Below are 56,324 nucleotides of genomic sequence, written 5' to 3'. Positions count from 1 at the left end.
TCTGCTGCGACCGGTGCAAGCGCCGCATTCACGTCCGGCGCGAGGGCGGACGGATCGAGCCGCCCCTCGGCCAGTCTCAGCGCCAGGATGCGCAGCACGTCCTCGCGCACGCTGTCCGGAACGCTTGAGAGCGAAAGGCGCTCGGACACGACGATGTCGGCCAGCGCCCCACGGGCCGCGTCGAGTTCGGCCTGCCGCTGGGCCAGCGCGCCGATCCGGCTCTGGGCGATGCTGCGCGCCTCGGTGGCATTGGCGAGCGCGACCTGGCGCTGCTCGACCTGCATTTGCTGCTCCTGATCGAGAGCGGCCACGGTCCAGTCGAGGATCGCCTTGTCGTCCGAGAGCGCCCTGTTGGTCTTTTCAAACGCTGCCGCCGTCTCGGCTGCGAAATTCGCCCGGAGGGATGCCAGCCCGGCGAGAGCGACCGCCGTCACGAGTCCCAGCGTCAGGACGGCGGCGATCCGTTTGCGCCGCCGCGCCCGCCGGGCCTCGCGCCGTTCCTCGGCAAGGCTCGCGGTGATCAGGTCGGCGATTTCCGGATCGCGGCCGAAACGCTCCGCGGACCGAAGTGCCTTGCCCGAAAGGAGATATCCGCTGGAGCGGGTGTCGCGCCACTGCCGCGCCTGGGCTGCGAGGCGGATGTATTCCCTCGTGCCGCGTCCCTCGGCAAGGGCTGCGCGTTCCTCGGTCTTCTCGACGGGCTCGTAAGGGAGGAGGCTCTCCGTGGTGACCGGCCCGCCGTAGCCGCGGGACGCATCGAGCAGGTCGGCGGTCCAGTAGTCGAGCACCCTCTGCGCGATCCGACGGTCGGCATGCGTGGCAAGCACCGTGCCGGTCCGCCGCACGCGATCGAGGAACGCGGTGATATCCGCCTCGTCCACCGGCCCTCCGCCCGCCGATCGCTGGTCCTGCTGCCGCTGCATCAGGGCCAGATGCGCCGTCTGAAGTTCGAGGACGTTCTCGAAGCGCTCGGGCTCGCCGTTCCTCATGGGCCGAGCTCCGCCAGCAGTTTGTGGAGAGGCATGCTGATGCGCACCAGCGCCGTGCAGTCGCCCTTCAGCCGCGAATCCACTGTCAGGAACCGGATCTGCGCCTCGCCCCGGAAGGCGGAATAGACCGCCTCGAAGCCCGCATCGGCCTGCTCGCGCGCGAGGGCGTCATCCACGTCCTCCAGATAGCTGAGGATGCGCCGAGCCCAGGCCGCCTCGGGATCGCGGGTGGCAAGCTCCTGCACCATGGACTTGAGCTCGATCCAGACCGCGGCAAACTCCTCGACAAGATCGACGCCGTTGCCCGCCCGCTCGAAGAGCTGGTCGAGCTCGGTGATGCGGATGTCGGCCTCCTGCCATTCGCGGTGCTCGACGACCTCGGACCGGATCGTGGGGATGATCAGGCGCAGCGACCGGAGAGCGGTCCGGATCGGTTCGCCTCCGCCCGCACCGGCCACGTCCTCGAGCGCGCGGGCGAGGTCATCGAGCGGCAGGGCGCTCGCTGTGGCGAAAATCAGGCTGTTCAGTCGCGGAGGAGTGTTCTGGATGATCCAGCGGATCTGGCGCAGCGCCGACCGCGCACCCGCCGTATCGACCGCATCGATGGCATCCTGGACCTGCGCCGCCGCGGCCTCGAGCGCGTCGATCCAGAGCGTCTCGGTCGCCCGCGGGATCGGTGCCGCGGGAAGCTGCTCGACCGCGTTCCGCGCCATGACGCACGCCCCGCGCAACTGGTTGCAATAGACGCGCAGTTCGGCCGCCTGCCGGGGATCCTCGGGCAGGGCGCGGGCGGCGTCGTTCAGCGCGCGGAACTGCTTGATCTGGATCTGGTGCAGGCATTCGTGCAGTGACTTGTAGGCGTCAAGACTGTCCACCGTATCCACGATCATCGACAGCCGGTCGCGCGATTGCGTGAGCCTTTCGCGCACCGGCGCTTCGTCGAGCCGCAAGTACACCGCGCTGAGACCCGAGATCACCTGCTCGACCTGGCGGCCTGTCGCCGGCAGCGCCGCACGCGCCTCGGGACAGGCCTGTTCGACGAGGGCGGCGAAATCGGCGGCATCGGGGCGGCGGGCCAGCATCTCGGCCAGCACCAGCGGCTCGGCGTCCTGCCGGCTGACGGCCTCGAGCAGGGCGAAGGCGCGCTCGCGGCCGGTCAGGTTGTCCGGCACCCATTCCTCGTGAAGGCCGAGCCCGGTGGACTTCAGCATGATCCGCTTGAGATCGTCGGTGGTGAAGAGCCGGGCCACCTCCTCGCTCAGCGGTTCGATCAGGGCAGGGGGAAGCATGGCTCAGCCCTCCAGCAGGGGCGCGTGGCCCGCGGCGAGGATCGCGGCCCGGATCCGGTCGAGCGGCACGCCCTGATTGAAGCGCGGCGCCCCCCAGGCAGGGTCGCCGTAGTGGTGGAGGAGGACCGGGTCCCAGTCCATCGTGAAGACCGGCGATCCGGACGAGCCGTTCTCGGTGTTCGTCCGGTAGCGCACGCGTGTGCCGTTGGCATTGGCGCCGATCACCGACTGCGTGTCCATGGCGAGCTTCATCGGGGCGCCGTCCGGGTGCTGGACGATGAGGAGCGGCGATCCGGGCGGAAGGTCCGGCGGCGCGTCCGGAAGGCGCAGCCAACCGCGCTCCCCCACGGGCTCCGCGAGGCGGAGGAGCGCGAAGTCCAGCTCACCCGCAGCAGGGGGCGGATCCTCGGGGTGTTCGGTCATCTCGGCCGGGGCGGGGGGCGCGTGGCAGGCCAGCGGATCGGCGGCAAGGGCGACGGCGCTGCCGGCTTCGCGCGTGCCGTCGGCGCGCATGACGTAATCGAACCGGCACTGAGCCTCGGCAAGGGCGGCCTTCGCCACGACATGCCAGTTGGTCAGGACGGCCGCCGGCCCGATGAGGAAGCCCGTGCCGGCGGCCCGGCGGCCGATCTCGATCCGGCAGACCTGCCGCCGGATGGCGGCCAGCCGGTCGATCCAGATCGCGAGGTCGAGCTTGGCCAGATGCGGGCGCACGTTCTTCTGCAGGCCGGGTGCGAAGGCGTCATCCGGCAGGCCGCGCACCGGCACCCCCGCCACCTGGGGCGCGAGCCCGATACCGCCCTGCGGCGGCGCCTCCAGTGCCTCGGGGCAGGCCGTGGCGAGTGCCGCGCGCAGGTCCGCGCTGAGGGGGCGGCGCTCGCGCATCTCGGCGAGCACGCGCGCTGCAAGCCCCTGGCGCTCGAGTTCCTGCAGAAGCTCGAAGAGGGTTCGGCGCAGGGTCATCCCTGCCGGCACCCAGGCCTCGTAGAGCCCGTCACCGGTGGCGGTCAGCATCAGCCGCTCGAGGTCGGAATGGGTGAAGAGGCGGCTCAGCACCGCGCTCAGGCTCTCGATCTGGCGGGCGTCGAGCGGCATCAGAAGGCCTTGCGCTCGATACCCTCGGCCAGGCAGAGCGCGGCAAGGGTGGCATGGGGCAGGTCCGGCAGGCCGGGCTCTTCGAGGATCGCGCCCAGCACATGCGCCCAGTTGGTCCGGCTGCCGCCCCAGCTTCCGCCGTAGTGGAGGCCCGTGACGCAGGGCAGGCTGTCGAGGCCCATCACGAGCGAGCCGGAGTTGCCCCCCAGCGTCGAGGCGTCGTGGTTCAGGGTGCGGACACCGATGGTCGAGGTCGTGACTTCGCCCGGCGCAAGCCGCTTGAAGCCCCAGAGCTTGTCGAAGAGCAGCCGCAGCACCCGGTCGGTCTCGGATACCGATCCGAGCGCGGCGGGATCCGGACGGGCGGGGTAGCCGGCGACGAAGACCTGCGTCTGCGGAAGCGACAGGCGCGGTCCTTCCGCCAGCGCCAGGGGGCGGCGCGTGTCGGGAACCGGCGCGGCAAGGCGGAAGGCTGCGAGATCGAGACAGCCGTGGTCGATCCCCACGGGCGGGATCGGTGTCGCGCCGCAGAAGAGAAGCTCGGTGATCGGCCGCGCGTCGGCGCTCTCGCGTCCGCCGAACTCGTGCCCGAAGTCGAAGCGCGGCGCGAGGTCCTGCCGGACGCGGGGCGGCTCGCCCTCGGGGAAGGCCACGAAGACCTGTGCCACATGGCGGTTCGTCACGATCACGTCGGGCGCGACCAGCCAGCCGGTGCCGGCATAGGGCATCAGCGGATGCGTGATGTCGATGCGGCCCACCGCCGAGAGTGCCGCGTGAACCTCGGCCTCGCGCAAAGGGTCGGCAAGCAGATCCGCCCATCCGCCGGCCGGGCTGGTCGAGAAGTCGGGGCCGTCCTCGCGCACGAGAAACGAGGGGCGCGAGCCATCCGTCTGCACGATGACCTCGAGCGCCGCCACCACCTCGTCAAGCGGCGCCCGCGTCTCGTCGCGCTGGCCTGCAATGAGTTCCAGCCCCTCACGGCCGGTGTCGAGCGTGTGCAGCGCGAGTTCCGACAGGCCCGGATCGCCGATGCCCGCCTCCATCGCCTTGCGGAGCGTGGCCTCGGAACGTTCGATCCGCGCGGAAATGCCGGAGCGCGAGAGGTCGGGGCCATTGCCGCCGCCTTCGCCCGCCTCAAGAGGGCCGCCATCGCGCGACAGGCGCGGCATGACCTGCAAGGCCAATGTCTCGATCGAATGTCTCGCGTGCCATTCCATCGGCTCCTCCTGCCGGGAAGGGGCGCGGAACCGACGCACACGGCGTCTCACCCGCCAATGACTTTTTCGACTGCCTGCCGCGCGGCCGGAACGGCCGAAAAGGACAGGCTTCGGGAATCAAAATGATCTTTGTCTTGTCGGATCAGGATACAGGCGAAGGGCCCTGCTGAACAGTCGCCCGTTGGTTGAAGATGCCATCACACTGAATGTTGACGCACCAGCGTGATTCGCTCACCATGAGAGCCGGAGGCAGAGCGCTTCCCTTGGATCTTCTGCTATCTGAAGTGATTTTTCGCCGGGTGCCAGAGCGCCCTTGGACATTGTCGCCATGGATTCCGCCTGCAACGCCGCGGAGCCGACCGCGGTCGATCTTGTCGACATCTTTGCATGCCGAGAATGGAAGGCCGGACGCCGGTGCCGGCGGACGCTTCATGCCGGGCTTTCCACCGGAAGAGGCGATCCCGCCGGCGAAAGGGCCAGCCGCTCCTCGGGCGGCAGCGGTGGCAACATCTGCGCCAAGGTCAAGAAGGTTTCGCCGGGGCGGCGCGCCATCGCCGCCTGCGTGGGGACCGGGTGCGACCATGACCAGCATGGGGGCGGTCATGACGACCGGAGGGCGTGCCGGCCCGGCTGCGCGGCCGTCCCGCATGATCGGCCGGGGCGCGGGCAGGGCGGGACGCCACTCGACGGCTGTGAGCGCGCAGCCTTCGGCCCCGACGCATTTCGAGAGGGAGAAGAGTGATGAACCGTATCGACCGCACGCAGCTCGAAGCCATGCTGATGGATCCCGACGTGCCGGACGAGGCCATCCGGCCCTACCTGCAGCTCGATCCGCTGGAAAGCGCCCCGTTCGAGCCGAGCGTCGTCGCCAACCCCGCGCGTGTGGCCTATGCCGCGACCGAGGCGGCGATGGCGCTGAACTCGCTGAATGGCGTGGCGCGCTGGCGACGCCAGCAGCGCTACGCCCGCAAGATCCGCAACTGGAACGGCCTCAAGGTGGTGGCCGAGGGTGACAGCTGGTTCCAGTATCCCTTCCTGCTCGACGACGTGATCGACCACCTGTTCGACCGCTGGGCGATCTACTGCGTGAGCGCGGCCGGTGACCTCCTGCGCGACATGGCCCGGCAGGAGGAGGTGACGGTCGCGGTTCTGGCCGAGAAGCCGGACCTCGTGCTTTTCAGCGGGGGCGGCAACGACGTGCTGGGCGGCGGCTCGTTGCAGAAGTATCTGCTGCCCTTCGATCCGGCCTCCGAACCTGCACATCACGTCGGCCCGGCCTTTGACGGCATCCTGAGGGGCACGATCGACATCTATGCCGAACTGATCGAGAGCGCGCTGCGTGCCGGGGCGAAGCGTGTGGTCTGCCACAGCTACGACCATGTCATCCCGAACGGGGGCCGCTGGCTCGGCCGTCCGATGGCGGCGCTGGGGATCGTGGACAAGGGCATCCAGCGCGAGATCGTGCGCGTGCTCATCGACCGCTTCCACGAGGCCCTGATGGGCATGGCCGGCCGGTTCGGCGGACGCGTGATGATTGCGGACTGCCGCGGCCGCGTGCCGGACGCGGGCTGGTATGACGAGCTGCACCCGACGTCGCAGGGCTATGCAGGTCCGGCGCGCGCGATCCTCGCGGCGGTCGAGGGAATGCCCGAAAGCGCCCCCTTCGCGGTGCCGGAGATGCCGATGGCCGAACGCGCGCTGCCCGGGGGCGAGCCGGGGGCGGCGGCCGCGCTTCTCGATGCCGGCGAGGAAGCCCTGGTGGCCGAGATCGGGCGGCGGCAGGCTCTCCTCGAGATCGATCCTGCGGCAGGGGACACCATCGCGCTGGAACTGCCGGTCGCCGTGACCGAGACGGTGCAATTCCCCTTCCGCGAACTCGGGCTGGGCGTCGTGGCCCGGCTCGAGCGCGAGCTGCACCGCCTCATGTGCACCGAAGCGGGTGAAGGCGACCGCGAGGCATTACGGTCGGCGCTGAACCTGCCGGGGGCGGGGCTGGTGGGGGTGATGTCGGCGGCCCTCGTCGGGATCGGCTGCCCGCCGTTCCTGGCGCCGCTGGTGGCCACCGTGATCGTCAAGCGCGGTGTCGCGCCTGCCTGGGAAGAGACCTGCCGGATCTGGGGCGAGAGGCTGGATGCGGCGCCGGAGTCGGTTCCGATCGACGGCTGACACCGCCACGGCGGCCTGTCGGCACGACCTGTAGGTCTCTGCCACCTGCCCTTCCGGCGCAGGGCGGCCGCAAGGCAATGTCTGGTCGCGTGCCTCGCCCGAAGCCGCCCGTCGATGAGACCGTCGGACGGATGGTCCCGCATCTTTCCATGTGCGAGCGCGTCAGTCCACCAGCGCGCCACGGGCGCCGATGACGCGCGCGGCAAGGCGGGCGCCGGCGCGGACGGCTTCCGCCAGCGGTTCGCCGGTGAGATGCGCGGCGAGGAAGCCCGCGTTGAAGCTGTCGCCCGCGGCCGTGGTATCGACCACGCGGCTCACGGCTTCCGGCGGGTGGCTCTGCCTTCCCTCGGCCGAGAGCGTGATCATCGGCCCCGGCCCGTCCTTCACGACGACCAGCCCGGCCCCTGCCTCCGCATAGCGCGCGGCCGTCGCCTCGGCATCGGTATCCCCGAAGAAGGTCGCCTCGTCCTCGTGCGACGGCAGCACGATATCGGCGTGGCGCGCGGCCTCGCTGATGGCGGCGCACATGGCCGCCGCATCCGGCCAGAGCCTTGGGCGGAGGTTCGGGTCGAAGGCCACCGTGCTGCCCGCCGCCCGGGCCGCTGCGAGGGCCTCGATCAGGCGTGCCCGGTCGGCGGGATCGAGGATCGCGAGCGTGATGCCGGAGAAGTAGATCACCGAGGCGTCCGCAAGGCCGGCCTCCAGCGCCGCTGCATCGCGGGCCAGAAGCTTTGCCGCGCTTTGCCCGCGCCAGTAGGCGAAGCTGCGCTCGCCGTTCGCGATCTCGATCAGGTAGAGACCGACGGTCCGGTCGGGAATGCGGGCGATCCGGTCGGTGCCCAGCCCCGCCTCTTCCAGGAAGGCGAGCATCCGGCCAGAGATCGCATCGGTGCCAACCGCCGTCAGATAATCCACCTGCATCCCGGACGGGAGGGCGCGGCGCAGGTACCACGCGGTGTTCAGCGTGTCGCCGGCGAAGCCCATCGCATAGGTCCCATCGCCCGTCGGCGCCATCTCGACCATGCATTCGCCGACCGAAACAATGTGCTTTCTCAGAGATCCGGCAGGCATGTATCCTCCTGTGCGAAAAAGGACTGGTGGTCCATCCGGATGCGTTCGATCTGGATCTTGATCCGGTTCAGGTGGCGGTGCATCCGCCGCATGGCCTCGGGCGCGTCGCGCGCCTCGATCGCCTGCATCACCTCGAGATGGTCCTCATAGGCATCCTTCGAGGCGAAGGCCAGCGAGAGGTAGCGCACACGGTCCATGTGGGACTTGTTCTCGCGGATCATCTCCCAGGCGAATCCGCAGCCCGACCTCTCGCAGATCTCGCGGTGGAAACGGTCGTCGAGCGCATGGAAGCGCAGGCGGTCGCCCGTCTCCGAGGCCTCGCGCTGCAGATCCAGCAGAACCCAGAGCGCGGCATGGTCGGCCGCGGTCAGATGCTCGCAGGCGACGCGCACGGTCTCGGCCTCGATGGCGGCGCGGATGAAGCGGGCCTGCATGACACTGCGCGTCGAGATCTGCGAAACCGTCGTCGCGCGCTGGGGTCGGATGGCGAGGAAGCCGAGCTTGGACAGGCGGTAGAAGGCATCGCGCACCGGCTGGCGCGAGACGCCGAACTGCCGCGCCACCTCGACCTCGGACAGCTTGGTGCCGGGCGGCAGGTCGAGCTCGATGATCCGGTCGTAGAGCTGGTCGAACACCTGATCGGTGACCGAGGGGCGGGCGGGCGCCTCGAGGGTGGGAAGCGTGATCGCGTCGGTCATGTCCACTCCGTTGACAGGTGAAGCATACTAGCATATTAGTCAGACACGGCGGCCGAATGCCACCGTTTTCTGAGGCTTGACGCAGGGAGGAGGCGGAAGGCAATGGGGCTGCTGCAGGAAGATCGGCTATTTCCGGTCGAGGAGGGCGCCCGGGCGCTGGCCCGCTCGCTCTACGCGTCGGTAAAGGATCTTCCGATCGTCTCGCCGCACGGCCACACCGATCCGCGCTGGTTCGCCGAGAACGAGCCTTTTCCCGATCCCGCCCAGCTTTTCGTCACTCCGGACCACTACGTGTTCCGGATGCTGCATTCGCAGGGCATCCCGCTCGAGGCGATGGGGGTGCCGCGGGTGGACGGCGGCCCGACCGAAACGGACGGCCGAAAGATCTGGCGGCTCTTCGCCTCGAACTTCCACCTCTTTCGCGGCACGCCCTCGCGGCTCTGGCTCGACCACGCCTTCTCCGAGGTGTTCGGGTTGTCGCGCCGGCTTTCGGCCGAGACGGCGGACGCAGCCTACGACCACATTGCCGATTGCCTCGCCCGGCCCGAGTTCCGGCCCCGCGCGCTCTTCGAGCGGTTCGGGATCGAGGCCATTGCCACGACGGAAAGCGCTCTCGACGACCTGCGCTGGCACCGCATGATCCGCGAGAGCGGCTGGCAGGGCCGGGTCGTGACGGCCTATCGTCCCGATGCGGTGGTCGATCCCGAATTTGCGGGCTTCGCGGAGAATGTCGCGCAGCTGGGCGACCTGACCGGCGAGGATACCGCCACCTGGGAGGGGTATCTGGCCGCCCACCGCAAGCGCCGCGCGTATTTCAAGGATTTCGGCGCCACATCCTCGGACCATGGCCATGCGACGGCCCGGACCGAGGACATGCCGCAGGCCGAGGCGGCCGCGCTCTTCGCCAGGGCGCTGACGGGCACCTGCACACCCGAGGAGGCCGACGCCTTCCGCGGCCAGATGCTGACCGAGATGGCGCGCATGAGCCTCGAGGACGGTCTGGTGCTCCAGATCCATCCGGGCAGCTTCCGCAACCATTCCCGGCCCGTGCTCGACCGGTTCGGCCGCGACAAGGGCTTCGACATCCCGACGCGCACCGATTACGTCCGCGCGCTGCGCCCGCTCCTGTCGGCGGTGGGGGGCGATCCGCGGCTGACCGTCATCGTCTTCACGCTGGACGAGACCGCCTATGCGCGGGAACTTGCGCCGCTGGCCGGGGTCTATCCGGCGCTGAAGCTGGGCCCCGCCTGGTGGTTCCACGACAGCCCCGAGGGGATGCGCCGCTTCCGCGAGATGACGACCGAGACGGCGGGCTTCTACAACACCGTCGGCTTCAACGACGACACCCGCGCCTTCTGCTCGATCCCGGCCCGTCACGACGTGGCGCGCCGGGTCGATTGCGCGTTCCTGGCGACACTGGTCGCCACCGGACGCCTCGACGAGGAAGAGGCGCCCGAGGTGGCGCACGATCTGGCCTACCGCCTCGCGAAAGAGGCCTACAGGCTCTGACACGATCATCAAGGGAGGAGACACCATGACGAAGACACTGATGGCGGCCCTGCTGGCGAGCGCCGCGCTCGCGGCACCGGCCTTCGCCGAATGCGAGGTGACGCTGCGGTCCTCGGACACCCACCCGGACGGCTACCCGACCGTCGAGGGCGTCAAGTTCATGGCCGAGCGCGCGAAGGAGCTGTCGGACGGCCGGATCTGCATCGAGGTCTTCCCCTCGTCGCAGCTCGGCGAGGAGAAGGACACGATCGAGCAGACCCAGTTCGGCGTGATCGACATGGTGCGCGCCTCGTTCGGTTCGTTCAACGACATCGTGCCCGAGGCGCAGCTGCTCTCGCTGCCCTATCTCTTCCGGTCGGAAGAGCACATGCACAACGTGATGGACGGCCCGATCGGCGACGATCTCGCCAAGGCCTTCGAGGCCAAGGACCTGATCGCCGTGGCCTATTACGACGGCGGCTCGCGCAGCTTCTACAACAGCCAGAAGCCGATCACCAAGGTCGAGGACCTGAAGGGCATGAAGTTCCGCGTCATGCAGTCGGACGTCTTCGTGGACATGATGTCCGCGCTCGGCGCCAATGCGACGCCGATGCCCTATGGCGAGGTCTATTCCTCGATCCAGACCGGCGTCATCGACGGGGCCGAGAACAACTGGCCGTCCTACGACAGCTCGGGCCATTTCGAGGTGGCGAAGTACTACACGCTCGACCAGCACCTGATGGTGCCCGAGCTGGTGGCGATCTCGAAGACCAAGTGGGACCAGCTCTCGCCCGAGGACCAGCAGATCCTCCGTCAGGCGGCCGAGGACTCCGAGCCGGTGCAGCGCAAGCTCTGGGCCGAGCAGGAGAAGGCGTCGGAAGAGAAGGTGCTCGCCGCGGGATCCGAAGTCGTGCGCGAGATCGACAAGACGCCCTTCATCGAGGCGATGGCGCCGGTCTACGAGAAATACGTGACCAAGCCCGAATACCAGGATCTCGTGAAGCGGATCCAGGAAACCCAGTGACCTGACCTGCGGCCCCGTGGCGCGCCCGCGCCGCGGGGCCCTCATCCGGCGAGGTGCAACCGTGCAGGACGGATTGAAGAAGCTCGCCCTCGTCATGGGCTGGGTGGCGCGGATCGCGCTGTGGATCGCGGGAGGGGGGCTCGTGCTGATGACGGTCTTCGTCTTCGCGCAGGTCTTCGTGCGCTACGTGCTGAACGACAGCCTGCACTGGGCCGAACCCGCGGCCGTCATGATCATGGGCTGGTTCATCTTCCTCGGCGCCGCTGTCGGCGTGCGCGAGGGCTATCACCTGTCCTTCGACGTGCTGCTCTACTTCCTGCCGAAATCGGTCGCGCCCTGGCTGCACACGATCTCGGACTTCTTCGTGGCGGCCTTCGGCTTCGGCATGGCCTGGTATGGCTGGTCTCTCGCCGCGCGGGCCGCCAACGACCTCATGCCCGGCCTCGGGATCAGCCGCGGCTTCGAGTTCGCGCCGCTGATCTCGGGCGGCACGCTGCTCGTCCTCTTCTCCATCGAGCGCGTCCTGCGCCGGGCCGCGGGGCTCCACACCGCCCGCTTCGGCGAGGATGCGCCGGAAGATCCCGAAACCACGACCACGGGGGCCTGACGTTGGAGCTCTTCATCCTGTTCGGAAGCTTCGTCTTCCTGCTGCTCATCGGCACCCCCGTCGCCTTCTGCCTCGGCGTGTCGAGCTTCATGACCGTGCTCTACCTCGGCCTGCCGCCGGTCGTCGTGTTCCAGCGCCTCAACTCGGGCGTCTCGGTCTATGCGCTGATGGCTATCCCCTTCTTCATCTACTCGGGCGACCTGATGGTCCGGGGCGACATAGCCCGGAGGCTCGTGGCGCTGGCCGGTGCGCTGGTCGGCCATCTGAGGGGCGGCCTCGGGCAGGTCAACGTCGTGGCCTCGGTCATGTTCGGCGGCGTCTCGGGCTCGGCCGCGGCCGATGCCTCGGCGGTGGGCGGCCTCATGGTGCCGCAGATGAAGGCCCGCGGCTATGGCGTCGACTACGCCGTGAACCTGACCGTCGTGGGCTCGATCATCGCGCTGATGATCCCGCCCTCGCACAACATGATCATCTATTCGATCGCCGCGGGCGGCCGGATCTCGATCGCGGATCTCTTCACCGCGGGCATCATCCCCGGCCTCGTCCTCGCGATCTCGCTGATGGTGGCGGCCTACTTCGTCGCCCGCCGGCGCGGCTATCCCACCGAGCGCTTCCCGGGCCTGCGCGCCCTCGGGGCTATCTTCGTGAGCGCGGTGCCGGGCCTGATCCTCGTCGCGCTGATCTTCGGGGGCGTGCGTTCGGGCATCTTCACGGCCTCTGAAAGCGCCAATATCGCGGTGGTCTATGCGCTCGTCGTGACGATCCTCGTCTACCGCACGCTCAACTGGTCCGAGTTCGTCCACGCCACCATCGGAGCCGTCCGCACGACGGCGATGGTGCTGCTGGTGATCGGATGCGCGGCCTCGTTCGGCTGGCTTCTGGCCTATCTGAAGGTGCCGACGGCGCTCGTGGCCTTCATGCAGGGGCTGTCGGACAACCCGCTGGTGATCCTGCTGCTGATCAACGTGGCGCTCCTCGTGCTCGGCACCTTCATGGACATGTCGCCGCTGATCGTGATCACGACGCCGATCTTCCTGCCGGTGGCGCAGGCCTTCGGGGTGGACCCGGTGCATTTCGGTGTCATCCTGATCCTGAACCTCGGGATTGGTCTCAGCACGCCGCCCGTTGGTGCAGTCCTCTTCGTCGGCTGCGCCGTGGGACGGATCTCGATCTGGACGGCGATGCGGACGATCTGGCCCTTCTACGGTGCGGCGGTGGGCGTCCTGCTGCTCGTCACCTACATCCCGGCGCTGTCGCTCTGGCTGCCGGCCCAGTTCCGCTGAGGTGCCCATGTATCCTGTCGTTCCCACCGATCCCGGAGTGACCCGCCAGGTCCTCGCCGAGGATCCCGCGCTGATGCTGGTGGCCTTCCGCTTCGAGGAAGGCGCCGAGGGCAAGCTGCACAGCCATCCGCATGTGCAATCGACCTTCGTCCAGTCCGGCCGCTTCGCCTTCGTCCTCGCGGGCAAGACGCAGGAGATCGGCCCGGGCGAGAGCCTGATGATCCCGTCGGGGATCGAGCATGGCTGCCGCTGCCTCGAGGCGGGAACCCTGATCGACAGTTTCGCGCCCCGGCGCGACGACTTCCTCTGACGCGCTGCGTGGGAGCGCCCGCTCTTCCCAAGAGGTCCCGCAAGCCCCTCCGCATGGCGGCGGGGGCACTGCGGGGCCGTCCCCTTCCTGCCGCCCCGGGATCTCCTGTGGCGGCGCGATCCCCAGAAAGGAGTTTCCCATGACCCATGTCGAAATCCGTCACGCGATGGACCCGGTTTCCGCGCGCCAGCTCGACACGGCGGGCCTGCGCGAGGCCTTCCACATGGGCGAGCTCTTCCGCTCGGGCGAGATCCGCCTCGTCTACACCCATTACGACCGCATGATCGTGGGCGGCGCCGTGCCCGCGGGCGAGCCGCTCGTCCTCGACGAGGTGAAGCCCACCGGCACCGCCTCAATCCTCGACCGGCGTGAGATGGGCGTGGTGAACGTGGGCGCCACCGGCACCGTCTCGGCGGGAGGCGAAAGCTGGGAGATGGGCCGCGGCGACGTGCTCTACCTGCCGATGGGCGCGGGCCCCGTCACCTTCGCAGGCGAGGGGCGGTTCTACATCCTGTCCGCGCCTGCCCATACCGCCCATCCGGCGCGGCTCGTGAAGCTCGAGGATGCGAAGAAGGTGAAGCTCGGCTCGCCCGAGACCGCCAACGAGCGCACCATCAACCAGTTCATCCACCCCGAGGTCATGCCATCCTGCCAGCTCGTGGTGGGCTACACCCAGTTCCACGGCGGCTCGGTCTGGAACACGATGCCCGCCCATGTCCACGATCGGCGGATGGAGGCCTATCTCTACTTCGACCTCGCCGAAGAGGCCCGCGTCTTCCACTTCATGGGCGAGCCCTCCGAGACGCGGCATCTGGTGATGAAGAACGAGGAGGCCGTGGTCTCGCCGCCCTGGTCGATCCACTGCGGCTGCGGCACCGGCTCCTACACCTTCGTCTGGGCCATGGCGGGCGACAACGTCGATTACCGCGACGTCGAGATGGTGGCGATGGAGGATCTGCGGTGATCTCCTTCTCGCTTCAGGGCCAGCGCGCGCTGGTGACCGGCGCCAATACCGGGATCGGACAGGCGATCGCGGTGGGTCTGGCGGAGGCGGGGGCCGAGGTGATCGCCGCCGGCCGCTCCTCCTGCGCCGAGACGGTGGTGCGGACCGGCGGGCGCGAGCTGCGGCTCGACTTCGCCGACCCGATGGCCGCGCGCGACGTCTTCGAGGCCGAGCGCATCGACATTCTCGTGAACAACGCCGGCATCATCCGGCGGGCCGATGCGGTGGACTTCACCGAAGAGGACTGGGACGCGGTGATGGATGTGAACCTCAAGGCCCTGTTCTTCACCTGTCAGGCCTTCGGCCGCGCGGCGCTGGCGCGTGGAACGGGCGGGCGGATCGTGAACATCGCCTCGCTCCTGAGCTTTCAGGGCGGCATCCGCGTGCCCTCCTACACGGCCGCCAAACATGGCGTCGCGGGGATCACCAAGCTGCTCGCCAACGAATGGGCGGCGAAGGGCATCAATGTGAACGCCATCGCGCCGGGCTATATCGAGACTAACAACACCGAGGCGCTCCGTGCCGACGAGGCGCGCAACCGGGCGATCCTCGAGCGGATCCCGGCCGGGCGCTGGGGCCGCGCGGACGATATCGCGGGCGCCGCGGTCTTCCTTGCCTCGCCCGCCGCCGCCTATGTCCATGGCGCGATCCTCAATGTCGATGGAGGCTGGCTTGCCCGCTGATCCGATCCCCGCAGGCGTTGGCATCGTCCATCTCGGGCTCGGCGCCTTCTTTCGGGCCCATGGCGCGGTCTATGTCGCCCGCGCGATGGAGGCCTCAGGCGGCGACTGGGGCATCCTTGGCGTGAGCCTCCAGTCGCCCACGATGCACGACGCGCTGGCCCCGCAGGGCTTTGCCTATCACGCGGTCGAGCAGGGGCCGGAGGGCGAGACGGTCCGGCGGATCGACGCCGTGCGGCAGGTGCTGGTGGCCCGCGAGGATCCCGAGGCGGTGCTGGCCGCGATGGCCGATCCGGGCGTCAGGATCGTGAGCCTGACCGTCACCGAGAAGGGCTATTGCCACAACCCGGCGACGGGCGCGCTGAACCCGGATCACCCCGACATCGCCCATGACATCGCCGAAGCGCTGCCGCGCTCGGCGCCGGGCTACATCGTCCGCGCGCTGGAGCGGCGCCGGGCGGCAGGGCTCCGGCCCTTCACGGTGCTCTGCTGCGACAACCTCCCCGAGAACGGGCGCGTCGTCCGCGGCGTGGTGCTGGATCTCGCCCGCCGCCTCGATCCCGCGCTCGCCGACTGGATCGCGGCGGAGGGGCGCTTCCCCTCGACCATGGTCGACCGCATCGTGCCCGCGACCAAGCCCGAGGATATCGCGCGGCTCCGGGCGCGAGGCATCGAGGACAACCTGCCCGTGATGCACGAGCCCTTCAGCCAGTGGGTCGTCGAGGACGATTTCGTGGACGGCGCTCGCCCCGATCTCGGCGCCGTGGGCGTGCAGCTCGTGGGGGACGTTACACCCTTCGAGCACATGAAGCTCCGGATGCTGAACGGCACCCATTCCTCGCTCGCCTATCTGGGCTATCTCGCCGGGCACGAGACGATCTCGGAGACGGTGGCCGATCCGGTCTTCGCGGCTTTCGTGCAGCATCTCTGGCGGGACGAGATCATCCCGGCGCTCACGCCGCCGCCGGGAGTGGACCTCGCGGCCTATGCGGATGAGCTTCTGGCGCGCTACCGCAATCCGGCCATCCGGCACCGCACCTGGCAGATCGCGATGGACGGCAGCCAGAAGCTGCCGCAGCGCATCCTCGGCACTCTGGCCGAGAACCTTGCGGCAGGGCGCGCCTCGCCGGGGCTGCTGCTCGCGGTGGCGGGCTGGATGCGCTACGTCTCGGGCACGGACGAGAAGGGCCAGCCCATCGAGGTCAAGGATCCGCTGGCGGACGATCTCCGCGCGCGGGCGGCCGAGGGGGTGGAGGCGCTTCTCGCGCTTCGCGCCGTCTTCCCCGAGGCGCTGGCTGCGCAGATCGCTCCCGGGGTGGCTGCGGCCCATGCCCGGCTGAAAGAGGTCGGCGCCCGCCGCGCGGCCGAGGAGATTTCCGGGACGTAATTCAGCCTTCTCCCGGAATGAGGAAGGGGCGCCTCGCGGGGCGCCCCTTCTGCATATGCGGCGACAGTGCTCCGGCAGAGCAGGCGCGAGGATCAGTCCTTCGCGCGCTCGACGTAGCTCAGGTCTTCGGTGTTGATGACGATGCGCGTGCCGGCCGAGATATGCGGCGGCACCATCACGCGCAGCCCGTTGGTGCACATGGCGGGCTTGTAGGAGGAAGACGCCGTCTGGCCCTTCACCACAGGCTCGGTCTCGGTGATCTCGACCGTGACCTTCTGCGGGAACTCGATCGAGATCGCCACGTCGTTGTGGGTCTGGAGATAGACGCGCATCCCCTCGGTCAGGAACACCTTGCCGTCGCCGACGACATCGGGAGAGACCACGACCTGGTCGTAGCTCTCGGGCTCCATGAAGTGGAAGCCCTCGCCGTCCTCATAGAGATAGTCATACTCGCGCTCGTCCACATGTGCGCGCTCGACCTGTTCGGTCGTCTTCCAGCGCTCCGAGACCTTGGTGCCGTCCGAGATCCGGCGCATGTCGACCTGCGTCACCGGCGTGCCCTTGCCGGGGTGGAAGTTCTGGGCGGTGAGAACGACATAGAGCCGGCCGTCGATGTCGACGACATTGCCCTTGCGGAGGCTCGAGGCGATGACTTTCACGGGTGCAATCCTTGTGATAGGCGGAGGGCGCGCGGGCATGCGCGCGGGATTGGCCGTGCGCCTATCCCATCCGCGCCGGAATTTCCAGCCGAAAGCCTCCGCATGTCCGACTCATCCTGGTGGCAGCCCCACCGTCACGCCGACCGACGCCCCCTCCTGCTGGCGAGGAACCGCATCCAGTCCGCCATTCGCGGCTGGCTGGCCGGGAACGGCTTCACCGAGGTCGATCCGGCCGCCCTCCAGGTCTCGCCCGGCAACGAGGCGCATCTGCACGGTTTTGCCACCGAAGCCATCGGCAACGACGGGCAGGGGCGGCGGATGTACCTGCATACCTCGCCCGAATTTGCGATGAAGAAGCTGCTGGCCGCGGGCGAGACGCGGATCGCGGCCTTCTCCCATGTCTGGCGCAACCGCGAGCGGGGCGTGCTCCATTCGCCGGAATTCACCATGCTGGAGTGGTATCGGGCGGGCGAGGGCTACGAGGTGCTGATGGCGGATTGCGCGGCCTTCCTGCGGCTGGCGGCCGAGGCGGCAGGCGCGAGGGAGCTGCGCTTCCGCGACCGGACCTGCGATCCGTTTGCCGCGCCCGAGCGGCTGTCGGTGGCCGAGGCCTTCGCGCGCCATGCGGGCATCGACCTTCTGGCCACGGTGGACGAACATGGTCTGCCCGACGCGGGCGCGCTGCGCCGCGCGATGGCGGAGGCGGGGCTCTCCGCGGGGCCGGACGACGGTTGGTCGGACATGCTGAGCCGCGTGCTCGTCCAGAAGGTCGAGCCGCATCTCGGTCACGGCCGGCCCACGATCCTCGACCGCTACCCGGCGGCCGAGGCGGCGCTCGCCCGCCGTGCGCCCGACGATGCGCGGGTGGCAGAGCGGTTCGAGCTCTATGCCTGCGGGGTGGAGCTTGCCAACGGCTTCGGCGAACTCACCGACCCGGCCGAGCAGCGCCGCCGTTTCGAGGCGGAGATGGCCGAGAAGCAGCGGATCTACGGCGAGACCTATCCGCTTGACGAGGACTTCCTCGCCGCGCTGGCCCTCATGCCGGCCGCCAGCGGCATCGCGCTCGGTTTCGACCGGCTGGTGATGCTGGCCACCGGCGCGCCCCGGATCGACGAGGTGATCTGGGCACCTGTCGGCTGAGACCCGCCATGGCCGACGGCGACGGCGCGGGCGGCACACGCCCCGAGGATGCCGACGGCGAAAGGTCACGTCGCGTCGCCGACGGATGCGGCCCGCGCGCCGTCAGTAGATGAGCCGCGACGAGGCGCCGAAGAGTGGCGTCGACGCGGCGATCGACCAGGCAAGCATCAGCCCGAGACCGATTCCGACGGTCGCCGGCCCGGTGAAGCGGCTGACCCACCGGCCCATCGTTCCGAAGACCAGCAGGAACAGCAGGAAGACCGGCACCACGGTGAAGGAGAGGCCAAGCCGCTCCGGCTCGGCCGCAATGGCGCCGCCGAGCGCCAGAACGGGCGCCAGCGCAAGGAGAAGGCGCCGCCAGAATCCCGCCCTGTGCGCAAGATGGGCATGGGCGAGCATGAAGGGCAGCGTGCCGATCGCCAGAAGGGCCATCAGCGGCAGCCGCGGACCGGTGGGCAGGAAGGCTGCGGCATAGCGATCCATGGCGAAGGCGAAGATCAGGCTCCCGCCCATGAGCAGCGCAAGCGCGGGCCCGTCGATCCGCCGGTCGAGCCCCCGGTAATGCGCCAGGACGGCAAGTTGCAGCAGCCCCCAGATGCCGAAGAACAGCGCGATCCGACCGACGCCGGCAAGTCCCAGCACCGAGGCGCCGAAGTTCAGCGACAGGAACGCCGCGGGCAGGGCGGGCAGGGCGAGAAGGACGAGGAAGAACGGCCAGCCGATCGCGAGGGCCTTGCGGCGGCGGTTCGGCAGCAGGGCGGCTGCAGGCCAGACGAGGGCGACGAGACCGGCGAGGAGAAGCAGGATCCACGGCCCCGTGGCGGCCACCGGGGCGGTGCTGCCGGGCGCGAGCCAGTCGCGCAGTTCACGCAGCGTCGCGGGGCTCCAGAGCACGCCCGCATGGCCGACATAGGGCGCGACCGCGGCCCGTCGCTCGATCTCGCCCGCCCGCACCGTCTCTCCCTCGGCCGCTTCGGGCGCCACCTGCCGGACCATGCCGAGGGCCACCTCCCGCAGGCCGCCCTCGCGCTGTCCCGAGAGGATCAGGAGTTTTGCGGGCGTCTCGGGCGTGACCTCGCGCGAATAGGCCGAAATGAGCGCCACCGGTCCCGTCGCCGGGCGCCGCGCCGCCGCGCGCACGAGGATGTCGGTGGCCATGGAATGCCCCACGAGTGCGGCCGGCCCCTGCACGCCCGGCAACGCCTCGGCAGCCTCGATCACCTCGAGTGTCTGCCGCACCAGCTGGACGGTCGTGCCGCTCGATCCCTGCTCGTCCGGAAAGGCGTCGGGCGACATGGGCACGACGCTGCGGCCCTGCCCGTGGAAGTCGAAGGACACGACCGCCATTCCCGCCCGCGCCAGCGTGAGCGAGATCGCCTCCATCATCTGGCGGGAGCCGCCGAAACCGTGCACCACCACCGCGAGCGGAGCCGGCGCGGCATCCGCGGGCCGGTAGAGCGTGGCGGGCGTGACGCCCACGGTCATGGGAATGCGCTCGATCCCGGTGCGGGCCCGTTCCAGCATGACGAGCGAGAGCAGGATCGCCACGACGGCAAGGGCGGCCGTGACGAGCCTCGGGCGGGACAGGGGCGCTGGCAAGGGAACCTCCGGCAATGGCATTGCCGATGGTTCTCCCCGTCCCCCGACCGAAGGTCAAGTCGTCCCCTTGCCCGAAGGTCAAGCCGGTCCCCGACTTGAGGGAAACCGCTCTGCTGTCCAGGGCTCATCCCGTCGCCCGGCCGAAGGTCGGCAGGTCAATCGGCCGGAGGTCGTCCGGCTGCCTGATTACCGGTCAACCGTCCCCTGCCCAAGGGGTCCTGTCGTCGCCCGGACGAAGGTCGATCCATCCCCTGTCCCGGGTTATCCCACCGGCCGAAGGTCAGGCGGCGGGCTGCTCGAAGCGCGGGAAGAGCACCTCGTTCTCCAGATGCATGTGGGCCACCAGATCCTCGGCGAACTTGCGCACCCCGGCGTAGAGGGCATGCCACGACCGGCAGGCGCCTTCGGGCGGGGTGAAGCCGCGGGTGATGTGCTCGAGCCTGCGGAGCTGCTCGGCATGGCTGTCGTGCTCGGCTCGCATGACGGCGATCGGCTGGGCGACCATGGGTGCGCCCATGCGCATCATCGGGAAGAGGATCTGTTCTTCCTTCTGCATGTGATCCTCCATCCCGTCGCGGATGTCGTCGAGCAGCAGCATCAGCCCGTGCGGCGCCTCGTCGTGATCGCCGTGCACCGCCTCGACCTTTTCGGCCAGCGGGATGAGGTCGGACAGCTCGCGCCGGTGGGTCTCGTGGTAGCGATCAAGGATGTGGGCGATGAGGGCCCCGGTCTCGGTCGGGGCCTCGGTGGCCGCGGCCGTGGCGAGGGCCCGAAGCTCGGCCAGCAGGTCCTCGGGCGCGAGGTTCCGGTGTCCGGCGGCCTCGGCGAGGCTCAGCCCGCCGCCGCAGCAGAAGCTGATGCCATGGCGGCGGAAGAGGCCGGCCGCGCCGGGCAGGCGGGCGGCGATCTCGCCCACTTCGCTGTCGAGGGTGAGGGAAATGTCGGACATGGCGTCTCCTTCCGGTGTTCCTGCCCGGTGACTAGGGCAGGCCGCGCGGCCGAACGTTGCGCCAGCGCACGGAAGATGCGGGTGGAGGTGGTTCCTCGCAGCGGCAGGCCTTCGTCCCGCCTGCGTCGACGGATGGCCGTCCCGCCGAGATCATCGCGGCGCCGAAGCGGCAGAGATTGGCGCGCCTCCCATGCCCGTGCGACGCCGGCACCTTTGACCCGGGCGGACGGCTCGCCTATGCCGGGGGCCGACACAGGAGGATGGGATGGACGCGGAAGAACGGATGAAGCGCGAGGCGATCATCGCGGCCTGCCTCGAGATGAACCGCTCGGGGCTGAACCAGGGCACGTCCGGCAACATCTCGGTTCGGCATGGCGACGGGCTGCTCATCACGCCGACCGCCATCGCCTATGAGAAGCTTGCCCCCGAGGACATCGTCTTCCTGGCCATGGACGGCACCGCCACCGGTCGCCACCGGCCCTCGAGCGAATGGCGCTTCCACCGCGACATCCTGGCCTCGCGGCCCGATGCCCATGCCGTGGTCCATGCCCATCCGCTGGCCTGCACGACGCTGGCGATCATGAACCGCGAGATCCCGGCGGTGCACTACATGATCGCCGCGGCCGGCGGGCCGACGATCCGCGTCGCACCCTATGCGATCTACGGGTCGGAAGACCTGTCCCGCAACGCGGTGGCGGCTCTCGAGGGTCGGCTTGCCTGCCTTCTCGAGCATCACGGCATGATCGCCATCGGTCCTTCGCTTCCGCGGACCATGTGGACCGCGGTCGAGGTGGAGACCCTGGCGAAGCAGTATCTCGGATGCCTGCAGCTGGGAGAGGTGCGCCTGCTGTCCGATGCCCAGATCGCGGCCGTCGTCGAGAGGTTCGCAGGCTACGGACTTCAGGTCTGACGCGACGGCAGTCACCCGGAGGGGCGCGGGGCGCCGCACGGGCACGGACCGCCAGGCGGGAACAGGGCGCCGATGAGAGGCGCCCTGTCGCCGGTTCCAGCGCGCTCAGCCGCGCCGGACGGTCTTGAGGCCGGTCAGCATCGGCCGGATCAGGTCCTCGTGCTTCCAGATCCTGTAGAAGGCGATGGCCGAGAGATGCAGGGCCACGAGGCCGAGCGTCAGGTCCCCGAGGAACTCGTGCCAGCCAGGTGCCTTGCCGGCAACCCAGGAAGGCACTGATGAGGCCAGCGGACCCACGTTCACGAAGTCATCCGGATCGGCCACCAGACCGGTCAGCACCTGAAGCACGAGCACCACGAGAAAGGCCACGATGAAGAGCCCGCCGAGCGGGTTGTGGCCCCGCCAGTAGGACGGCTTCGGCCGCCACGCCTCGGCGACATAGGCGGCAATTTCGGTCGGGCGGTAGACGAAGCTCGTGAAGCGGGCGGGGCGGGGGCCCACCAGCGCCCAGAGCAGGCGGAAGGCAAGCAGCCCGAGCACCGCATATCCGGCGAAGAAGTGCAGCGTCATGATGTCCGGGCCGAACTTGCCAAGCCCCCAGGCGAGCACGACGGCCGCGGCCAGCGCCCAGTGGAAGATCCGCAGCAGCGGATCCCAGATGCGGACCGTCTCTAGGGCGGGTGCGGGGATGTCCGGGCTGCTCATGGCTTACTTCTTCATGCGGTAGTCGTCGTGGCAGGACTTGCAGGTGCCCCCGACCTTGCCGACGGCAGCGGCAAGTTCCTTCTGGCCGGCTCCGGCCGCCGGCTCGAGCGCGGCGACAGCCTCGAAGAAGGCCATGCCCTTCGACTGGTAGGCATCCATGTCCTTCCAGATCTCGGCCTTGGCCGCGGTGCCCTTCACGTCGTCCGCCGAGGTGCCGGGCGCATAGAGGTCGGAGGGGTTGTATTTCGTCAGCGCGACGAGGTCGGCCGCATGGGCCTTGGCGGCATCGGCGTCATAGGGCATCTCGCCCTTCGCCATCGCGGCCAGCGGGCCGAACTCGATCGCCAGGAGCGAGAAGAACCCCTTGCGGGCCTCGACAACATGCTCGGCGTCGGCGGCCATCGCAACGGCGGGGAGGGCGGCCACGAGGGCGGACAGAAGAACTCGTCTCATAGGTTTTTCCTTGCTAAAGGCCCGCAACGGGCAGGCGATCGTCACACGTCGACACGTTGGAAATCCGTCGCTGCCGGACCGCATTTCAACTGCGGCAGCTTGACGCAGAAGCCAAAGGATGCGGAAAAAATACTTCTTAAACAGTATTTTGCGTTAAATGCTGGCGCATGAATATGTGGCGGATGAAACCGCTCGGGGCGTGACGGCCCGTCCGCAGCGGCGGGCGCGCAACCGGGCTTGCACGCGTCAAAGGTAACTCTGGATCGGCAGGTGCCCCACGATCCACGAGACCGCCCGCAGCACCGCCGGAGAGTCCGGCTCGAAGCGCGCAAGGGCGGGCTGTCCGGCCTGGATCACCGACCACCGCAGCCGTCCTCCCTCGAGCGAGAGGCGGTGCGCCTGGTCGGGCGCGCTCTGCCGGTCGAACATCTCGGCCAGTTCGGCGAAGAGGTCTGGCTCCTCGAAGAGCACGCCCAGCTCGGTGTTCATGAAGGCGGACCGCAGGTCGAAGTTGAGCGATCCCACCACCGCCTGACGGCCGTCGATCAGGAAGACCTTGGTGTGGAGCAGATCGCGCCGGCCGCTGAGGCGGGGCAGGGGGCCGAACTCGTAGAGGTCCGCGCCGGCCTTCAGCAGCGGCAGGCGGTAGTGGCGGTAGGCGCCGTGCACCAGCACCATGTCGGTCACCGACAGGGCATTCGTCATGATCGACAGCCGCACCCCGCGCCGGGCGATGCCCTCCAGCAGGTCGCAGCCGCCGTTGCCCGGAACGAAGTAGGGGGTGACGATCCGCACCTCGCGCTCAGCCGCGCGCAGCAGCGCGGTGATCGCCTCGCCCATCCAGGGGCCGGTGCGCTGGCCGAGCGCCTTGTCGGGCGGATCGGCGAGAAGCGTCACCTTCTCTGTCCAGCGCAGCCGCCGGGTCAGGAGGTCCGGCCCGTTGCGGCCCGCCATGGTGCGGCGCAGGAACGAAACCGCCGCCGGCGCACGGTTGTGGCGCATCATCCGGCGCTGGAAGCTGCGGATGTTCACCTTGAACTCCGGCCAGAGCGTCAGGATCGGCAGGGCGAGGCCGAGGTTCCAGTAGCTGTCGAAGAGGCCCTCGACCTCGGCCACCAAGGGACCCGCCAGCATCACGTCCGCGTCGCGCGACATGGCGAGTCCGCTCTCCTCGGCATCGTAGTAGGTGTCGCCGATGTTGCGCCCGCCCACGATCGCAAGGCGGCCGTCCGCGATCCAGGCCTTGTTGTGCATCCGCCTGTTGAAGCGCGAGAGGCCGAGCAGCATCTCGAGCGTCCGGCGGGCGACGTGGCCGCGGTTGCGGGTGGGATTGAAGAGCCGGACCTCGACGTTCGGATGCTGGTTGAGGGCGAGGAAGGCCCGGTCGAAGCCCTGCACGTTCACGTCGTCGAGCAGAAGCCGCACCCGCACGCCGCGGTCGGCCGCCGCCAGAAGGTCCTCGATCAGCAGCCAGCCCGTGAGATCCGTGCGCCAGATGTAATACATGAGGTCGAGCGACCGTCCCGCCATGCGCGCCGACAGCGCGCGGGCGGCATAGGCGTCCGGGTTCTCGAGAAGGGCGAGCAGGCCCGTGCGGCCCGGCTCGGCTGCCTCGAGCGGTGTGAAGAGTCGGTCAAGCGGCGTCTCGGGGCCGGTCTTCGGCAGGGCCATGGTGATCGGCCCGCGCGCCTGTTGCGCGAACCTCCGCCACGAGCGCCAGGTCAGCGCCGAGAGGCCCGCGACCGCGGCTGCCGCGAGCATCACCCAGACGAGTGCGCCCAGCCAGCCGTCGATCATGATGCGGCCGCGATCCGCGGGGGCAGGTGCAGGCGCGCCTTGATCGGCAGGTGGTCCGACGCGCGCCGGGCGAGAGGCGTGTCATGGGTCGCCAGGTCATGCAGCTGGCCCTGCCGGCAGGTCATCATCCTGTCGAGGGCGAGGATCGGGAAGCGCGAGGGGAAGCTGCGCACCATCGCGCCGCCCGTGAAGTGGCGCGCGAGGTGGCCCATCGCGGCGCCCGCCCCGCCCCGCCACTCGTTCAGATCGCCCATCAGCAGGGTCGGCCGCGGCCTCCCCGCCTCGATCCGCTCGAGCAGGTGCCGCGTCTGGGCGGCGCGCGAGCCGGGCAGCAGACCCAGATGCGCCGCGACCACCCGCAGCGGGCGCTCCCGGATGATCAGGTCGATCATCAGGGCGCCGCGCGGCTCGAAGCTGGGCAGCACGACCTTCTGCACCTCCTCGACCTTCGCATCCCTGACCAGAAGCAGATTGCCATGCCAGCCATGAGCCCGGCCGCGCCCCTCGACCTTCACGGGCACCAGGCCCGTCTCCTCGCGCAGGTGATCGAGGTCCAGCAGTCCCGCGCGGTCTCCGAAGCGCCGGTCGGCCTCCTGCAGCGCCACGATGTCGGCATCGAGTTCGGCGATCACGGCCGCGGTCCGCTTCAGGTCGCGCCGTCGATCGGTCCCGATCCCCTTGTGGATGTTGTAGGAGGCGACGGTAATCTCGGCTGCGGGCATGGGACTCTCGGAGGGTTCGTGCTCCCGCAGAAGATGGGGTCCGATCGCCCGATGACAAACCCTTCGGCGCAAATGCGCGCTTACGGCGAGGCCATTGGCTGCCGCTTCGCAGTAACCGTGCCGGACCCGTCGCGGCCCGTGGTTCAGGTCGCGCGAACCCGGACCGCCCGGTCGATGGCGTCGCGGCAGATCTCGCTGATCCGGCCGGCTTCTTCCGCATACTGGTCCATCGCGCGCTGCATCCACTGCGCACGAAGGTGAGCCAGTTCGGCGATGCTGTGGCAGTGCATCATCTGCTGCTGCGTCTTGACCGTGTCGCAGATCCTGTCCGCTGCGAAATGGTTCAGCTCGTTCGTGAGGCGGAGCCAGAACTCGTAGGTGTTGGCCGTGCCACCCTCGAAGGCGATGCTCGCCGTGCGGCGGCCTTCAGTGGCGGGAGTGGCGTCTATGGCGGGTGGTGTCTTCGAGAAAGTCATCGCAAGACTCCTTTCCTGAGCAGGACCGGCCCGCATGGGGACCAGTCGCATCCGGCATTCTCCCACGGGGCGCGCCGCGCATCATTGACGGCAGTCAAGGCGGCGGTGCGACGCCTTGACTTCGTGGTCCGGCGGGTCACGCTGGCGCCGAGGGAGATGCCCATGCAGGATCAGACCGAGGCCGTGCGCTTCCTGTCCGACCCGGCGACCCACCAGGGCCAGCCGGTCGAGGTGGTCGAGACGCACGGCGCCCTCGTGTTTCTCGCCGGTCGCGAAGCCTTCAAGATCAAGCGCGCCGTGCGCTACGACTACATGGACCTCTCCACGCTGGAGCGTCGCCACCGGATGCTCCTGCGCGAGCTGGAGCTCAACCGGCCGCCGGCGCCTGGCATCTATCGCGACGTCGTGGCGGTCGCGCGCGAGGCGGAGGGGCTCGCGCTCGGAGGCAAGGGTGAACCTGTCGAATGGGTGCTGCGCATGTGGCGCTTTCCGGCCGAGGACGAGCTGTCGGCCGTGGCCGAGCGGGGAGCGCTCGACGATCGCCTCGCGGCGCGTCTCGGCCGCGCCGTCGCGAACTATCACCGCGCAGCACCGCGACGCGAGGCCGACGGCGACCGGCTGATCGCCGAGATCCTGGACGAGCTCGCGCGCGTCTTCGCGGGCATGGAGGTGGCGCTCGGGCGCGAGCGCATCGCCCGCTTCGACGCGGATGCCCGCGCGGCGCTCGCACGGCTTGCGCCGCTTCTGGGTCGGCGCTCTGTCGAGGGCCGGGTGCGCCGGTGCCATGGCGACCTGCACCTGCGCAACCTCGTGCTGATCGAGGGAGAACCGGTGCCCTTCGATGCGCTGGAGTTCGACGAGAGGCTCGGGACCTGCGACATCCTCTACGATCTTGCCTTCCTGCTGATGGACCTGGACCACCGCGGGCTGACGCGGGCCGCCGGGATTGCGCTCGGTGCCTGGTTGCTCGCCGCTGCAGGCACCGAAGACAGCGGGCTCGCGGCGCTGCCGCTCTTCCTCGCGGTCCGCGCGGCGATCCGTGCCATGGTGCTGGTCCAGACGGACACGGCGCGTGGAGCGCCTGGCCACTCCGACACCGAGGCGCGGCATCTCCTCGACGAGGCCTGCCGTGCGCTGTCGCCTCCACCGCCGCGGCTGATCGCCGTCGGGGGCGTCTCGGGAAGCGGCAAGACGTTGCTCGCGGCCTCTCTTGCGCCGGGTGTTGGCCTTCCCCCCGGTGCCGTGCACCTGCGCTCGGATCTCGAGCGGAAGGCGCTGGCGGGCGTGGCGGCTGACCGGCATCTGCCGGGCGCCGCCTATGCGGATGAGGCCCGGAGGCGCGTCTACCGCAGGATGCTCGACCGCGCAGGGGCGCTGCTGAGGGCTGGCTGGCCGGTGATCCTCGACGCGACCTTCCTCGACCCCGCCGACCGCGAGGCGGCGCAGGATCTCGCCCGTGCCTGCGGCCTTCGCCTCGAGGGGATCTGGCTCGAGACCTCGCCCGAAGTGCTCGTGGAGCGGGTCACGTCCCGGCAGGGGGACGCATCGGACGCGGACGAGGCGGTGGTGCGTGCCCAGCTCGGCCGGCATCCCGGGGCAGGCGACTGGATCCTGCTCGATGCGACCGGGCCTGCGGATGAGGTAGTCGAGGCCGTCCGCCGCGCTCTCGGTCCAGCCTGAAGACAAAGCGCGGCCCCCGCGGCCCGACGGGCTTGCACATGGGCTGCCGAAGCCCTATCGCATTCACGAAGTCGCATACGTTAGGGGGCGCTCCATGAACTCGGTCGAAGCACATCCCGCGGGAGCGAGGCTCGCGCATTTCCCGGTGACGTTCTTTGCTGTCGGCATGGGCATGCTCGGCCTCACCATCGCGGTCCATGCAGCCGAAGCGGCCTACGGGCGCGGGTCGGAGGCATCGACAGCCCTCTTGGGTCTGTCCTTCGGCGTGATCGCGCTCGTGGCGTTCTTTTACACCCTGAAGCTTCTTCTTCATCCGGGGGCGGTCTCGGCCGAGTGGCACCATCCGGTCCGCATCGCCTTCTTTCCCGCGATCTCGATCTCGCTGCTTCTTGCCTCGATCGCGCTTCTCGGCCGATGGCCCGAGGTGGCGCACGGAGTCTGGATCGGCGGGACCACGCTGCAGGGGGTGCTCGCGCTGTCGGTCATCAGCGCCTGGATCGGGCATCGGCCGTTCCAGCCGGGCCAGCTGACCCCAGCCTGGTTCATTCCGGCGGTGGGAAATGTCATCGTGCCCATCGCCGGCGTGCCGCTCGGCCACGTCGAGATCGCCTGGCTCTTCTTTTCCGGAGGTCTTCTCTTCTGGATCGTCCTGCTGACGCTGGTGATGAACCGGCTGATGTTTCACGATCCGCTGCCGGGCAAGATGGTGCCGACCCTGATGATCCTCATTGCGCCCCCGGCGGTGTCCTACGTCGCCTGGCTTCGGCTCGCGGGCGAGGGCGGGGCCTTCGGCCATGTGCTCCTCTCGGTCGCCTATGTCTTCGCGGCCATCGTGGTGACGCAGGGCGGCAGGTTCCTCCGCATGCCTTTCGCGATGAGTTGGTGGGCACTGTCCTTCCCTCTGGCGGCGCTCGCCATCGCGAGCTTCGCCCATGCGGCGGCCGCAGGATCCGAGGCGCATCGCTGGATCGGCACGGGTCTGCTCGGCCTTCTCGTGCTCGTCGTTTTGGCGCTCGTGCTGCGCACCGCGCTTGGGATCTGGAGAAACGAGATCTGCATCGCCGAATGACGCAGGACGGGCTTGTGCAGAAGGGGTGACCTGCGCTGAAATGGGGGCGGTCCATTTCGGAGACAGTCATTTTGACCAGCAGCGATTTTGTCATCACGGGCGGCGGCATCGTCGGCCTCGCCACCGCCCTCAGGCTTCAGACCCTGCATCCCGGCGCACGGATCGCCGTGCTCGAGAAGGAGCCCGCGGTCGCCCGCCACCAGTCTGGCCGCAACTCGGGCGTGATCCATGCCGGGGTCTATTACGCGCCGGGCAGCCACAAGGCCCGCTTCTGCGCCCGCGGTGTCTCCTCCACCAGGGAGTTCTGCGACGAGCACGGCATCCCCTACCGGATCTGTGGCAAGCTGATCGTGGCCACGGACGCGGCCGAGCTCGAGCGGATGGGAACGCTCGAGACGCGGGCGCGGGCCAACGGTATCGTCATCGAGCGGCTCGCGGGCGAGGAGGCGCGGCGGCTGGAGCCCAACATCAAGGCGGTGGGGGCGCTCCTGTCGCCCACGACGGGCATCGTCGATTACGGCCGGGTGGCCGAGCGCATGGCCGAGCTCTTCCGCGACCGGGGCGGCGAGATCCGGCTCGACACCGAGGTTCTCGGCGGCGCCGAGAGCGAGGCGGGCGTGCGGCTCGAGACGACCGCGGGCGAGATATCGGCCGGCAAGGCCGTCTTCTGCGGCGGTCTTCATGCCGACCGTCTGGCGCGGGCCTTCGGAGCGAGCCTCGATTTCCGCATCGTGCCCTTCCGTGGCGAGTATTTCGCGATCAGGAACCAGCCCGATGATCTGGTGCAGCACCTGATCTATCCGGTGCCCGATCCCTCGCGGCCGTTCCTCGGCGTCCACCTCACGCGCAAGATGAATGGCGGCTTCACCGTCGGGCCGAATGCCGTGCTCGCCATGGCGCGCGAGGGCTACACGAACGGCATCATCTCGGTGAAGGATCTTGCCGACAGCCTGAGCTACCTCGGCTTCTGGAAGCTCATGCGCCGCAATGCGGGGGCTGCGGTCGAGGAGCTGTCGGCCTCGCTCGTGCGCCAGCTCTACCTGCGCAAGGTCCACAAGTATTGCGACCGGATCCGGCTGCAGGATCTCGCGCCCTATCGGGCGGGGGTGCGGGCGCAGGCGGTGGGGGCGGACGGGCGCATGATCGACGACTTCGTCTTCGTGCGCACGCGCCACGCGCTCCATGTCTGCAACGCGCCGTCGCCGGCCGCGACCTCGGCCCTGCCCATCGCCGAGCATATCGTGGACGAGCTGCTCGCCTGAGCGTCGGGAGGCGCGGACCTATTCCCAGGCCCGCGCCTGCGGCCGCCCGAGGCCCAGCAGATCCACCGCCCGCGCGGCGATCTGGTCGACGGCTGCGTCGATGCTGTCCGGCCGCAGGTAGAAGGCCGGCACCGGCGGGGCCACGATGCCGCCCATCTCGGTGACGGCGGTCATGTTGCGCAGGTGGGCCAGCGTCAGCGGGCTTTCGCGGGCGATGAGAACCAGCCGCCGCCGCTCTTTCAGCTGCACCGAGGCCGCGCGGGTCAGCAGGTTGTCGTCGAGCCCGTGGGCGATGGCCGCGAGCGAGCGCATCGAGCAGGGGGCCACGATCATCCCCGCCACCGGGGCAGAGCCCGAGGCGATGGCCGCGCCCACATTCATGATCCCGTGGACCCGCGTCGCCTGCGCGCGGAGTGCGTCGGCCGCCTCGGGGCCGACCTCTTCGACCAGCGTGCGCTCGCCCGCCTTCGAGATCACGAGGTCGATCTCGGCACCCAGGGCTTCCAGGTGCCGCGCGCAGGCGGCGGCCAGTGCCGCGCCCGATGCGCCCGAAACGCCGAGGACGACCCTCATGCCCCGATCCTGAGTTTCGCGATCAGCCGGTCGGCGAATGCCTCGGCCTCGGGCGACTGGGCCATGACCTCGCCCCATTCCCGGTGGGTCTCGGGGCCGATCTTGTTGGTGGCGTCGATGCCGATCTTGCCGGCAAGGCCCGGCTCGGGCGAGGCGAAGTCGAGGTAATCCATCGGTGTCTTCTCGAGCAGCACCACGTCGCGCGACGGGTCCATCCGTGTGGCCATCGCCCAGGCCACATCATCCCAGTCGCGCGGGTTGATGTCCTCATCCACCACGATCACCATCTTGGTGTAGGAGAACTGCGCGAGCATTCCCCAGAGCGCCATCATCACCCGCCGCGCCTGACCCGGATAGCGCTTGTCGATCGAGACGATGGCGATGCGGTAGGAGCAGGCGGCCGGGGGCAGATAGAGGTCGCGCACCTCGGGGATCTGCTGGCGGAAGACAGGCATGGCGAGATCATTGAAGACCTCGCCGATGACCGAGGGCTCATCCGGCGGGCGGCCCGTGTGGGTGGTGAGGTAAAGCGGATCCTTGCGGTGGGTGATGGCCGAGACCCGCAGCACCGGGAAATCCTCGACCGAGTTGTAATAGCCGGTGTGGTCGCCGAAAGGCCCCTCGGGCGCCACGTCGCCGGGATGGATCCAGCCCTCGACCACGATCTCCGCCGTGGCGGGCACCATCAGCGGCACCGTGCGCCCGGGCACGAGCGGCGTCCGCGCGCCCCTGAGCACGCCCGAGAAGGTCAGCTCGGACACCTGCTCCGGCAAGGGCAGCGCGGCCGAGAGCAGAAGCGCCGGATCGCAGCCGAGCGCGAGGGCCACGGGCATCGGCTCGCCGGCCCGCATCCAGCTGCGCCAGTGACCCGCGCCGCCGCGATGGGCGAGCCAGCGCATGATCAGCCGGTCGCGTCCGATGACCTGCGCACGGTAGACGCCGGCGTTGTAATGCAGCGTCTCGTCGATGGATGTCCCGTGCGGCCGCGTCAGCACGACCGGCCACGTGACCAGAGGGCCCGCGTCTCCCGGCCAGCAGGTCGGCACCGGGATCATGCCGAGATCGGCGGCGGGCCCTTCGTGCACCACCTCCTGCACCTCGGCCGAGCGCACGAGCTTGGCGCGAGTGTTGAGGGCGGCCTGAAGCTGCGGCCACCGCGAGAGCGCGTCGCGCATTCCTGCCACCGGGGCCGGGGCCCGCAGCGCGGCGAGGAAGGATCCCAGTTCGGGAATCTGCGCAAGCGACAGGCCGAGCCCCGCGGCCACCCGTTCGCGCGTGCCGAAGAGGTTCGCGACCAGAGGCATGGTCGCGGCCGTGTCGCGCAACTTCTCGAAACGGAGCACCGGCCCCCCGCTGCGCAGCACCTTCGAGGCGACGGCTGTGGTTTCATGCCGCAGCGAGACCGGCTCGGCGACCCGGGCGAGATCGCCCTCCTTGTTGCACCAGTCGAGAAAGGCCCGGAGATCCGGGAAGATGGGCAGGCTGCGCATGAAACCTCACGTGTCTGGCCTCGGGGCCTAGCAGCCGAGCCGGGCCAATGGCTTGACCTACATCAATATGGTCCTGCGGCATGGATGTTAGAGCGGGCCCGATCCGATCGGAACAGGTGTGCCATGACCAGTCTGCCCACGCTCGCCCCGCCGCTTTCGCGGCTTGCGGGGCTTTTGCCAAAGCCGCCGGCCTCCGTCGCGCTGACGCTGCTCGCCCGCCGCATCGCCGCGCGCCACCCCGAGATCGTCAGCCGCCTCGGGACGCATGTGAACGCGAGCTTCGCGCTCGATCCGACCGACCTGCCGATGGTCATGATCCTCACCCTGCCCGCCGGGCAGCCCCGGATCCGCCTCGCGAAGGATGCCTCTGGCGCCGACTGCCGGATCGCGGGCAGGCTCTCGGCACTGCTCGCGCTGGTGCACGGCGCGGTGGATGGCGATGCGCTGTTCTTCTCGCGCGATCTCGTGATCGCCGGCGACACGGCTGCGGCGCTGGCGCTCAGAAATGCGATCGACAATGCCGAGCTCGACCTGCTGGAAGAGATCCAGCATGTGGCGCCGCCGCTCGGGCGCGCCCTGGCCCCGATCGCGGCCGCCCTCGAACGTCAAACCGGCGTGGCCCTCCGCCGCGCCTCGGGAGTCTACTGATGGAACTCGTCTGCCCTGCCGGCACCCCTGCCGCGCTGCGTGCCGCCGTCGAAGCCGGCGCCCATTCGGTCTACTGCGGCTTTGCCGATGAAACCAATGCGCGGAACTTCCCCGGCCTGAACTTCTCGCCGAAGGAACTGGCCGAGGGCGTGGCCTTCGCCCACAAGCACGGCGCCAAGGTTCTCGTCGCGATCAACACCTTCCCGCGGGCGGGGGACGAGACGCTCTGGCATCGCAACATCGCCGCGACCGAGGCCGCGGGCGCGGATGCCGTCATCCTGGCCGACATGGGTCTGCTGGGCTGGGCCGCGAAGAACCATCCGAACCTCCGCCGGCACCTCTCGGTGCAGGCCGCGGCTGCCAACCCGGACATCATCAACTTCTACGGCCGCGAGTTCGGCGTGAAGCGCGTGGTGCTGCCGCGCGTGCTGACCGTGGCCGAGATCGCCGCGATCAACAAGGAGACCCCGGACGTCGAGACCGAGGTCTTCGTCTTCGGCGGGCTCTGCGTCATGGCCGAGGGGCGTTGCTCGCTCTCGTCCTATGCCACCGGCAAGTCGCCCAACATGAACGGCGTCTGCTCGCCCGCGACCGAGGTGCAATATGTCGAGGAGGGCGACAGCCTCGCCGCGCGCCTCGGCGACTTCACCATCCACCGGGTGGGCAAGGACGAGCCCGCGCCCTATCCGACGCTCTGCAAGGGCTGCTTCACCTCGGGCGATCAGGTGGGCCACATCTTCGAGGATGCGGTCAGCCTCAACGCGCAGGACATCCTGCCCCAGCTCGCCAAGGCCGGCGTCACCGCGCTGAAGATCGAGGGGCGGCAGCGCTCGCGCTCCTATGTGGCGCAGGTCGTGCGCAGCTTCCGCGCCGCTGTCGATGCGCTGGCCGCTGGCCAGCCGATGCCGCAGGGGGCGCTGGCCGCCCTCTCCGAAGGGCAGGCGACCACCACGGGCGCCTATGCCAAGACCTGGAGGTAAGCCGATGGATCTCACGATCGGACCGAACCTGTTCTTCTGGGAAGCCGAGCGCGTTCGCGATTTTTATGCCCGCATGGCCGACGAGGCGCCTGTCGCGCGCGTCGTGGTGGGCGAGGTCGTCTGCTCGAAGCGGCTGCCCTTCTGGCAGGGCGAGATCCCCGTCGCGGTCGAGCGGCTGCGTGCGGCCGGCAAGGAGGTCTGGATCTCGTCCCTGGCTCTCGTCACGCTGAAGCGCGAGCGGACGCTGACGGAGGAGCTGGTGGATGCCGGCGCAGGCATCGAGATCGCCGACCTCACGGCGCTGGCCTACATTCCGGAAGGCACGCCCTTCTCGGTGAGCCCGCTGATCAACTGCTACAACGTGGGCACGCTTGACTGGCTCGCCGCGCGCGGGGCGAAGCGGATCTGCCTGCCGAACGAGTTGCCGATGGAATCGGTGGCGGTGCTGGCCCGTGCGGGCGCCGAGCGCGGCGTCGCGGTCGAGGTCTGGGGATTCGGCCGCCAGCCGCTGGCCATCTCGGGGCGCTGCTACCATGCCCGCCTGCATGACCGGATCAAGGACAGCTGCCAGTTCATCTGCAACGCCGACCCCGACGGGCGCGAGGTGGACACGCTCGACGGTGAGCGGTTCCTCGCGGTGAACGGGGTGCAGACGCTCTCCTGCGCGACCTCCTTCGCCGGACGCGAGATCCCCGACCTGCTGGCGGCTGGCGTGTCGGCGCTGCGACTCTCGCCCCATACCGGCGACATGGTGGGACTGGCGAAGGCCTTCGACGCGGCGGTGAAGGCCAGAGCGAACACGGCCGAACTCGAAGCCGCGGCGCGGGCCGTGGCGCCGGGTGGGCAGCTCGCCAACGGCTACCTTCGCGCGCGTGCGGGCGCGGAATGGGTCGACGCCTGAGACTGCGACACATTCTCAAGCCGGATCAGTCACTTGCCTGATCCGGCCGAATCCTGATAGAGCGGCCTTCCTGAAGGGCGGCCGCGATGCATTCGAGGTCGCAAAGCGTCTCGCGCCCCCGGAGCCGGCCCATGTCCCAGACCGTCAGACTTGCAGTCGGCAGCCTGTTCGTCGGGCTCGTTGTCCTCGCCCTCAAGACACTTGCCTGGTGGATGACCGGCTCGATCGCGCTCCTGTCGGATGCGATGGAGAGCATCGTCAACGTGGCCGCCGCCGCGGTCGCGCTGGTGGCGATCCGGGTGGCCGCCATTCCCGCCGATGCCAACCATCCCTACGGACATCACAAGGCCGAGTTCCTCAGTGCGGTGCTCGAGGGGGCGATGATCATCGTGGCCGCCCTGCTGATCCTGCGCGAGGCGACGCTGGGTTTCCTCGATCCCAGGCCGCTGGTCGCGCCGATCGAGGGGCTTCTGGTGAACGGCTCGGCCACACTCCTCAACGCGCTCTGGAGCTGGATCCTGATTTCGCGCGGTCGGAGGCTGCGATCCCCGGCACTGGTGGCGGACGGGCGGCACCTCCTGGCCGATGTGGTTTCCTCGGCCGGGGTGACGGTGGGCGTGCTGGCGGCGATCTTCACCGGCTGGTCCTGGCTCGACCCGGCGCTGGCGGCGCTGGTCGCGGTCAACGTGCTCTGGTCCGGCTGGGTGGTCGTCTCGGCCTCGGTCAGCGGGCTGATGGACGAGTCGGTCTCGGACGAAGTGCTGGCACGGGTGCGCGAGGTGATCTCGCACGAGGCCGTGGGCGCCGTCGAGGCGCATGACCTGCGGACGCGGCACGCCGGGCAGGCGACCTTCATCGATTTCCACCTCGTCGTGACGGGCGATACGACGGTGGCCGCGGCGCATGACATCTGCGACCGGATTGAGGCGGCCCTGCACCGGCTGATCCCCCACAGCCGGGTCAGCATCCATGTGGAACCCGAGCACAAGGCCAAGCACAACGGCATCGTCGTGCTCTGAGCGGCCGGATCGTTTCGCGGGATCTGCCCCACAGTCCCCGCACGAAGCGCTGCAGGCCGGGGTCGAGACCCAACCGCGACGGCGGCATTCAGGGCCATCCGGACCCCGCAAGGGACTCCCCGCATCAGAATCCGCAGGAGCCGCCGCGCAATCGGGCAGCGTCGGCCTCTTTCTCTCCTTGCCCGGGTTGAACGGATGCCGTGAATATTATATTCGGTAAATCGAATATAAATGCCGCCCGCGGCCTCGCACCGGACATCCGCCATGACACGCCTGATCCTCGCGGCCCTGCTGTCGCTCCTGCCCCTGCAGCTTGTGGCCGAACCGCTGCGGCCCGTGACTGTCACCGAATGGAAGGCCGTCTATGGCCGGATCGAGGCGCGCGACCGGATCCCGGCGCGGGCGCGACTCGGCGGCACGCTCGTCTCGCTCTCGGTGACCGAGGGCGACCGGGTCGAGGCGGGGCAGGTGCTGGCCGAAGTGGTGGACGAGAAGATCGGCTTCCAGCTCGCGGCCATCGATGCACAGCGTGCGGCTCTCGAGGCGGAACTTGCCAATGCCCGGACCGAGCTTCGGCGGGTCGAGGATCTGCTGGCCCGCGGGGTCTCGACCTCGCAGCAGTCCGACGCGCTGCGCACGCAGGTGCAGGTCCTCTCGGGGCAGATCGCCGCCAACGAGGCCGAGCGGAACGTGCTGGAGCAGCAGGCGGCCGAGGGCCGGGTGCTGGCGCCGGTCGCGGGTCTCGTGATCGACGTGCCGGTCGTGGCGGGCGCGGTGGTGCTGGCGGGCGAGGAAGTGGCGACCGTGGGCGGTGGCGGCTTCTTCCTGCGCCTCGCCGTGCCCGAGCGCCATGCGGGCGCGCTGAAGGAGGGCGATACCATCCTGATCGAGAGCCCGGACGGGCCACAGGACGGCCGCCTCGCCCGTGTCTATCCGCTGATCGAGAACGGCCGCGTCATTGCGGACGTGGATGTGCCGGGCCTTCCGGAACGCTTCGTCGATGCGCGGGTGCTCGTGCGCCTGCCGGTGGGCGAACGGCAGGCGCTTCTGGTGCCCGAGGCGGCGGTCGAGCGCCGGGCGGGGCTCGACTTCGTCACGGTGGCGGGCGAGGGTGGGCCAGTCGCGCGCAGCGTGATCCTCGGCCAGCGGCAGGATGTGGATGGCAGCCCGATGGTCGAGATCCTCTCGGGGCTCGAGGCCGGCGATGACGTGGTGACCGGTCATGAGTGAGCGCCGGCCCGGGCTCGGCCTTGCCGGCCATCTCACCCGCTCGTTCATCGGCTCTTCGCTGACGCCGCTCTTCATCCTTGCCGCGCTCGCGGTGGGGCTGGTCGCGCTCGTCTCGCTCCCGCGAGAGGAGGAACCCCAGATCTCGGTGCCGATGGTCGATATCCACGTCCAGGCGCCGGGCCTGCGCGCCGAGGATGCGGTCAAGCTCGTGACCGAGCCGCTCGAGACCATCGTCAAGGCCATCGACGGGGTCGAGCATGTCTATTCGCAGACCTCGGACGATCAGGCGATGGTCACGGCGCGTTTTGTCGTCGGCACCTCGTCCGATGCGGCGGTGCTGCGCGTGCACGAGAAGGTCCGCGCCAATATCGACCGGATTCCGAAGGGCATTGCCGAGCCGCTGATCGTCGGCCGCGGCATCGACGATGTGGCGATCCTGTCCCTGACCGTCGTCCCCACCGGGCCGGGCGTGACCGCGAACGACCTGACGCGGGTTGCGCGCGAGCTGCGGACAGAGGTCGCCAAGGTCGAGGACGTGGGCCTCACCTATCTCGTGGGCGAGACGCCCGAGGCGATCCGCGTGGCGCCCGATCCCGAGAAGCTCGCGCTCTTCGGCGTCACGCTCCAGAGCCTCGCGGCCAAGGTGGGCGGCGCGAACGAGGCGCAGGATGCGGGCCTCCTGCGGCAGGAGGGCCGGCAGGTCGCGCTGATCGCGGGCCGGACGCTCACGACGCCCGCCGAGATCGCGAACCTCCTGCTCACCACGCGTGACGGGCGGCCGGTCTACGTGGGTGACGTGGCCGAGGTGGGGGTGGTCTCGGACATGACCGAGGCGCTGGTCGCGAACGTCACGCGCGCCGAGGACGGCACGATCGTCAGGACTCCCGCCGTCACGCTCGCCGTGGCCAAGCGCGCGGGCGCCAATGCGGTGGTGGTGGGCGAGGCGGTGCTGCACCGGATCGAGGCGCTCGAGGGCAGCCTCATCCCCGACAGCATGGCCGTCACCATCACCCGCGACTACGGCGAGACGGCGAACGAGAAGGCCAACGAGCTTCTGTTCCATCTCGGGCTCGCCACGATCTCGATCATCGTGCTGGTCTGGGTCGCCATCGGCTGGCGCGAGGCCATGGTGGTGGCCATCGTCATCCCGGTCACGATCCTGCTCACGCTCGCGGCCGCCTGGCTCATGGGCTACACGCTGAACCGGGTGTCGCTCTTCGCGCTGATCTTCTCGATCGGGATCCTTGTGGACGACGCCATCGTGGTGATCGAGAACATCGCCCGCCACTGGGGCATGGAGCGGACGAAGCCGCGGGCCGAGGCCGCCGTCGAGGCGGTGGCCGAGGTGGGCAATCCTACCATCGTGGCTACCCTGACCGTCGTGGCGGCGCTGCTGCCCATGCTCTTCGTCTCGGGGCTGATGGGCCCCTACATGAGCCCGATCCCTGCCAATGCCTCGGCCGCGATGATCTTCTCGTTCTTCGTGGCGGTCATCATCACGCCCTGGCTCATGCTGAAGATCGCAGGCCGTGCGCCGCTGCATGGCGAGGACCATGCCTCGCCGGGCGGGCGGCTGGGGAGGCTCTATGCGGCGGTAGCGCGGCCGGTGCTGAGGACGAAGGGCAGGGCGCTTTTCTTCCTCCTCGGGACGGCAGTGGTGTCCTTCGGCTCGATGGGGCTCCTTTACACGCAGCATGTCACGGTGAAACTCCTGCCCTTCGACAACAAGTCCGAGCTGGCGGTGGTGATCGACCTGCCCGAGGGCGCCTCGGTCGAGGCCACCGACCGGGTGGCGCAGGATGCGGCGCGGGCCGTGCTGGAACTGCCCGAAGTGATCTCGGTGCAGACACATGCCGGGGCGGCGGCGCCCTTCAACTTCAACGGGCTGGTGCGGCACTATTATCTGCGTGGCCGCCCGCACGAGGGCGACCTGCAGGTGAACCTCGCGCCCAAGGACGCGCGAGACCGCGAGAGCCACGAGATCGCGCTCGAGATCCGCGAGCGGCTGAAGGCCATCCCGCGCCCCGCAGGGACGGTGCTGAAGACGGTCGAGCCGCCGCCCGGCCCGCCGGTGATCGCGACGCTTCTGGCCGAGGTCTACGGCCCCACGCCCGAGGCGCGGCGCGAAGCCGCCAGCCGCATCCGCGACGCCTTCGAGAGCGTGCCCTTCGTGGTCGATGTGGACGACAGCTTCGGCACGCCGCCCGCGCGGCTGCGCGCGACCATCGAGCCCGACGATCTCGAGTTCTTCTCGGTGCAGGAGGCGGATGTGTTCGACACGATCCAGCTTCTGAACGGCGAGAGCGTGGTGGGCTATTCGCACCGCGGCGAGGGGCGGCATCCGATCCCGATCGTGCTCGCCCGGCCCAAGGGCGACCGGGTGCTCGACGAGCGGTTCCTCTCGACGCCGATCCCGGCGGATCTGCTGCCCGGTGCGCGGGGTGTGGTCGAACTCGGCGACGTGGTGCGGGTGAGTGAGGAGCGGGCCTCCTGGCCCATTTTCCGCCACAACGGCCGTGCTGCCGAAATGGTCACGGCCGAGCTCGCGGGCGACTTCGAGGCCCCGCTCTACGGGATGCTTGCCGTGGCCGACCGGCTCGACGCGATGGACTGGCCCGAGGGCACGAAGCCCGAGATCGCGCTCCACGGTCAGCCCGAGGACGAGACGCGGCCCGTCCTGCTCTGGGACGGCGAATGGGAGGTGACATGGGTCACCTTCCGGGACATGGGCGGGGCCTTCGGCGTGGCGCTTCTGGGGATCTACATCCTGGTGGTGGCGCAGTTCGGCAGCTTCCGCCTGCCGCTCGTGGTGCTGACGCCGGTGCCGCTCACGTTCCTCGGCATCATGCTCGGCCACTGGATGTTCGCGGCGCCCTTCTCGGCCACCTCGATGATCGGCTTCATCGCGCTGGCAGGGATCATCGTGCGTAACTCGATCCTGCTCGTCGATTTCATCCGCCATGCCGACCCGGACCGCGACCGGATCGAGGTGCTGATCGAGGCGGGCGCGATCCGGTTCAAGCCGATCCTGCTGACCGCGCTTGCGGCCATGATCGGGGCGGCCGTGATCCTTGCCGATCCGATCTTCCAGGGGCTGGCCATCTCGCTCCTCTTCGGGCTGATGAGTTCGACCCTGCTCACGGTGCTGGTGATCCCTGCGATCTACCGTGTCTTCCGGACCTGAGCCGGGCCTGAGGAGCCGGTGACCGCCCGAACGGGCCGCGCGGTCACCTGCCTTCCCGGATCGAGGGCGGGCCCGCCGAGGCTGAGCTGTCCTGAGACGCGGCGTCGCACCTGTCGCCGGCATTGATCCGCGTCAAGGAGCGGCGTTCACAAACCGACCAGATTTTCAGCAGATGAAACTGCTGAACGAGCAAATCATGACTGCCCTGACCACCGCCGCCGTCCAGAGCCTGATCGGACTGATGGGGGGATTGCGCGCGGCCGACCGGCATCCTGCGCCGTGGATGCGCTACCGCACCAGCGAGGAAGAACTCGAACGGCTGCGGATCGCCGAAAGCCACATCCCCTACCGGTTCTGAAGTCCGGCCAGTTCTCCCGGGTCTTCCGCCGCGCCGGACGCGAGGATTACGCAGGGGATATGGTCATGCGGGGGCGCTTCCGCCCCCGCCGCCTGCCGGGTCAGGCGCTCTGGCGCGCCGCTTCGTCCGGCAGCTCGTCCGCGTGACGCCGGTTCCAGCGAATCGAGGACCAGAGCGAGATCCCGATCAGCCCCGCGCCGCCGAGCCCGGTGATGACCTCGGGAATGTGCGTCAGCGTCTGGACGTACATGATCACCGACAGGATCAGGATTGCGTAGAAGGCGCCGTGCTCGAGGTAGCGGTACTGTGCCAGCGTTCCGCGCTCGACCAGCATGATGGTCATCGAGCGCACGTACATCGCGCCGATTCCGAGGCCGATGGCGATCACGAACAGGTTCTGGCTGAGCGCGAAGGCTCCGATCACCCCGTCGAAGGAGAAGGAGGCGTCCAGCACCTCGAGATAGAGGAAGGCGCCGAAGCCGCCCTTCACCGCCGCGTCCATCGCCTGCTGGCGATGGTCGAGGAAGCCGCCCACCACCTCGACGAGGAGGAAGGTCAGAAGCCCGTAGATCGCGCTGTTGATGAAGACCTGTTGCTCCGCACCTTCGAGAAGCCGCGAGAAGCCGAGCACCGCGCAGAGCACCACCGCCACCTCGACCCCGCGGATCGAGGAATAGCGGCTGGCCTGCTCCTCGATCCGGCGCACCCAGTGGATGTCCTTCTCCTGGTCGAAGAAATAGGTCAGGCCCACCATCATCAGGAAGGTGCCGCCGAAGGCCGCGATGGGCGTGTGCGCCTCGTTCATGATGCGCGCATATTCGGCGGGTTGCGTGGCGGCGAGTTTCAGCGCCTCCCAGGGCCCGAGGCTCGCCGCGATCACCACGATCAGCAGCGGGAAGACGATCCGCATGCCGAAGACCGCGATGATGATGCCCCAGGTCAGGAAGCGGTGCTGCCACTTCGGCGTCATCGTCTTCAGCTTGTTCGCGTTGACGATCGCGTTGTCGAAGGAAAGCGAGATCTCGAGCACCGCCAGAACACAGCAGATGAAGAAGATCGTGGCCGTGCCCTCGGCCGTGCCCGTGCTCTGCCAGCCGAGGAAGGCACCTAGCGCGAGCCCCACCGCCGTGAAGGCGAAGGCCCAGGTGAAATAGGAGATCGTGCTCTTCTGGCTCGCGGAGGTCATGCGACGGACTCCGGTTGCGCCCCACGGCACGGCGTTTCGGCCGGGCGGGGGATGGGATTGGCTTGGAACATGATGGAGTGTCGCGTCCTGGCGGCAATCGACGCTGTGGGTGCCGACATCGCGAGAGCGCCGCATTCTCTCGCCAGAGGGGCCCGGTCACCGGTGTGCGCCCGTCGCTGGGCTTGCGCGAATATGACCATTCGGCTTCGGCATGCAAGGGGCCTGCAAGGGCCACCCGGGCGGGCGATATTGCCATATGGCGAGAAGCGCCATATATTGCGCCAAAAGGAGTCAGACATGCTTGCCCTCCGTCCGCTTGGAAAGACGCCGGCCGAACCTGACAGTCCGCGCATCACCGATGCCGAGGCCGCCGCCATGGCGCGGGCGGTGGTCAACCTCTTCCGGCTGTGGGACCTTTCGGATCGCGAGGCCGGCATCCTGCTGGGCGAGCTGTCGTCGCGCACCTGGGCGCGGTGGAAGGCCGGGGCACCGGGCCGGATCTCGCGCGACCAGAAGACGCGGCTGTCGCTGCTGATGGGGATTCACAAGGCGCTCCGGCTGATCTTCCGCGAGCCCGAGAAGGCCTATGGCTGGGTGCGCCGGCCGAACGAGGTCTTCGGCGGCGCTTCCGCGCTCCAGATCATGCTGGGCGGCGAGATCACCGACCTCCTCCGGGTGCGCAGCTACCTCGATGCCGAGCGCGGGGGCTGGTGACATGCCCCGCCGCCGCGTGATCTGGGACCGGACCCACCGGATCATCCGCTCGCGCTTCCCGCCCATCGACCTCTTCGAGGACATCGCCGACCCTGCCGACTGGGAGGCCATCGCCTCGGCCGAGGCCAAGACCAATCCCCGCCTGCGCGACAATTTCGGCCGGCTCGACCTGGTGCCGCCGGCGCGGCGCGTATCGGGACCGGGTGCCTCCTGGGCCATGGCGCCCTTCATCCATGTCTCGCCCGACCGGCCGAGCCGCTTCTCGGACGGGAGCTTCGGGGTCTACTACGCCGCCGAGACGCTCGAGACCGCCTTGATCGAGGTGGCCCACCACCACGGCCGGTTCATGACTGCCACCGCCGAGCGGCCCGGCTGGACCTCGGACTTCCGCCAGCTCATAGGCCGGCTCGACGCAGATCTCGAGGTGGTCGGCCCCGAGCGGGCCGAGCTGCTCGACCGCCACGACTACCGCGCGGCGCAGGATTTCGGCGCTCGCCTGCGCGAGGAGGGAGCGGACGGCATCCTCTACCCCAGCGCCCGCGCGCCCTCGGGCCTCTGCGTGGCGCTCTTCTGGCCGGACGTGGCGGGGGCACCCGTGCAGGGCGACCACTTCGCCTTCGAATGGGACGGAACGCGGGTCGCGCGCATCCACAACCTCGCGAAGGGCACGCTCCACGCGCTCTAGCCAGCCATGCCCCCAGGCTGTCAGTTCCGAGCGCCTCAGGAGGGATCCGTTCTTCCGTCAGGCCGTGCCCACCTGCTCCGCGACCGTCACCCGCGTCTCCCAGGTCTCGCAGCGCCGCGCCAGTTCCTCGGGGAAGGGGCCGTCGGTGAAGACCGCATCCAGCTCCTCGAGCGAGGCCAGCCGAACCGGCGCCTTGCGGTCGAGCTTCGAGCCGTCGGTCACCAGAAAGCGTTGCCGGGACTGGCGCAGGATCGCCTTCGAGACCCGGACCTCCGCCAGGTCGAAGTCGAGCATGTCGCCGTCGCGGTCGAGCGCCGAGGTGCCGATGATCGCGAAATCCACCTTGAACTGCTGGATGAACTGGATGGTGAGGTCGCCCACCAGCCCTCCGTCCGAGCGGCGCAGCTGCCCGCCCGCCACCATCACCTCGCAGGAGGGATTGGCCACGAGGATGTTCGCCACGTTCATGTTGTTCGTCACCACCGTGATGTTGCGGTGGTTCAGAAGTTCGCGCGCGACGGCCTCGGTCGTGGTGCCGATGTTGATGATCATCGAGGAATTGTCCGGGATCGCCCTCGCGCAGGCCCGGCCGATCGCGGCCTTGGCCGCGTCGTTCATCCGACGCCGCTCCTCGTAGCCGATGTTCGAGACGCCGGTGCGCAGAACCGCGCCTCCATGTACCCGGTCCAGAAGCCCCGCATCGGCGAGCTCGGTCAGATCGCGCCGGATGGTCTGAAGCGTCACCGCGAAATGCTCGGCGAGCTGTTCGACCACCACGCGCCCCTCGCTGCGCGCGATCTCCAGGATCTCGGTCTGCCGGAAATTGAGCGCCATCCCACCCCTCGCTGCCGTTCCAGATGCTGTTTGCCATGCTCCGCCGCCCGTGTCATGCCTCCGCTGCCCATCCAGCCGCCCCGAGCACCGCCATGACGCCCGCCGCCCGCCTCTCCGCCGCCATCGACATCCTCGACCGCATCCTCGCGGGAACGCCGGCCGAGCAGGCCCTGACGAACTGGGGCCGGGCGAGCCGCTTCGCGGGATCCGGAGACCGGGCGGCGGTGCGGGACGTGGTGTTCGACGCCATCCGCTGTCGCCGCTCCTTCGCGCGGCTGGGCGGCGCCGAGACGGGGCGGGGGCTGGTCCTGGGCGGCCTTCGCGCTGCGGGGCAGGAGGTCGAGAGCCTCTTCACCGGCGAGGGCCATGCGCCCCGTCCGCCGGAGGGGCCGGAACGGGTGCCGCAGGCCGCGTCGGAGTTCGAGGCGCTCGATTGTCCCGACTGGCTCGCCCCGAAGCTGGCCGAAAGCCTGCAGGAGGATTTCGCTCAGGTGATGGAGGCGCTGCGCCATCGCGCGCCGGTCTTCCTCCGGGTCAACCGCGCGCGCTGCGATCGCGAGACGGTGGCGGCGGAACTGGCCGCCGAGGGCATCGTCACGCGAGCGCATCCGCTTGCCCAGACAGCGCTCGAAGTTACTGGCAATGCGCGCAGAGTTCAGTCCTCGACGGCCTATCGCGAAGGTCGGGTCGAGTTGCAGGATGCGGCCTCGCAGGCGGTCGTCGAGGCGCTGCCGCTGTCCGACGGGGACCTGGTTCTGGACCATTGCGCGGGCGGCGGCGGCAAGAGCCTGGCCATGGCGGCCCGCGCCAATGTGAGACTTGTCTGCCACGACGCCGATCCGCGCAGGATGCGCGATCTGCCGGAGCGGGCGCGCCGTGCGGGAGCCGACCTGCGCTGCCTGGTCCCGGGCGAGCCCGCCCGTCATGGACCCTTCGATCTCGTTCTCGCGGATGTGCCCTGTTCGGGCTCCGGCAGTTGGCGACGTGCTCCGGAGGGCAAGTGGAGCCTGACCCCCGCGCGGCTGGAGGGCCTGCTCGAGACCCAGAGCGCCATCCTCGACGAGACGGCGCCGCTGGTCCGTCCGGGTGGCCATCTGGCCTACGCGACCTGCTCGGTTCTCGACTGCGAGAACATGCTCCAGACCGACGGTTTCCTCGCACGGACACCGGGCTGGGAGAGGGTGCGCCGGCTGCGCCTGACGCCGCTCGATGGTGGCGACGGATTTTTTCTGGACCTGTTGCGGCGAATTCGCTGAAGTTCCCGGGCGGACCGGGACTGTTTCCCGATTGCGATTAAACTGTGGTTAACGATTTCGATGCCGAATTGCCCGAGGGCGAATCCGGCTCGGGAGGTGCCAGTGCACAGGCAAGCTGCAGACTTCGTGGGGGCGGCCGAGGGCTTCGGCTCGCGCCTCTGGCTCTTGCTGGCGGTCGCCGGCGGCGCGCTCGTGACGGCGATCTTCGCGTCCGACCTGAACATGCAGCTCGGCGCCGCCATGGTGGCGCTGACCTTCCTCGCCATTGCGCTCATCGCGCGCGGCATGACGGCCTGGGGCAGGTTGCGCGACCGTGGGCTGGACCTGCGTCTCTCCGGCTTGCTCGGAGAAGATGCGGCCCCCTGCTTCACTACCGACGCCGTGGGTCAGATCGGGTATCAGAACCGTGCCGCGTCCGCCCGCTTCGGCGACCGGAGCGGCGGAACGCTTGTCGCCTCGCTGGGCGACCACTTCGCAAGCCCGGCTTCCGTGCTCTTCCGCCTGCAGGCCCGCGCCGCCAACCTCGGCTCCTCGCGCGAGGATGTGGTGACGCGCCGGGGGCATATCAGGCTTTCCGTCCACCGCATCGCTCCCGCCCGCTTCCTGTGGCGCCTCGAGGAGTTTCAGGATCGGGCCTCGGTCGCCGGGAGAGGCGCCGAGGGGCTGAGCCTGCCGATGCTGGTGGCGAACAAATCGGGCGTCGTGCTCTTCGCGAACGAAGCCATGAGGCGTCTGGTCGGCCAGCGCCCCAAGCGGCTTGACCGGGTGTTCACCGACCTGGCGCCGCGGTCGGGAGAGGAGGTGGAGGTCGCCTCCGTCGATGGACCCATCCGCGCCATTCTTGCGGAAGTCGAGGGCTTGGGCGAGCGCCGCGAGATCTATCTCATGCCGGTGCCCGCCTCGAGCACGCATGACACGGCGCTTGCGGATTTCGAGCATCTGCCCGTTGCGCTCATGAAGTTCGGCGGCGACGGCGGAATGCGGATCGCGAACCGGGCCGCCCGCGACCTGCTGGGGATAGGCCCGGATGCCCGCCCGATCTTCTCCGACCTCTTCGAGGGGCTGGGGCGTGCAGTCAACGACTGGCTGTCCGATGTCGCCTCCGAGCGCATGCCGGGCGGGGCCGAGGTTCTGCGCCTGCGCCGGTCCGAGGAAGAGGTCTTTCTGCAGATCGCGCTGCGCCGCATCGTCGAGCACGGTCGCCCATCCGTGCTGGCGGTGCTGAACGATGCGACGGCGCTGAAGACCCTCGAGGCGCAGTTCGTCCAAAGCCAGAAGATGCAGGCAATAGGCCAGCTCGCGGGCGGGATCGCCCATGATTTCAACAATCTGCTGACCGCCATCTCCGGTCATTGCGACCTGCTGCTCCTGCGTCACGACCGGGAGGATCCGGAATTCGCGGACCTCGTGCAAATTCACCAGAACGCCAACCGGGCGGCGAGCCTCGTCGGGCAGCTCCTCGCCTTCTCGCGCAAGCAGACCCTGAAGCCGGAACGGATCGAACTGCAGGAGGTGCTGGCCGACATGACCCATCTCCTCAACCGTCTCGTGGGCGAGAGGGTGACGTTGCGCCTGTCCCATGCGCCCGACTTGGGTCCCATCCGCGCCGACAAGCGGCAGCTCGAGCAGGTGCTGATGAACCTCGTCGTCAATGCGCGGGATGCCATGCCAGAAGGGGGCGTGATCCGGATCGAGACGGAAGCTCTCACTCTGGCCGAAGAACTCCGCCGCGACCGTGCGGTGGTGCCGCCCGGAAACTACGCCACCATTCACGTTCAGGACGAAGGCGTCGGCATCCCGCCGGAGCGGCTGCAGAAGATCTTCGAGCCTTTCTTCACCACGAAGCGCACGGGCGAAGGCACCGGCCTCGGCCTGTCGACGGTCTACGGCATCGTCAAACAGTCGGGAGGCTTCATCTTCGTCGATAGCGAACCGGGCCAGGGCAGCGTGTTCCACCTCTACTTCCCGATCAACGAAGAGCCGGTTCCCGTCGAGGCCGCACCGCCCGCGCGCACCGGGTCCGAGACCCTGCGCCGCGGCGAGGGGGTGGTGCTCCTTGTCGAGGATGAGGCGCCCGTTCGCGCCTTCGCGTCGCGCGCCCTCAGGATGCGTGGCTATACGGTCATCGAGGCCGAGAATGCCGAGGACGCTCTCCGGGCGCTTGAGGATCCGGCCCTCGAGGTCGACGTCTTCGTCACCGATGTCGTCATGCCCGGAATGGATGGCCCGACCTGGGTCCGTCAGGCCCTCGAGGAGCGCCCGAACGTGCGCGTCATCTTCGTATCCGGCTATGCCGAGGAATGCCTCGCCGAATCACAGGCGCGCATCCCGAATTCCATCTTCCTGCCCAAGCCCTTCTCGTTGAACGATCTTACGGCGACGGTGCAGGGGCAGGTGCATTGAGGCTCAGCCGAGCGACTCGTAGAGCGTGAAGTCGCGTTCCATGGTCTTGCGCAGAAGATCTTCTGTATCAGGGGCAAGGTCCAGCGGCGCGGAGGGTGAGACGTTCAGCCGGGGCAGGATGATCTCGCAGCCGAGCCGCTCCTCGAGGAAGTCGATGAAGGTCTCGATTTCCTCATAGCGGAACAGCCGGTCCACGCCGCTTCCCCCCTTCGCGTCGAGAAATCGCGCCTGCGAGCCGACGGCGGCGAAGTCCGGCTGCGGGTCCGAGGCATAGCCGCGGACGAACTCGTCGAAGCTCATCGCCGCCGTGCTCTTTGCCGCGTCGAGGATGTCCTCGCGCTGCCTGTACCGGTACCAGCTGCCAAGCCAGGCCCGCGGCTCGCGCATGAGCGCGACCACGGTGAAGGGCTGCCCGGAGGCGGCCTCCAGATAAGGTCCGATGAACCGCCTGTAGCGGCGGACCGACGTGTGCTTGAGCAGCGGCGGCCGCTGGATCGAAACGGCTGCGAGCGATTCCAGCGCGGCCTCGATGGCGGTCGTCCCCGTCTTCGGCGTGGCGAGAAACGCCAGCCGCTGTTCCCAGAATACGAGCATCCTGTCCCTTCTTGCTCTCGGACCTCTGCGGGTCCCCGGCGTCGTAAACTAGCCTTTAACCGCTTTTGCCGGAAGCTGCATCTACCGGAGAATCTGGTTGAAATGTTCGCGTTCCGATCTCATAGTGACGCAGAACATACAGCGAACTCGCGAAGCGATTGCTGCCTTGGCGCGGCTGTGGAATAAGGAACGGAACATGGCGACGGCGAACCTCCTCGACTTGAACGGAAGGCGCGAGATGGACAAGGCAAAGGCGCTGGAAAGCGCGCTGGCACAGATCGAACGGCAGTTCGGCAAGGGCTCGATCATGAAGCTGGGCGCGAACAGCCCGGTGATGGAGATCGAGGCGACCTCGACGGGATCTCTCGGCCTCGACATCGCGCTGGGGATCGGCGGGCTGCCCAAGGGGCGCATCGTCGAGATCTATGGCCCGGAAAGCTCGGGCAAGACCACGCTCACCCTGCATGTGGTGGCCGAGGAGCAGAAGAAGGGCGGTGTCTGCGCCTTTGTCGATGCCGAGCATGCGCTCGATCCGACGTACGCGAAGAAACTTGGCGTGAACCTGGACGAACTCCTGATCTCGCAGCCCGATACGGGCGAACAGGCGCTGGAGATCGTGGATACGCTGGTCCGTTCCGGCGCGGTCAGCCTGATCGTCGTCGACTCGGTGGCGGCGCTCACGCCGAAGTCGGAGATCGAGGGCGACATGGGCGACATGCAGATGGGCTCGCAGGCCCGCCTGATGAGCCAGGCGATGCGGAAGCTTACGGCCTCGATCGGCCGGTCGAACTGCATGGTGATCTTCATCAACCAGATCCGGATGAAGATCGGCGTGATGTTCGGCAACCCCGAGACGACGACGGGCGGCAACGCGCTGAAGTTCTATGCCTCCGTTCGTCTCGACATCCGTCGGACCGGCGCCATCAAGGACCGCGACAACGTCATCGGCAACACCACCAAGGTGAAGGTGGTGAAGAACAAGGTGGCGCCGCCCTTCCGCGAGGTCGAGTTCGACATCATGTACGGCGAAGGGATCTCGAAAACGGGAGAACTGGTGGACCTCGGCGTGAAGGCGGGCGTCGTCGAGAAGTCGGGCTCCTGGTATTCTTACGGCGACGAGCGGATCGGTCAGGGCCGGGAGAACGCGAAGGCCTTCCTGCGCGCCAACCCCTCCGTCGCGACGGATATCGAAGACAAGATCCGCGCCTCGCACGGGCTCGAATTTTCGACCGGCGAGGATGGCAAGGATGACGACCTGGTGGACATGTAAGGCTTCCGCGCGTCGAGGTGGACAGCCCCGACGCGCAGGGCTAAACGGGACGGCGAACCGCAGATCCGCCTGACAGGGGCTTTCTCCATGCCGTCCTTGAACGATATCCGCTCGACCTTCCTCGACTATTTCCGGCGCAACGGCCACCGTGTCGTGGAGTCGAGCCCGCTCGTCCCGCGCAACGACCCGACGCTGATGTTCACCAACTCGGGGATGGTGCAGTTCAAGAACTGCTTCACGGGTCTCGAGCATCGCGACTACACCCGCGCGACGACGGCGCAGAAATGCGTCCGCGCCGGCGGCAAGCACAACGACCTCGACAACGTGGGCTATACAGCCCGGCACCATACCTTCTTCGAGATGCTGGGGAATTTTTCCTTCGGCGACTACTTCAAGTCGGATGCGATCCCCTTTGCCTGGGAACTGCTGACGAAGGACTTCGACATCCCGAAGGAGAAGCTGCTCGTCACCGTCTATCACACCGATGACGAGGCGGCGGAAATCTGGAAGAAAGTCGCGGGCCTGCCGGACGAGCGGATCATCCGCATCCCGACCAACGACAACTTCTGGATGATGGGCCCGACCGGACCCTGCGGCCCCTGTACCGAGATCTTCTTCGACCACGGCCCTTCGATCTGGGGCGGTCCTCCGGGTTCGCCCGAGGAGGACGGCGACCGCTTCATCGAGATCTGGAACCTCGTCTTCATGCAGAACGAGCAGCATCCGGACGGCTCGATGACGCCGCTGCCCAAGCAGTCGATCGACACCGGCATGGGGCTCGAACGGATCGGGGCGCTGCTTCAGGGCAAGCACGACAACTACGACACCGATCTGATGCGCAGCCTGATCGAGGCCTCCGCCCATGCAACCTCGACCGATCCGGACGGGCCGGGCAAGACACATCACCGCGTCATCGCCGACCACCTGCGCTCGACCTCGTTCCTGATCGCGGACGGCGTGATGCCCTCGAACGAGGGCCGCGGCTACGTGCTGCGCCGGATCATGCGGCGCGCCATGCGTCACGCCCATCTCCTCGGCGCGCAGGACCCGGTGATGCATCGCCTCGTCCCCGCGCTCGTGCGGCAGATGGGGGCAGCCTATCCCGAGCTGACCCGCGGGCAGGCGCTGATCGAGGAGACGCTGAAACTGGAGGAAACGCGTTTCCGCCAGACGCTCGACCGCGGCCTGCGGCTGCTCGAGGACGAACTCGGCCGGCTGCCCAAGGGCTCGCCCCTGCCGGGCGACGCGGCCTTCAAGCTCTACGACACCTACGGCTTCCCGCTCGATCTCACGCAGGACGCGCTGCGCGAGAAGGGCCGCAAGGTCGATGTGGACGGCTTCGAGAGTGCCATGGCCGAGCAGAAGGCCAAGGCGCGCGCGAGCTGGGCCGGCTCGGGCGAGACCAAGGACGCGGCGATCTGGTTCGACATGGCCGAGAAGCACGGGGCGACGGAGTTCCTCGGCTACGACACCGAACGGGCCGAGGGCCAGATCCTCGCGATCGTTGCGGGCGGTGCCGAGACCTCGACGGCCGCGCAGGGGCAGGCGGTTCAGATCGTGATGAACCAGACGCCGTTCTACGCCGAATCGGGCGGCCAGGTCGGGGACAGCGGTGAACTGAGGACGGACACGGGCCGGGCCCGGATCACCGACGTGAAGAAGAGCCAGGGACTGTTCCTGCACTTCGCCGAGGTGACCGAGGGCGAGATCCGTCAGGGTCAGGGGGCCGCGCTCGAGGTGGATCACGCACGGCGCTCGGCGATCCGCGCGAACCACTCGGCGACGCACCTTCTGCATGAGGCGCTGCGGCGTGCCCTCGGCGACCACGTCGCGCAGCGCGGCTCGCTGAATGCGCCCGACCGGCTGCGCTTCGACTTCAGCCATGCCAAGGCCCTGAGCCCCGAGGAACTGGCGAGGGTCGAGGGAGAGGTGAACGCCTTCATCCGCTCGAACGGCGCCGTCGAGACGCGGATCATGTCGCCCGACGATGCACGGGCGCTGGGAGCGCAGGCGCTCTTCGGCGAGAAATACGGAGATGAGGTGCGGGTTGTCTCGATGGGCACGCTCGCCGGTTCGGGCAAGGGCGCCGACGGGCAGACCTATTCGCTCGAGCTCTGCGGCGGAACCCATGTGGCGCGGCTGGGCGACATCGGCCTCTGCGTGATCCTCGGCGATCAGGCGTCCTCTGCCGGGATCCGGCGGATCGAGGCGCTGACCGGCGAGGGCGCGCTCGCCTATCTCAACGAGCAGATGAAACGGCTGGCCGAGGCGGCCGCGGCGCTGAAGGCCGCGCCCGCGGATCTTGTGGACCGCGTGAAGGCGCTGGTCGACGAGCGGCGGCAGCTTCAGAACGAGGTGGCGCAGCTCCGTCGCGAGGCCGCAATGGGCGGAGGTGCGGGAGCCGAAGCCAAGGACATCGGAGGGGTGAAGTTCCTCGCGCAGATCGTCCAGGGCGTGCCGGGCAAGGACATGCCGGGCCTCATCGACGAGATGAAGGCGCGGGTCGGTTCGGGTGCGGTGCTTCTGATCTCGGACACCGGGGGGAAGGCGGCCCTTGCCGCCGGCGTCACGACCGACCTGACCGATCGCCTGTCGGCAGTGGCGCTGGTCAAGGCTGCAGCCGAGGCGCTGGGTGGGCGCGGCGGCGGTGGGCGGCCGGACATGGCGCAGGCGGGGGCCGCCGATGCCTCGCAGGCCGAGGCGGCGATCCGCGCGGCCGAAGCCGTGATCGGAGGCTGACATGGCGACGGCACTCTGGATCGCGAATGTGGAAGTGACCGACGCCGAGGCCTATGGCCGCTACGCCAAGGGCGCCGGGCCGGCCATTGCGGCGCATGGCGGGGTCTTCCTCGCCCGCGGCGGCCGTCATGTCCAGCTCGAGGGTCGAGACCGCTCGCGCAACGTGGTGGCGCGATTCCCTTCGGTCGAGGCGGCGGTGGCCTGCTACCACTCTGCAGAGTATCAGGCGGCGCTCGACCACGCCCGTGGCGCTTCCGTGCGTGACCTTGTGGTGGTCGAAGAGGTCGAGTGATCGCCCACGAAGAAGGCGGAGGCGGCCACGCCTCTGCACGCGCTGTCGCGGGTGACCGGTTCGTAACGGTTTCATGATGCGACGCCGCACGGCCCGCGCTATGCTCTCTGCGAGCAGTCGATGGGGCAGGGCGAACATGCCGGAACCGTTGCGCGCAGGCGGAGCGCGCTGAATCATGTGCAGATGGGCCGCCTATGTCGGGGCACCGATCTTCCTTGAGGAGGTCGTGAGCCGCCCGGGTCACTCTCTGATCCACCAGAGCCACTGCGCCACCGAATGCGGCACGGCGATCAACGCCGACGGCTTCGGCATCGCCTGGTACGGAGAGCGACCGGAGCCCGGGCTCTACCGCGACGTCTATCCCGCGTGGAGCGATCCCAACCTGCGCAGCCTCACGGCGCAGGTGAAGTCCGGCCTGTTCCTCGCCCATGTCCGTGCCTCGACCGGCACGGCCACCAGCCGCAACAACTGTCATCCCTTCGTCGTCGGTCGTTGGAGCTTCATGCACAACGGACAGATCGGCGGCTACGACAGCTTCCGCCGCGATGCCGACATGCTGATCCCCGAGGCGCTCTATGGCCATCGCCGGGGGGCCACGGACAGCGAGGTCCTGTTCCTCGTGGCGCTGGCCGAGGGGCTGGAGCGCGATCCGAAAGGTGCGCTGGAGCGCGCGGTGCTGCGGCTCGAGCAGCTCTCGCGCGAGAAGGGCAGCGTTCCGCATGTCCGGCTGACGGCTGCGCTGTCGGACGGAGAGCGGCTCTTTGCCGTGCGCTACGCCTCGGACGAGCAGGCGCCCACGCTCTACCACCGCTGGAGCCTGCGGCGGGGCGGGCGAGCCGTCGTCTCCGAGCCGTTGGAGCAGGACGAAGGCGACTGGCTGCCGGTGGCGCAGGGCTCCTTCTGCACCTTCGAGGGCGAGGCAGTCCATGTCGAGCCTTTCCGCCCGGGCCCCTTGGCGGAGGCAGCCTGAGCCTGCCGCAGGCGGTGGCCGGAAGGGCCGACGACGCGCTCCCCCATCAAGCTGGCGGCGGCGGACCCATGGCCGGGCCGGTCGAACGAGCAGCCTGAAAACAAGAGCAGGCGACAACTCGAGGGACGGCGTCTCGGTCAAAGAAAAAAGGGCGCCGCAGGGGCGCCCTTCGTTTTATTCCGCGGCCTTGGCGGCGCGCTTTCTCTCGTGCGGGTCCAGGTAGCGCTTTCGCATCCGCACGATCTTGGGCGTCACCTCCACCAGTTCGTCATCGTCGATGTAGGCAATGGCCTGCTCGAGCGAGAGCCGGACGGGGGGAGTGAGACGCACGGCCTCGTCCGTGCCCGAGGCGCGGACGTTGGTGAGTTTCTTGCCCTTCAGCGGGTTCACCTCGAGATCGTTCTCGCGGCTGTGCTCGCCGATGATCATGCCGACATAGACGGCTTCCTGCGCACCGATGAAGAGATGGCCGCGCTCCTCGAGGTTCCAGAGCGCGTAGGGCACCGAGATTCCGTTCTCCATCGAGACGAGGACGCCCACGCGGCGGCCCTCGATCGGGCCCTTGTGCGGTGCCCATTCGTGGAAAACACGGTTCAGGACGCCGGTGCCGCGCGTGTCGGTCAGGAACTGGCCGTGGTAGCCGATCAGCCCGCGCGAGGGCACATGGGCGATGATCCGGGTCTTGCCGGCGCCGGCCGGTTTCATCTCGACGAGTTCGCCCTTGCGCGGCCCGGTCAGCTTTTCGATCACCGCGCCGGTGAATTCATCATCCACATCGATCGTGACTTCCTCGATGGGCTCCATGCGTTGCCCGTCTTCCTCGCGGAAGAGCACGCGCGGCCGCGAAATCGACAGCTCGAAGCCCTCGCGGCGCATGTTCTCGATCAGCACGCCCATCTGCAGTTCGCCCCGGCCGGCGACCTCGAAGGCCTCGCCGCCGGGCGTGTCGGTGACCTTGATCGCGACGTTGATCTCGGCCTCCTTCATCAGCCGCTCGCGGATCACGCGCGACTGCACCTTGTTGCCGTCCTTGCCGGCGAGCGGCGAATCGTTGATGCCGAAGGTGACGGAGATCGTCGGCGGGTCGATCGGCTGGGCCGGCAGCGGCACATCCACCTCGGGCGCGCAGAGCGTGTCGGCGACGGTCGCCTTCGACATGCCGGCGAGGGTCACGATGTCGCCCGCCTCGCCGAGGTCGATGGGGGCCTGCGACAGGCCGCGGAAGGCCAGCACCTTCGAGACGCGGAACTGCTCGATCCGGTCGCCATTGCGCGAGAGCGCCTTCAGCGTGTCGCCGGCCTTGACCGTGCCCGCCTCGACCCGGCCCGTCAGGATGCGGCCGATGAACGGGTCGGCCGAGAGGGTGGTGGCGAGCATCCGGAACGGCTCCTCGCGCGCGGCGAGCTGCTTCGGCGCCGGGACATGGCGCAGCACCAGTTCGAACAGCGCCGAGAGATCCTTGCGCGGCCCGTCGAGCTGCTCGTCGGCCCAACCGGCGCGGCCCGAGGCATAGAGCGCGGGGAAGTCGAGCTGTTCGTCGGACGCGCCGAGGTTCGCGAAAAGGTCGAAGACCTCGTTCAGCGCGCGGTCGGGCTCGGCATCGGGCTTGTCGACCTTGTTCAGCACCACGATGGGCCGCAGCCCCAGCGCAAGCGCCTTAGAGGTCACGAACTTGGTCTGCGGCATCGGGCCCTCGGCGGCGTCCACCAGCAGGACCACGCCATCGACCATGCTCAGGATCCGTTCGACCTCGCCGCCGAAGTCGGCGTGGCCGGGCGTGTCGACGATGTTGATGCGCTTGCCGTTCCACTCGACCGAGGTGCATTTGGCGAGGATCGTGATCCCGCGCTCGCGCTCGATGTCGTTGCTGTCCATCGCCCGCTCGGCCACGGACTGGTTGTCCCGGAAGGCGCCGGACTGCTTGAGGAGCTCGTCCACGAGGGTCGTCTTGCCATGGTCGACGTGCGCGATGATGGCGATGTTGCGAAGCTCCATCGGGGTGCTCTCTCGGGTAGGGATCAGGGGTTCGAGCGCGGCGTTACATGACGCGGCGCAGAAAGGCCAGCGCTTTCGGGCGGCAGCACGAAGAAGCGTCAGGTCGCGATGTAGCGGTCGCGGCGGTGGTTGATCGCGATGACGAGGTTGACGACGGCCGCGCCCAGGAAGGACCAGGCGACGAGCCTCCAGTCGCGCAGTCCGAGGGCCGCGGCAAAGAGCAGGGCGTCGAAGGCGAGCTGGGTCCAGCCGGCGCGGAAGCCGGTCTTGTCCTGCAGGTAGAGCGCGAGGATGCCGATGCCGCCAAGGCTCGCGCCGTGGCGGAAGAGGGCGAGGAGAGCCGAGCCGGAGACGAGGCCGAAGAGCACGGCGCCGAAGGCCGGGTGAAGCTGGGCGAAACTTGCCCACTGCGGCATGACCTGCACGAGGGCCGACATGAGCGCGACCGAGAGGAAGGTCTTGAGCGTGAAGGCAGGCCCCATGCGCCTGTAGCCGAGCCAGTAGAACGGGATGTTGATCGCGAAGAAGACGGGCGCGAAGCCCCAGCCGGTCGCGTAGGAGATCAGCACCGCCAGTCCCGCCGTCTGGCCGGTTACGAGCCCGAGATGCGTGAGGATCGTGATCCCGAAGGCGGCCATCGTGCAGCCATAGGCAATCGCCTGAGCGTCCTCGAGTCTCGTGTGGGCGGTCGTGTCGGCCATGGGGATCCTGCGGCAAGGCCGGGGGCTCTGCCCCCGGACCCCCGGGATATTTGGGCGAGAATGAAAGGGCAAGAGGGGCGCCGGACCTGGAGGAACCCGCGCCGGGCTCCTGTCGCAGGCAGGAGGTTCCGGGGGAGACGGACCGTCATCGAGTGGTGCGGGGAAGGGGCCGGAGCGGGCAAGGCGGCACGGGCGGCGGGGCCGGATTCGCGGGCGTGCGGCACGTTGCGCGGCAGCCCTCCCGCCTCCACTCTGGAATATTCTCGGGGGCCCGGGGAGCAGACCGCCCGCCGGTCCCGCCGGAATGCTGTAGGGGCGGGGCGTCGCCCCGCCGCCCTCCTGCCTTCACTCTGGAAAAAAGCCCTCAAGAGTCCGGGGGCTGAGGCCCCCCGGCTCTGGTCAGGCGCCCAGCGCGCGGTCGAGGTATTCGTCGACCTTCTCGAGATAGCCCATCGTCGTCAGCCACTTCTGGTCGGGGCCGACGAGCAGCGCGAGGTCCTTGGTCATGAAGCCGTCCTCGACCGTCTGCACCGTCACCCGCTCGAGCGTCTCGGCGAAGCGGGCGAGCTCGGCA

General features: G+C 68.9%; 50 protein-coding genes and 1 pseudogene (1 of these 51 running past the window's edge). 29 read left to right on the top strand and 22 right to left on the bottom strand.

Annotated elements, in window-relative coordinates; genetic code table 11:
- The 4 genes in view from ACTVZP_RS09865 to ACTVZP_RS09850 are tightly spaced (at most 3 nt apart) and all read right to left on the bottom strand, a layout consistent with a single transcriptional unit that may run on beyond the window.
- Positions 1-989 carry the beginning of a DNA/RNA non-specific endonuclease gene (locus ACTVZP_RS09865; protein WP_443211985.1) on the bottom strand. Its footprint begins 1,441 nt before the window's first position, so only the first 989 of its 2,430 coding nucleotides appear in the window; the start codon lies at positions 987-989; its stop codon lies off the left edge, out of view.
- Positions 986-2,278 carry a hypothetical protein gene (locus tag ACTVZP_RS09860; protein ID WP_443211984.1) on the bottom strand — a complete coding sequence of 431 codons (1,293 nt, stop codon included), beginning with the start codon at positions 2,276-2,278 and terminating at the stop codon, positions 986-988. The genes ACTVZP_RS09865 and ACTVZP_RS09860 overlap by 4 nt, the downstream gene beginning before the upstream one ends.
- Before the next feature lie 3 nt (positions 2,279-2,281).
- Entirely contained in the window at positions 2,282-3,373 is a 1,092-nt protein-coding gene (locus ACTVZP_RS09855; RefSeq protein ID WP_443211983.1) for a trypsin-like serine peptidase, read from the bottom strand.
- Positions 3,373-4,590: a trypsin-like serine peptidase gene (locus ACTVZP_RS09850; protein ID WP_443211982.1), complete on the bottom strand. Its 1,218-nt coding sequence runs from the start codon at positions 4,588-4,590 to the stop codon at positions 3,373-3,375. Before ACTVZP_RS09850 ends, ACTVZP_RS09855 begins: the two co-directional genes overlap by 1 nt.
- A 741-nt stretch (positions 4,591-5,331) precedes the next feature.
- On the opposite strand from ACTVZP_RS09850, the gene ACTVZP_RS09845 reads away from it, so the two are divergent.
- Positions 5,332-6,756, top strand: coding sequence for a hypothetical protein (locus tag ACTVZP_RS09845; protein ID WP_443211981.1), 1,425 nt, complete (start codon positions 5,332-5,334; stop codon positions 6,754-6,756).
- A gap of 162 nt (positions 6,757-6,918) precedes the next feature.
- Here the strand turns inward: ACTVZP_RS09845 and ACTVZP_RS09840 are convergent, their stop codons facing one another.
- Both ACTVZP_RS09840 and ACTVZP_RS09835 read right to left on the bottom strand, forming a co-directional pair.
- The gene (locus tag ACTVZP_RS09840) at positions 6,919-7,827 is read right to left on the bottom strand and encodes a sugar kinase (protein ID WP_443211980.1); all 909 of its coding nucleotides are present in this window, start codon (positions 7,825-7,827) and stop codon (positions 6,919-6,921) included.
- Entirely contained in the window at positions 7,809-8,525 is a 717-nt protein-coding gene (locus ACTVZP_RS09835) for a GntR family transcriptional regulator (protein WP_443211979.1), read from the bottom strand. Before ACTVZP_RS09835 ends, ACTVZP_RS09840 begins: the two co-directional genes overlap by 19 nt.
- 102 nt (positions 8,526-8,627) lie before the next feature.
- Between ACTVZP_RS09835 and uxaC the strand changes: the two genes are divergently transcribed.
- The 8 genes from uxaC (at position 8,628) to ACTVZP_RS09795 (ending at position 16,307) form a co-directional block, all read left to right on the top strand.
- Complete coding sequence (gene uxaC, locus ACTVZP_RS09830; RefSeq protein ID WP_443211978.1) at positions 8,628-10,034, top strand: glucuronate isomerase; 1,407 nt, start codon at positions 8,628-8,630, stop codon at positions 10,032-10,034.
- 25 nt (positions 10,035-10,059) lie between these two features.
- Complete coding sequence (locus ACTVZP_RS09825) at positions 10,060-11,037, top strand: TRAP transporter substrate-binding protein (RefSeq protein WP_443211977.1); 978 nt, start codon at positions 10,060-10,062, stop codon at positions 11,035-11,037.
- Positions 11,038-11,098: 61 nt separating this feature from the next.
- The gene (locus ACTVZP_RS09820) at positions 11,099-11,644 is read left to right on the top strand and encodes a TRAP transporter small permease (RefSeq protein ID WP_443211976.1); all 546 of its coding nucleotides are present in this window, start codon (positions 11,099-11,101) and stop codon (positions 11,642-11,644) included.
- A gap of 2 nt (positions 11,645-11,646) precedes the next feature.
- Positions 11,647-12,927, top strand: a complete 1,281-nt coding sequence (locus ACTVZP_RS09815) for a TRAP transporter large permease (protein WP_443211975.1) — start codon at positions 11,647-11,649, stop codon at positions 12,925-12,927.
- 7 nt (positions 12,928-12,934) lie between these two features.
- A complete protein-coding gene (locus ACTVZP_RS09810) occupies positions 12,935-13,237 on the top strand; it encodes a cupin domain-containing protein (RefSeq protein WP_443211974.1) in 303 nt (100 codons plus the stop codon).
- A 139-nt stretch (positions 13,238-13,376) separates the two neighbouring features.
- Entirely contained in the window at positions 13,377-14,201 is an 825-nt protein-coding gene (gene kduI / locus ACTVZP_RS09805; protein ID WP_443211973.1) for a 5-dehydro-4-deoxy-D-glucuronate isomerase, read from the top strand.
- The gene (gene kduD, locus ACTVZP_RS09800; RefSeq protein WP_443211972.1) at positions 14,198-14,923 is read left to right on the top strand and encodes a 2-dehydro-3-deoxy-D-gluconate 5-dehydrogenase KduD; all 726 of its coding nucleotides are present in this window, start codon (positions 14,198-14,200) and stop codon (positions 14,921-14,923) included. The genes kduI and kduD overlap by 4 nt, the downstream gene beginning before the upstream one ends.
- Complete coding sequence (locus tag ACTVZP_RS09795; RefSeq protein ID WP_443211971.1) at positions 14,913-16,307, top strand: mannitol dehydrogenase family protein; 1,395 nt, start codon at positions 14,913-14,915, stop codon at positions 16,305-16,307. The genes kduD and ACTVZP_RS09795 overlap by 11 nt, the downstream gene beginning before the upstream one ends.
- Before the next feature lie 92 nt (positions 16,308-16,399).
- Here ACTVZP_RS09795 and efp read toward each other — a convergent pair whose 3' ends face one another.
- Positions 16,400-16,966 carry an elongation factor P gene (gene efp, locus ACTVZP_RS09790; RefSeq protein ID WP_443211970.1) on the bottom strand — a complete coding sequence of 189 codons (567 nt, stop codon included), beginning with the start codon at positions 16,964-16,966 and terminating at the stop codon, positions 16,400-16,402.
- 102 nt (positions 16,967-17,068) lie between these two features.
- On the opposite strand from efp, the gene epmA reads away from it, so the two are divergent.
- Entirely contained in the window at positions 17,069-18,106 is a 1,038-nt protein-coding gene (epmA, locus tag ACTVZP_RS09785; RefSeq protein WP_443211969.1) for an EF-P lysine aminoacylase EpmA, read from the top strand.
- A gap of 102 nt (positions 18,107-18,208) precedes the next feature.
- Here the strand turns inward: epmA and ACTVZP_RS09780 are convergent, their stop codons facing one another.
- Both ACTVZP_RS09780 and ric read right to left on the bottom strand, forming a co-directional pair.
- Complete coding sequence (locus ACTVZP_RS09780) at positions 18,209-19,705, bottom strand: alpha/beta hydrolase (protein WP_443211968.1); 1,497 nt, start codon at positions 19,703-19,705, stop codon at positions 18,209-18,211.
- Positions 19,706-19,985: 280 nt separating this feature from the next.
- Positions 19,986-20,654 (bottom strand): iron-sulfur cluster repair di-iron protein, encoded by a 669-nt coding sequence (gene ric, locus ACTVZP_RS09775; RefSeq protein ID WP_443211967.1) that lies wholly within the window; start codon positions 20,652-20,654, stop codon positions 19,986-19,988.
- Positions 20,655-20,919: 265 nt separating this feature from the next.
- On the opposite strand from ric, the gene ACTVZP_RS09770 reads away from it, so the two are divergent.
- Complete coding sequence (locus ACTVZP_RS09770; protein WP_443211966.1) at positions 20,920-21,564, top strand: class II aldolase/adducin family protein; 645 nt, start codon at positions 20,920-20,922, stop codon at positions 21,562-21,564.
- Between the two features lie 105 nt (positions 21,565-21,669).
- Here the strand turns inward: ACTVZP_RS09770 and ACTVZP_RS09765 are convergent, their stop codons facing one another.
- From ACTVZP_RS09765 to ACTVZP_RS09745, 5 genes are all read right to left on the bottom strand, one after another.
- Positions 21,670-22,269, bottom strand: coding sequence for a cytochrome b/b6 domain-containing protein (locus ACTVZP_RS09765; protein WP_443211965.1), 600 nt, complete (start codon positions 22,267-22,269; stop codon positions 21,670-21,672).
- Positions 22,270-22,272: 3 nt separating this feature from the next.
- Positions 22,273-22,722: a c-type cytochrome gene (locus ACTVZP_RS09760; protein ID WP_443211964.1), complete on the bottom strand. Its 450-nt coding sequence runs from the start codon at positions 22,720-22,722 to the stop codon at positions 22,273-22,275.
- Between the two features lie 246 nt (positions 22,723-22,968).
- Entirely contained in the window at positions 22,969-24,519 is a 1,551-nt protein-coding gene (locus tag ACTVZP_RS09755) for a phospholipase D-like domain-containing protein (RefSeq protein WP_443211963.1), read from the bottom strand.
- Positions 24,516-25,241, bottom strand: a complete 726-nt coding sequence (locus ACTVZP_RS09750) for an endonuclease/exonuclease/phosphatase family protein (protein ID WP_443211962.1) — start codon at positions 25,239-25,241, stop codon at positions 24,516-24,518. The genes ACTVZP_RS09755 and ACTVZP_RS09750 overlap by 4 nt, the downstream gene beginning before the upstream one ends.
- Positions 25,242-25,384: 143 nt before the next feature.
- Positions 25,385-25,717: a phasin family protein gene (locus ACTVZP_RS09745; RefSeq protein WP_443211961.1), complete on the bottom strand. Its 333-nt coding sequence runs from the start codon at positions 25,715-25,717 to the stop codon at positions 25,385-25,387.
- 162 nt (positions 25,718-25,879) lie between these two features.
- On the opposite strand from ACTVZP_RS09745, the gene ACTVZP_RS09740 reads away from it, so the two are divergent.
- From ACTVZP_RS09740 to lhgO, 3 genes are all read left to right on the top strand, one after another.
- The gene (locus ACTVZP_RS09740; protein WP_443211960.1) at positions 25,880-27,397 is read left to right on the top strand and encodes a bifunctional aminoglycoside phosphotransferase/ATP-binding protein; all 1,518 of its coding nucleotides are present in this window, start codon (positions 25,880-25,882) and stop codon (positions 27,395-27,397) included.
- Positions 27,398-27,491: 94 nt separating this feature from the next.
- Complete coding sequence (locus ACTVZP_RS09735) at positions 27,492-28,466, top strand: SLAC1 anion channel family protein (RefSeq protein WP_443211959.1); 975 nt, start codon at positions 27,492-27,494, stop codon at positions 28,464-28,466.
- 71 nt (positions 28,467-28,537) lie between these two features.
- Positions 28,538-29,728, top strand: coding sequence for an L-2-hydroxyglutarate oxidase (gene lhgO / locus ACTVZP_RS09730; protein WP_443211958.1), 1,191 nt, complete (start codon positions 28,538-28,540; stop codon positions 29,726-29,728).
- Between the two features lie 18 nt (positions 29,729-29,746).
- Here lhgO and ACTVZP_RS09725 read toward each other — a convergent pair whose 3' ends face one another.
- The gene (locus ACTVZP_RS09725) at positions 29,747-30,301 is read right to left on the bottom strand and encodes a UbiX family flavin prenyltransferase (protein ID WP_443211957.1); all 555 of its coding nucleotides are present in this window, start codon (positions 30,299-30,301) and stop codon (positions 29,747-29,749) included.
- On the bottom strand, positions 30,298-31,791 hold the full coding sequence (locus ACTVZP_RS09720) for a UbiD family decarboxylase (RefSeq protein ID WP_443211956.1): 1,494 nt from the start codon (positions 31,789-31,791) through the stop codon (positions 30,298-30,300). The genes ACTVZP_RS09725 and ACTVZP_RS09720 overlap by 4 nt, the downstream gene beginning before the upstream one ends.
- Before the next feature lie 123 nt (positions 31,792-31,914).
- On the opposite strand from ACTVZP_RS09720, the gene ubiT reads away from it, so the two are divergent.
- The 7 genes from ubiT (at position 31,915) to ACTVZP_RS09685 (ending at position 40,111) form a co-directional block, all read left to right on the top strand.
- Complete coding sequence (gene ubiT, locus ACTVZP_RS09715) at positions 31,915-32,439, top strand: ubiquinone anaerobic biosynthesis accessory factor UbiT (RefSeq protein WP_443211955.1); 525 nt, start codon at positions 31,915-31,917, stop codon at positions 32,437-32,439.
- Entirely contained in the window at positions 32,439-33,419 is a 981-nt protein-coding gene (gene ubiU / locus ACTVZP_RS09710) for a ubiquinone anaerobic biosynthesis protein UbiU (protein ID WP_443211954.1), read from the top strand. The genes ubiT and ubiU overlap by 1 nt, the downstream gene beginning before the upstream one ends.
- Before the next feature lie 4 nt (positions 33,420-33,423).
- Positions 33,424-34,320 carry a ubiquinone anaerobic biosynthesis protein UbiV gene (gene ubiV / locus ACTVZP_RS09705; RefSeq protein WP_443211953.1) on the top strand — a complete coding sequence of 299 codons (897 nt, stop codon included), beginning with the start codon at positions 33,424-33,426 and terminating at the stop codon, positions 34,318-34,320.
- 131 nt (positions 34,321-34,451) lie between these two features.
- Positions 34,452-35,339 carry a cation diffusion facilitator family transporter gene (locus ACTVZP_RS09700; protein WP_443211952.1) on the top strand — a complete coding sequence of 296 codons (888 nt, stop codon included), beginning with the start codon at positions 34,452-34,454 and terminating at the stop codon, positions 35,337-35,339.
- A 264-nt stretch (positions 35,340-35,603) separates the two neighbouring features.
- Positions 35,604-36,569: an efflux RND transporter periplasmic adaptor subunit gene (locus tag ACTVZP_RS09695; RefSeq protein WP_443211951.1), complete on the top strand. Its 966-nt coding sequence runs from the start codon at positions 35,604-35,606 to the stop codon at positions 36,567-36,569.
- Positions 36,562-39,753 carry an efflux RND transporter permease subunit gene (locus ACTVZP_RS09690; RefSeq protein WP_443211950.1) on the top strand — a complete coding sequence of 1,064 codons (3,192 nt, stop codon included), beginning with the start codon at positions 36,562-36,564 and terminating at the stop codon, positions 39,751-39,753. The genes ACTVZP_RS09695 and ACTVZP_RS09690 overlap by 8 nt, the downstream gene beginning before the upstream one ends.
- Before the next feature lie 196 nt (positions 39,754-39,949).
- Complete coding sequence (locus ACTVZP_RS09685; protein ID WP_443211949.1) at positions 39,950-40,111, top strand: hypothetical protein; 162 nt, start codon at positions 39,950-39,952, stop codon at positions 40,109-40,111.
- 100 nt (positions 40,112-40,211) lie between these two features.
- Here the strand turns inward: ACTVZP_RS09685 and ACTVZP_RS09680 are convergent, their stop codons facing one another.
- Entirely contained in the window at positions 40,212-41,297 is a 1,086-nt protein-coding gene (locus ACTVZP_RS09680; RefSeq protein ID WP_443211948.1) for a DUF475 domain-containing protein, read from the bottom strand.
- A gap of 297 nt (positions 41,298-41,594) precedes the next feature.
- Here ACTVZP_RS09680 and ACTVZP_RS09675 point away from each other — a divergent pair, with 297 nt between their 5' ends.
- A complete protein-coding gene (locus ACTVZP_RS09675; protein WP_443211947.1) occupies positions 41,595-42,011 on the top strand; it encodes an MbcA/ParS/Xre antitoxin family protein in 417 nt (138 codons plus the stop codon).
- Between the two features lies 1 nt (position 42,012).
- The gene (locus ACTVZP_RS09670; protein WP_443211946.1) at positions 42,013-42,696 is read left to right on the top strand and encodes an RES family NAD+ phosphorylase; all 684 of its coding nucleotides are present in this window, start codon (positions 42,013-42,015) and stop codon (positions 42,694-42,696) included.
- Between the two features lie 57 nt (positions 42,697-42,753).
- Here ACTVZP_RS09670 and ACTVZP_RS09665 read toward each other — a convergent pair whose 3' ends face one another.
- Complete coding sequence (locus tag ACTVZP_RS09665) at positions 42,754-43,530, bottom strand: DeoR/GlpR family DNA-binding transcription regulator (protein ID WP_443211945.1); 777 nt, start codon at positions 43,528-43,530, stop codon at positions 42,754-42,756.
- Between the two features lie 92 nt (positions 43,531-43,622).
- Here ACTVZP_RS09665 and ACTVZP_RS09660 point away from each other — a divergent pair, with 92 nt between their 5' ends.
- Together ACTVZP_RS09660 and ACTVZP_RS09655 are read left to right on the top strand one after the other, a co-directional pair.
- Positions 43,623-44,786: an RsmB/NOP family class I SAM-dependent RNA methyltransferase gene (locus ACTVZP_RS09660; RefSeq protein ID WP_443211944.1), complete on the top strand. Its 1,164-nt coding sequence runs from the start codon at positions 43,623-43,625 to the stop codon at positions 44,784-44,786.
- 102 nt (positions 44,787-44,888) lie between these two features.
- The gene (locus tag ACTVZP_RS09655) at positions 44,889-47,189 is read left to right on the top strand and encodes an ATP-binding protein (RefSeq protein WP_443211943.1); all 2,301 of its coding nucleotides are present in this window, start codon (positions 44,889-44,891) and stop codon (positions 47,187-47,189) included.
- A 3-nt stretch (positions 47,190-47,192) separates the two neighbouring features.
- Here ACTVZP_RS09655 and ACTVZP_RS09650 read toward each other — a convergent pair whose 3' ends face one another.
- Positions 47,193-47,783 (bottom strand): hypothetical protein, encoded by a 591-nt coding sequence (locus tag ACTVZP_RS09650; protein WP_443211942.1) that lies wholly within the window; start codon positions 47,781-47,783, stop codon positions 47,193-47,195.
- 196 nt (positions 47,784-47,979) lie between these two features.
- Between ACTVZP_RS09650 and recA the strand changes: the two genes are divergently transcribed.
- From recA to ACTVZP_RS09630, 4 genes are all read left to right on the top strand, one after another.
- Positions 47,980-49,053 carry a recombinase RecA gene (gene recA / locus ACTVZP_RS09645; RefSeq protein ID WP_443211941.1) on the top strand — a complete coding sequence of 358 codons (1,074 nt, stop codon included), beginning with the start codon at positions 47,980-47,982 and terminating at the stop codon, positions 49,051-49,053.
- An 87-nt stretch (positions 49,054-49,140) separates the two neighbouring features.
- A complete protein-coding gene (gene alaS / locus ACTVZP_RS09640) occupies positions 49,141-51,792 on the top strand; it encodes an alanine--tRNA ligase (protein ID WP_443211940.1) in 2,652 nt (883 codons plus the stop codon).
- Position 51,793: 1 nt separating this feature from the next.
- Positions 51,794-52,084, top strand: a complete 291-nt coding sequence (locus tag ACTVZP_RS09635; protein WP_443211939.1) for a DUF1330 domain-containing protein — start codon at positions 51,794-51,796, stop codon at positions 52,082-52,084.
- Positions 52,085-52,259: 175 nt separating this feature from the next.
- A complete protein-coding gene (locus ACTVZP_RS09630; RefSeq protein WP_443211938.1) occupies positions 52,260-53,054 on the top strand; it encodes a class II glutamine amidotransferase in 795 nt (264 codons plus the stop codon).
- Between the two features lie 174 nt (positions 53,055-53,228).
- On the opposite strand, the gene typA is transcribed toward ACTVZP_RS09630, so the two are convergent.
- From typA to ACTVZP_RS09615, 3 genes and pseudogenes are all read right to left on the bottom strand, one after another.
- Complete coding sequence (typA, locus tag ACTVZP_RS09625; protein ID WP_443211937.1) at positions 53,229-55,049, bottom strand: translational GTPase TypA; 1,821 nt, start codon at positions 55,047-55,049, stop codon at positions 53,229-53,231.
- Positions 55,050-55,147: 98 nt separating this feature from the next.
- The gene (locus ACTVZP_RS09620; protein ID WP_443211936.1) at positions 55,148-55,750 is read right to left on the bottom strand and encodes a YitT family protein; all 603 of its coding nucleotides are present in this window, start codon (positions 55,748-55,750) and stop codon (positions 55,148-55,150) included.
- A 399-nt stretch (positions 55,751-56,149) separates the two neighbouring features.
- Positions 56,150-56,324, bottom strand: a pseudogene (locus ACTVZP_RS09615) (NADP-dependent isocitrate dehydrogenase); the annotation flags it as partial.

Source organism: Rhodobacter sp. NSM (assembly GCF_052244495.1).
Lineage (GTDB): Bacteria > Pseudomonadota > Alphaproteobacteria > Rhodobacterales > Rhodobacteraceae > Cereibacter_A.
The sequence above is the reverse complement of the archived record's forward strand: the minus strand, read 5'-3'. Positions and strand labels throughout refer to the sequence as shown.

Coding starts and splice junctions, on each gene's coding strand:
- ACTVZP_RS09860 (WP_443211984.1), bottom strand. CDS start 2,278: ATGCTTCCCCCTGCCCTGATCGAACCGCTGAGCGAGGAGGTGGCCCGG.
- ACTVZP_RS09855 (WP_443211983.1), bottom strand. CDS start 3,373: ATGCCGCTCGACGCCCGCCAGATCGAGAGCCTGAGCGCGGTGCTGAGC.
- ACTVZP_RS09850 (WP_443211982.1), bottom strand. CDS start 4,590: ATGGAATGGCACGCGAGACATTCGATCGAGACATTGGCCTTGCAGGTC.
- ACTVZP_RS09845 (WP_443211981.1), top strand. CDS start 5,332: ATGAACCGTATCGACCGCACGCAGCTCGAAGCCATGCTGATGGATCCC.
- ACTVZP_RS09840 (WP_443211980.1), bottom strand. CDS start 7,827: ATGCCTGCCGGATCTCTGAGAAAGCACATTGTTTCGGTCGGCGAATGC.
- ACTVZP_RS09835 (WP_443211979.1), bottom strand. CDS start 8,525: ATGACCGACGCGATCACGCTTCCCACCCTCGAGGCGCCCGCCCGCCCC.
- uxaC (WP_443211978.1), top strand. CDS start 8,628: ATGGGGCTGCTGCAGGAAGATCGGCTATTTCCGGTCGAGGAGGGCGCC.
- ACTVZP_RS09825 (WP_443211977.1), top strand. CDS start 10,060: ATGACGAAGACACTGATGGCGGCCCTGCTGGCGAGCGCCGCGCTCGCG.
- ACTVZP_RS09810 (WP_443211974.1), top strand. CDS start 12,935: ATGTATCCTGTCGTTCCCACCGATCCCGGAGTGACCCGCCAGGTCCTC.
- kduI (WP_443211973.1), top strand. CDS start 13,377: ATGACCCATGTCGAAATCCGTCACGCGATGGACCCGGTTTCCGCGCGC.
- epmA (WP_443211969.1), top strand. CDS start 17,069: ATGTCCGACTCATCCTGGTGGCAGCCCCACCGTCACGCCGACCGACGC.
- ric (WP_443211967.1), bottom strand. CDS start 20,654: ATGTCCGACATTTCCCTCACCCTCGACAGCGAAGTGGGCGAGATCGCC.
- ACTVZP_RS09770 (WP_443211966.1), top strand. CDS start 20,920: ATGGACGCGGAAGAACGGATGAAGCGCGAGGCGATCATCGCGGCCTGC.
- ACTVZP_RS09765 (WP_443211965.1), bottom strand. CDS start 22,269: ATGAGCAGCCCGGACATCCCCGCACCCGCCCTAGAGACGGTCCGCATC.
- ACTVZP_RS09760 (WP_443211964.1), bottom strand. CDS start 22,722: ATGAGACGAGTTCTTCTGTCCGCCCTCGTGGCCGCCCTCCCCGCCGTT.
- ACTVZP_RS09755 (WP_443211963.1), bottom strand. CDS start 24,519: ATGATCGACGGCTGGCTGGGCGCACTCGTCTGGGTGATGCTCGCGGCA.
- ACTVZP_RS09750 (WP_443211962.1), bottom strand. CDS start 25,241: ATGCCCGCAGCCGAGATTACCGTCGCCTCCTACAACATCCACAAGGGG.
- ACTVZP_RS09745 (WP_443211961.1), bottom strand. CDS start 25,717: ATGACTTTCTCGAAGACACCACCCGCCATAGACGCCACTCCCGCCACT.
- ACTVZP_RS09740 (WP_443211960.1), top strand. CDS start 25,880: ATGCAGGATCAGACCGAGGCCGTGCGCTTCCTGTCCGACCCGGCGACC.
- ACTVZP_RS09735 (WP_443211959.1), top strand. CDS start 27,492: ATGAACTCGGTCGAAGCACATCCCGCGGGAGCGAGGCTCGCGCATTTC.
- ACTVZP_RS09725 (WP_443211957.1), bottom strand. CDS start 30,301: ATGAGGGTCGTCCTCGGCGTTTCGGGCGCATCGGGCGCGGCACTGGCC.
- ACTVZP_RS09720 (WP_443211956.1), bottom strand. CDS start 31,791: ATGCGCAGCCTGCCCATCTTCCCGGATCTCCGGGCCTTTCTCGACTGG.
- ubiT (WP_443211955.1), top strand. CDS start 31,915: ATGACCAGTCTGCCCACGCTCGCCCCGCCGCTTTCGCGGCTTGCGGGG.
- ubiU (WP_443211954.1), top strand. CDS start 32,439: ATGGAACTCGTCTGCCCTGCCGGCACCCCTGCCGCGCTGCGTGCCGCC.
- ubiV (WP_443211953.1), top strand. CDS start 33,424: ATGGATCTCACGATCGGACCGAACCTGTTCTTCTGGGAAGCCGAGCGC.
- ACTVZP_RS09700 (WP_443211952.1), top strand. CDS start 34,452: ATGTCCCAGACCGTCAGACTTGCAGTCGGCAGCCTGTTCGTCGGGCTC.
- ACTVZP_RS09695 (WP_443211951.1), top strand. CDS start 35,604: ATGACACGCCTGATCCTCGCGGCCCTGCTGTCGCTCCTGCCCCTGCAG.
- ACTVZP_RS09690 (WP_443211950.1), top strand. CDS start 36,562: ATGAGTGAGCGCCGGCCCGGGCTCGGCCTTGCCGGCCATCTCACCCGC.
- ACTVZP_RS09685 (WP_443211949.1), top strand. CDS start 39,950: ATGACTGCCCTGACCACCGCCGCCGTCCAGAGCCTGATCGGACTGATG.
- ACTVZP_RS09680 (WP_443211948.1), bottom strand. CDS start 41,297: ATGACCTCCGCGAGCCAGAAGAGCACGATCTCCTATTTCACCTGGGCC.
- ACTVZP_RS09675 (WP_443211947.1), top strand. CDS start 41,595: ATGCTTGCCCTCCGTCCGCTTGGAAAGACGCCGGCCGAACCTGACAGT.
- ACTVZP_RS09670 (WP_443211946.1), top strand. CDS start 42,013: ATGCCCCGCCGCCGCGTGATCTGGGACCGGACCCACCGGATCATCCGC.
- ACTVZP_RS09665 (WP_443211945.1), bottom strand. CDS start 43,530: ATGGCGCTCAATTTCCGGCAGACCGAGATCCTGGAGATCGCGCGCAGC.
- ACTVZP_RS09660 (WP_443211944.1), top strand. CDS start 43,623: ATGACGCCCGCCGCCCGCCTCTCCGCCGCCATCGACATCCTCGACCGC.
- ACTVZP_RS09650 (WP_443211942.1), bottom strand. CDS start 47,783: ATGCTCGTATTCTGGGAACAGCGGCTGGCGTTTCTCGCCACGCCGAAG.
- recA (WP_443211941.1), top strand. CDS start 47,980: ATGGCGACGGCGAACCTCCTCGACTTGAACGGAAGGCGCGAGATGGAC.
- alaS (WP_443211940.1), top strand. CDS start 49,141: ATGCCGTCCTTGAACGATATCCGCTCGACCTTCCTCGACTATTTCCGG.
- ACTVZP_RS09635 (WP_443211939.1), top strand. CDS start 51,794: ATGGCGACGGCACTCTGGATCGCGAATGTGGAAGTGACCGACGCCGAG.
- ACTVZP_RS09630 (WP_443211938.1), top strand. CDS start 52,260: ATGTGCAGATGGGCCGCCTATGTCGGGGCACCGATCTTCCTTGAGGAG.
- typA (WP_443211937.1), bottom strand. CDS start 55,049: ATGGAGCTTCGCAACATCGCCATCATCGCGCACGTCGACCATGGCAAG.
- ACTVZP_RS09620 (WP_443211936.1), bottom strand. CDS start 55,750: ATGGCCGACACGACCGCCCACACGAGACTCGAGGACGCTCAGGCGATT.